A 57,671-nucleotide genomic window follows, 5' to 3' on the forward strand; every position below is an offset into this window, starting at 1 on the left:
TATCCTCAAAGTTATTTTTTCACAAGAGACACCCCTTTCTGTGTTGTTTTGTTTTCCATAATCTATTTTATCACAGGGGTTGTCTCTTGTTTTTTCACTCAAAAAATCTTACGATAATTTTACACTATGGTTTTAATCTTTTTTATGTGGCTCATTTTGTGTTGAACTAAATATATGGCTTCTCCTCCTCGTGTCTAGCACCTACTTGATACATTATGAGGAAGAGAAGCCTTTTATATTACTCACTTTTGCACAATTTTTTCGTTTTATGTTATTTACCTACGAAATTTTGCTTATACAATCTAGCAGTATTTTATCTACTCTTAACACTGTGTGCTTCAAAAACCAGAAACATATTTTAAGCTCCAAAAGTTACATTTTTAGATTTTAAAAATCAGGTAATCGTAGATCAAACCGGTTTAAGTAAGTAAGGACCGCCATCTGAAACCAGGAGCCCGTTACTGGTTCAACTGCTGTACTGATAAGCGGTTGACCATTGGTCCAGTCCACAGCTTCACCGGGTGTGACATAGCCGCGAGCAGTTCGGCTGACATACCACTTAAGCCGAGCCAGTGCAGTGGCATCATCACCCTCCAATGCTCAATCATAGACGCGTACATAGTCATTTGTGGCCAAACTGGTTCGGCTGCGCCAGCCTCATACTGTCCACCGGGGCTATATGGACTAGAATAATAGAACTCATCGTTTTCATATCGAGCAATGCCGTACCTATCATGGGTCAGCCGTGATAGTACCTTAATGCGGTGATCTCGAATCCTAGTATCAGTCGGTGAAAGGAGACCAAAAACCCAAATCAAGTCCGATGAAGCATCAACCGTCGTTCGCGCTGTACCGTCTGTATTGATCGCCCGATTAAAATAGCGATTAGATTTATTCCAGAGACCTCGTGGTGAAGACAAAAACGATCGTAGAATCGCATCCTTGATGGTTTGAGCACCCGACAAATAGTTATTTGAACGAGTAATATCACCTTTTTCTTGGGCTAACAACCGTCCAGCATTCAATCCTGCGGCATAAGTAACTTGAGTAAAAATATTATACTCGACCTGCTCCTCCCAGATAGAAGCATCAGCCGGACCAAACCCAGAAGCGCCAATGTTTTTGTAGATGAAATCACCAGCGCGGGTTATCTGCGTCCAAATGTTATTCAGAAAAGTCGTCGCTGCCGAGGAATCGCGGGATTTGAGTAAACTGTAATGTTGATAAACCCCGATGAGAAAAAGTCCAATGGCATCGTGTTCAGGCTCCACAAACGAGATCCATTCATTTGCCTTCCATACATTATAATTTGTATGCCATGTCCCATCTGTATTTTGAACAGAGGCCATCCAGTTCCAATACTTTTCCGCCTCAGAAAGATGATTAGCAGCATCCATTCCCATAGCTGTTACAGCTGAGTCACGAACCCACACCTTGTACTGATAAGAGGGATTTGTAGCCGCGGGCCAGGAACCAAACTCCGGATGTTGTGCCTGTTTGTTTATGATGAGGCTCCGATCAAAGGCAGTATTGATACCAATATCAGACGTATTAACCCGCTGGCCGCTGTTAAGCCAATTATTATACTCGGCAGCAGTTTGGGTAAACCAGTAGTCAGCTGTCTGAGATCGAGCTAAATCTGCTGCTGCTTCCGCTTCCTCCTGAGTTGAACCGATAGCATAATAAAAAGCCAATGTTACACTACCTCCAGCAGGCACGGTAATAAGTTTCTGAAAACCCATGCTAAGATTCTGTGACCAAAGATCACCGCACCTATTTAGAACACCGTTGGCGTCGAACTGATACCACGGTGATGACGTCTGACTGTTAGGATTGGAATCGGCGTCATTACCCACCTGATAACTATCCATAGTCTGAAAAGCACCCAATTCAATATAGAACTGACCAGTCTGGCTCATGTCAGTACCAAGTGCATTTCGACTCACGTCCCACCAGCCATGTTGCCACCCTGGATTCGGATCGCTACTAGTCCTGTTGTTCAAATGAACTTGTTCTAGAAAGTTTAAAGTACGTGCGCTACTTGTCTGGTTTAAAAAAGTATATTTGATCACAAGAAAATTTTGGTTAGGCACCATGGCGTATTGTTTGGTAATCTGTACTGGCAAGGCTGAGCCATTATAGGTCAGATATCTCACGGTAAGAGTCCCGTCGTTTTCAAACCATGCTTCAGAATCAAAGCTATGAGCATTGGTATACTTTATGGGAGTAAGATCCGTTTCATCTCGGAAAAAAGCAGTTGCATCTACGATTTGATTAGTAGGCCAATCGCCTCTGAAATGAAGTTCAGCCAGGCGAGGGCCATAATTTCCATTATCAGTCGGGCTTAATTTGCTAGCCATGTGAATACCTATCAAGTTGGACCAGTTATTCATCCAAAAGGAGCGAGCCGAAGTTCTTGTTGGAGTAGTTTGTTGTAGAACAATCAGGTTATCAAGATTAATAGCACCATCATTTTCGGAACTGTACCAAAGTACCACTTGATGAACACCCGCTGAAAGCCACACAGTGGTTTCCACTGTATCCCACACATCCCAGTTATAAAGATTTCGGAATTGGAGAGTACCTGCATACTGACCATCAATAAATAAAGTTCGCGTGGCAATAGTAGTACCGCCGTTTCCATATCGGAATCGAAGCGTGTAGGTATCACTAGTTGGAACATTTATAATAAACGATACACCTTTATCACTAGCATCAAAGTTGTCTACAAAACCGCTGCCAGTATATCCTGTATGATCGGTATTGATGTTAGTGCCACTTTTAATAGCATATTCTGCTTCATACTGTCCATCTGGCGGTGTGGTTATCGTACGCTTTACATAAATCATATCCCAGTACTTTAAGCTTGGCACAACAAACTGGATATAGTTACCTCGGCTATCATTACCCGTCGTATAAGTGAGTGGAATGGTCATACCGTGATCGAGATCCGGACTGGCAAGATATACGCCACTGACAGCGGCATTAGGTCCTGGATAGTATTTAACTCCAATGTTGCTTTGGAAAGTAGGCTGAACAGCTGGGTTACGCCACTGATCATCATTGCCCATTAGATTAATCAAATGTATGATATCATAATCAGACTTGCGTTTAATCATTTGCCAAATAGTACCAGAAGTTCCGTTGCCGCTTAAAGGTTGTCCGGTTGTCAGTGCAATCCATTGGTTGCCTTGGTCAGCTGGAACTATATCAGGATCAAAGAGTAAATTTTCATAAGCAGTAGCAAAACTATAGTAGTCTCTCATCGCTGCCTTGAGAGAATTACGCATTGACTTGGAACGGTTCGGATAATATTCATGCGCTAACATCTGATTAGTATCACCAAGCTCAATGTGTGTAGCACCGCTAGCAAACATCATTGCATCTGCCAATCGAACTGAATGTTCCTCAAACTCTCCAAGAGTTAAATGATCGACGTTTATAGCGCCTATATTGTCACTGTCATACTTTAATGTCACACTATGAGTACCAGCAGTAAGTCCCTCTATTTGAATCCACGCGTCCGTCGCCCAAGTATCCCAATCCACCTGATTAGCAAATGAGACTTGTCCCAGAAATCGTCCATCTACATAAACATTACGAGTAGCAGTAGCACCAGTGGCATTTGCATAACGAAAAACAAACGAATAATCACCAGTCTCAGGGAAGTCAATTGTCCACGTGATAGAATCACCCACCGTTTCAAACCCATCGACAAAGCCAGTGCCCGTATAACCAGAATGGTTTGTATTGACACTAACGCCTGATAGAATAGCGGATTCAGCTTCATATATTGGACCGTATTCCTCGTTGTAATTCATATAAGCTGCAAGTACAACAGGCTTGCCACCATTGTTTTGCCTGAGCCATTCGATGTAATTTCGGAGATCATTATATGTGTTAGCTTTCCACCAAATCTCGCTGAAGTCAAAGTCGCTGGCACCATAACGAGCAATTTCTCCCGCCCCCCAACCGTTCACTGTACCATCAACAATATTAAAAGTAACAACATTTTTTTTGCATTATTAGATTCTAATTCTGACTTAACTTGTTGAAGAAACTGAGCGAATGTACTAGGCAAAGTAACGGAAAAGCTAGTATAATCGTAAACATTGTCTCGCTGCCCCATTTGATCGATCTGTATGCCATCAAAACCTGCCGTATTGATAGCATCTTTGTATTCACTAATGATCCAACTCTGCCAATTCACATTTGCTGGATTAAAAAGCCACAGAAACTTGCCATTATGAAAATCCACGTTAAACTGGCTTTGATGTGCCGTATCTTGAAAGATACCCCAGCTAGGGCTGATTCCCCACATTTGTTCATATCCTTCACGAGCTGCATAACTCATAGCGTAAGCCATGGCATAAGCATTAAAGGAATGAACTGCTGCAACATTGTTTTGTATAGTTTGCCAAGAAAGTGTGCGATCAAAAAGATCCACCCAAGTAGAATCTATAACTCCATTGGTTCGCTTAATTAGCTTCTCATGCCGCCACATCCAGTCGTAAAATTGAAAAATATTAAGATGATAGTCTTCCACCATCTGTTTAACTATATCTGTGGATTGCTGGGCAGTCTGTGAAACAGGAAAGTTTGAGATAAAACCATAGCGAGGAAACCGAAGCGGAGAGGAACTTACATCGATACCTGTTCCATTGAAATCTGTACTTCCTGCCGCAATTCCGGCATAATAACCAACAAAGTCGGTAGGTGGAGCAGTCCATGTAAATGTGATTGTAGTTGAATCCCCATTGGCAAGAGTAACTGACTGACTTGCAGTGTAAATTTGGCTTTCTAGTTTATTAATCTGAAGAGTTAAAGTGCCGGACCATGTCGAACCAGTTTTATTAATTAAATCAGCACTAATGGTAACAAGATCCCCTGGATTATATCGAGCTTTATCTGTATAAACCCGTTGAATCAAATTACCTGTTGAAGCGGCATAAGCAACAGAAACTCCTGGTGAGATAGGATAAGTAAATAATGTGAAAAAGTTAGACAACACGAAAATTACTATTAAAATTGTTATAAAGAGTTTTCTTCTATAAAGAGACAACATAATCAAAAACACCTCCTCATTTTATTTTTGGTTTTCGGAGAATAACTTCAAAGTCATCATAAAATTAGTGGTTTTGCTATATATTTTCAAAAGAATTCCCCTGTTTTTGGCGAATTTTTAACCCTATGAAACCCAATAATAACCAATTGTCGTTTTTAGATAGATAATATCTAATACTTTCCTCAGACTCTATTGGCTCTCACTTAATGTTTCAAGTTTTTTATTATGAAACTGAAAGATGTAATATATATACTCTTTATTGACAATACATATATCTACCTCGCATAATTTCTTTCATTTTTTATACCATAACTCGCCAAGTTTATATCGTTAGCATCATTATACAATGGTAGCAAATAGGAATACCTCAATTTCTCAAAAATTTTTATACAAAGTTTGTGCTTATCCTAATCTTCTAGATAAAAATAGCAATAAAATAAAGAGAGCTTAAATATAAGAAATAGCTCAAATATGTCCCATTTATCTATCCTTGAAATATTACATAAATTTAACTCTCACAAACTATATAAACCATATCCCAAACTCTTAATTGTGGTATAACAAATCTAATAGCTTTCCCATGTTCATGAGGTACATATTCATAATCCAGTTTCTTCGGTTTACCAGAATCGATGTCTGGTGATGCTAAATATACACCTTTTACCTTTTCTACTACAAGAGCAATAACTTCGATATTATTTATAATTTTGGATCTCTTCTCTTTCCCTTCATTCCACTTTGTGCTTTCTAGTCCAGTAAAGTTAATAAAATGTATTATTTTATATCCCGGTTTTTCTTTTATTAAAGTCCATACGCTATCCTTTTCAGCTTTTGGTGAAAACTTTGCACCTTTAAATACATACTCACCATTTATTCCTCCTGTATGTGCCATAGTATTATCAACAATATTAAAATCATATAAAAGTTCTTCATATCTTACAATGAAATCATAATAATTTCTTAGGTCTCTAATGAATTTCTCATTGTCTATCATTGTATAATTAGGATAATAGGCCTCTGTTAATATACCGTTTAATTCACCAAGCAAAAGATGAAAGCCGCCACTTGCAAATATTGTAGCCATCGCCATAATTGTCGCATTTTCTGCATATTCTACTGGGATATTTGATCTTTTTGAAAAAGGCTCCATGTATGCTGCAAGAATAACCTGCTTATCAGGAGCATATTTTTTCGCATTTGTAATTAAATTATATAAATCCTGATAGGTATCATTTGGAGACCATACTTCTATATATACAACATCCTGTTTCGCACTTGCTACTGTATCAATAGGCCAGTTATTTACAGCATTAAAAATTAAAGCAGGTTTATATCCATTTTTTTCGATATACTCCCTTGTGTCATTAATTAACACAGGAAATTCATTCCTTAGTCTTCTTATCTTTTTCACACCACCAGCAATACTTAAAGCCTCTTTAGGGAAACCGTACTGGTCCATGTGTATACCATCAAATCCAAATTTAATAGCCTTTAAAAATTCAGATATTATGTGATCATGCCATCCAGATTCCTTTGATATATCCATAATGTAAATCAAATTTATAAGGTCAAAAACAGTTCCATCATTTTTATACAGTGCCCAATCTTTATGTTTATCATAAAATTCTTTTTCACAACCGTAAACAGCACCATAAGCAATAGCTGTCATACCAAATTTATGCGCATAATTAATTTTTTGCTTTACTACATCAATTAATAGGTTTCTACCAAGAGGATCATCAAAACTACTAGTCGGGGGTAACAGTTCATGATGTCTATACATCCAGTCATAAAACTGTACCACATTTATATGATATTTGTTCAGCTGTACTAAATCTTTATCATCGTTTTCATCTCTATCAAAAAAATCCGATAGGAAACCGTATCTCGGTGCTAATTTCCATGACTCGGTAATATCAAACGATGTTGATAAACTGTCAATCTTTTCATTATTCCTGTACAAATCCACTTCAACCCCAAAGCCCATCATCTCTTTTTCGTTTTTTTCTATATTAAACTCAAAAACAACTTTTTCGTCATGCAATTTTAATTCTTTTTCTGTTTTATAAAGTATGTCATGAAAATTTAAAACATACATGATACAGTATAGTTACCTAAATCATCCGTTACCTCAAATGTTGCAATAATTTCAACTTTTTCACCAGGTCTATATTGTGATTTTGACGGATACACATCTTTAATCTTCAAGTTGTACACCTGCCTTTTTAAGTTCATAGTCAAGTACTAAATACATAGCGTGTGACCACAATAATGGCTTTGCAATATTACCCCACTTATTAACCAATAGGGATAATAAACTTCATTATTTAAATGATAAGGTACCTGTTCTGGCAGATATCCATTTTCATCCGCTTGCTCTTCTATCCATTTTTTTACTTCTTCCGCTTTTTTATAATCACCTGATTTGCAATAGTAAAGCCCCATCCATGCAGATAATAATATCCATTGGCCGCCACCATAATAAGTATCTTTTCTATAGCGGTGCATTCCCCCATTGTGTAAAAGTTCTTTTTCTATTCTTTTAATTGTATTTAGAAATATCTCATCATTTACATCAACTACTTCAAAAGGTATTGCCAGCCATATCAAACTACTGTCAACACTATTGCTTCCTACGTACTTTACAAAACTATTTTCAACAACACAGTTTGTCAAAATATAGGTCTTTATTTTATTCGCTAATTCTTTAACTTTATCATCATTTAAATACTTGTTTATAGAATTAAGTCCCCCATAAAGACATGCTAGCGTAGAGGTATGTATTTTATCACTATTTTCTTCCCATACATCAAAATTAGGATAATACCATAAATTATCAATGTATTTAATTGTAATATCTATGCTTTTGAAAAAATCATTTATGAGTTCCGTCTTACCTGTAATTTTTATATGTTCTGATAATCCCCAAAGCCATGTGCCATATCCATCAAGTTGAAAATTACCCCATCCACTATCTTTCTCTTCATAACCTTCCAGCGTATATCGCGCATAAAGAAAGTCATTCGGTTCAAGTTTATTACCATTTTTTATTTTCTCTATAATTTTATCCACTTTATAACTATATTTTATTATCACTTCATTTACCCAACGATAAAATTTCTCTGCTTCAGCATACTGACCCATTAAATCCACAGAATACGCAATGAAACTGCCATCTCTCAACCAACTGAAATGATATGTTGGGAATGAAGGTGATGCTATAAATGAACCATATTCTGATTGATTACTTTTAATAATTTTAATACTCTTTTCTACCAAATTCTCCATTTCAATTCCTCCAAAAATTATTTTTTAATAAATATCATGTCCCAGTATTGCAGTTCAGGAACAGATATTTCCAGATATTTGCCTTTACTATCTTCCTTCTTTTTAAGTTGAAGTTTCATTGCCTTACCATCATTAATATCTGGCGAAGCAAGATAAATATTTTTAATATTATCATCTTTTAAGTAATAGTTCACCTTAAAATCTTTTATTATAGGTAGCACACTATTAGATCATCTCTCCAATTCGAAACCTCAATACCAAGTAAATTTATCATGTGTATAACATCATACCCTTCTTTTTGTTTCGCATATGTCCATACTGTTCGTACTGAACTATTGTTACTCATCTCAATTCCAGGTATCTCTATTTTGCTATCTGATCCTTTAAGCCCATCTCTTAACAGATTTTCATATGCTGTAAAAGTCATACTAATTTCTCATAACTTTTACAAGTGATTCCGACATTTTTAAATTTGCTGACGGAAAATACTCTTTTGAAAGCATTCCCGTATCACCAAGCTTAATATGGTCGCCACCAGCAGCAAATATTGCAGCATCAGTAAGTCTTACACTTTTATAAGACTCTAGTATGCTCAACCTTTTAAAGCTCCTTCTTGGATACCTCCCCTTATGAAATACTTTTGGAATATGATAAATATTAAAATTATTGGTATAACAGCTATCAATGATGCTGCAAATACAAGTCCCCATTTTGTTGCAAACTGCCCCTGAAACATTCTTATCGCAATGGGCAATGTTCTTTTTATTGGGGTCTTTATTAGTGTCAATGCAGTGAAAAACTCATCCCATGTACCTGAAAAAGCAAAAATTGCAAAAGTTGCTAATGCAGGTTTTGAAAGTGGCAGTATTATGTGTCTGTATATAGTCCACCTAGAACCTCCATCAATAACAATTGACTCTTCCAATTCTTTTGGTATCTGTTCAAAAAAGCCCTTCAAAAAAAATGTATTTCCTGCAATTCCTCCTCCTACATACAGGAGTAAAAGTCCTGTATATGTGTCAACAAGATGCATTCCATTAATAACGGTATATTGTGCTACAATGTTTAAAACTCCTGGTACCATCATTGTAAAAAGATAGATATTAAAAATTAAATTTTGCCAGGAAAATTAAACCTTGCAAACCCATATGCTGATAAGGTAGAAATAAAGAGAGACAATATTGTATTCGTTATTGCGAGAAATAAGCTATTTAAAAAGTATCTTTCGAAATTGTTAGCATTCCACGCCTCTATAAAATTGCCTAAGTATAAAGATTTTGGTATCAAAACAGGGGGATATGGCATAACATATGTATCTTGTGTCAAAGCTGTAGCTATCATGTACATAAAAGGAATAACCATGGCAGCAGAACAAATCAATAGCAAAATATGAATAACAAGTTGACCAAATTTGTTTTTAACCATAAATATTACCCCTTTTTAATAATTAAACTCATCATACTTCAAGAGTCTTTTTTGTAACAAAGTTACAGCCATAATTACTATACCAATTATTACACTAATTGCAGATGCATATCCGAATTCAAAATCTGAAAACGCCCTATTATACATATAATTCAAAAGCACATCCGTTGTACCAAGTGGAGCACCATTTGTTATCATCATAACTTGTATAAATACTCCAAATGCACCTATAATTAGATTTATCAGTATAAAAAAGTGGTAAGGTTTTATTAACGGTATAATAATCTTAAAAAACGTTTGAACAGGGTTAGCCCCGTCTACTTCAGCAGCTTCGTACAGCTCATTTGGTATACCTTGAAGTGCTGCCAAGTATATAACCATTACCCATCCTATACCCTTCCATATGCCAAGAACCCAGATTACAAAGTTAGCTGTCCACGTATTCTGAAGCCAGGAAATAGGCTTAGAAATTAAATGTAGCTTCAACAATGCATAATTAATTAGACCTTCTTTACCATCTGTAAATAAATATTTAAAAATTAATGAAACAACTATCCAGGAAGTAATTACAGGTATATATATCATAACTTTATATAAATTTTTCCCTTTGATTACATTGTTAATTAAAACTGCAACAATAAGCCCTATCGCCATTTGACCAGGTACTGTAACAACTCCATACAAAACCGTATTTCTAAAAGCTAACCAAAATTTTTCACTGTGAAACGCTCTCATAAAATTTGCAAACCCTACAAACTCACTGGGTTGCCCTGGCATTATATTGTAATTGGTAAAAGCCATATAAATATTTTTTATTTGTGGATAAACAACAAATACAGATAATAAAACTAACCCTAATCCTATAAAAGGCAAAACCTCAACCCATTCTTTAAATTTTTGCTTAAAACGGCTATTCTTTTTATTATTTTTGCTTTTATTTTCTAATATAGACTGTGATAACATTTAACCCAACTCCTTTTTGTAAGAAGGATTAAGAGTACACTCCTAATCCTTCTTACAAAATAATTTTAATTATTTTGTAAAAATTCATCTATTTGTTTTGTAGCTTCATCCAACGCCTGTTGAGGTGTTGCTTTACCTCTAAATACTTTCTCAAAAGCTTGATTTAAAGTCTCATCTATCTTACCCCAATTTGGACTTGGTGTCCTTGGCCATGCAGTTTTTAATTGTTGAACATAAAGGCTAATAATCGGATCACCACTGACGTCAGGTGAGTTAGCTACATCCATATTTGTCGGTATAAGCCCTGCTTGTTTTGCCAGCAACTTCTGAGGTGTTTCAGAAAACATATATTTCATAAATATCCATGCCTCTTTAGGATGTTTAGTAGTTTTAAATAAAACAAGGTCTTCACCGCCTACAACCGATATGCTTCCTCCAGGTCCTTGTGGAAACAATGCAGGTACTGTAGACTGCTTTGCAGCATCCCCCTGTATACTGTAAAACCATGGTCCATCATCAATCATCAAATAATTATTACCTTTCATACCACCCCACGTATCTGGCTGTCCTCCCAAAATACATGGTCCAATTAATTTCTTGTTATATAAATCTAGTAATTTCTCCAACGCAGCTACACTTTCAGGGCTATTCAAATATCCTGTAGCTTTTGTATATTTGTCGTCAGTAACCTTACCACCCAGTGAAAGAAAATAAGGAGCAATTCCCCAAGGTCCTGTTCCACTGATTGCTAAACCCCATTTATCTTTTCCCTTTATTTTTTCCGCAGCTGCAACAAGTTCATCAAAAGTCTTTGGTGGTTCTGTTAATCCTGTTTGTTGTAATAACGTTTTATTATATATTGCTATCTTAGTATTTGTATTTTGAGGAATTCCATAATAGTGACCATTGAAATAGTTAGTCTCCATAGGTCCTTTAAATGATTTTTCTTTTATAGCATCAAACCTTCAAGGTTATCTACTGGTTGTAGTGCGCCTAATTTCGCAAATTCTGGTACCCAAATTATATCCATCCTCATTACATCTGGAGTTGCATTACCTGCAACTGCTGATATTACTTGTTGTTTTAATCCATCATAAGGCATGCGCGTAGCTTTTACTTTAATATTGGGATATTTCTGCTCAAAATCAGGGATAATTTGCTCATTTAGAATCTTATCTTCCGTATCACTGAAAGTATGCCAAAATTCAATTGTAACAGGTTCTACTTTCTGGGTATCGTTTACAGAACTATTGTCAGTTGTCTTTTTTTGTGCCATTATTTGAACTACATCCCGCCATTACAAATGTCAAAGTCAAAATAGCTGCTACTAAAACACTTATCACCTTTTTACTCATTCTAAATTTCCCCCTTTTATTAATCAAATTTATAAGTCAAATATTTATTTAATTTGTTCCCTTTACCCCTCCCTTCAACTTTTTTCAGTGAATGAAGTATTAAAAATAAATTAATTAAACTCACTTAAAATACTGTTAATGCATTATCTTGACCTTCATATAAAGGTACTTCAAAAAGTTTGCTAATCGCTAATGTTGAAGCACCAATCACCCATCCTTCATCTCCAAGTTCAGATACTTTTATCTGTACTTTTTCTCATGCATTTTGAAAAAATGATTTTTTACAATATCACTTATAACAGGTAAAACAATATCTTTAGCAATCATTCCTTCTCCCGCAAGGATTATTGTTGATGGATTTAATAGATTTATCACGCTTAATAAACCATACCCCAAATATTTTGCAGATAGCCTTAATACATCAATCGCAAGCATATCTCCTTCTTTTGCATATTCATAGACTTTTTCAATAGATAAATCTTCTGTAAGATCTATTTTACTTTCACTATATATTTTTATATTATCTTTAATATAATCCACTATGAAATCTTCTGAAGCATATGCTTCCAGGCAACCCCTTTGTCCGCATTCACATTTTCTGCCTTCAGCAACCAGTACCATATGTCCTATTTCTCCAGCACCGCCAAAATCACCAGTATACAATTTTTTATTAATTACTATTCCTGAACCAATACCAGAACCATAAGTTACCACTATAAAATTATTTAATTTTCTTCCATGTCCATACCACAATTCAGCTAATGTATAGGCATTAACATCATTATCAACGTATACAGGAACGTTAAATTTATTCTCCACAATATTACCAATTTCAACATTACTCCAATTTAACATACCAGAATATATAAGCCTGCCTCTCTGTTGATCAACTAAACCAGAAACTGCGACTCCTATACCCATCAAATTTTTGTTATAAGGAATCTTTGTAATTAATTTTTCTATGTTTTCAACCACCATGTTCAATACCGTATTACTATTTGTCCCTTTTTTAAATGGTACAACTCTCTTTTCAAGAATCTCACTTTTAAGATTTGTCAAAGCAAATATCAAGTTATTCTCCTCAATTTTAATGCCTATAATATATCCGTAATTATAATTAAATTCCAAAAGAATAGGTTTTCTTCCACCTGTAGAATCAGCCTCTCCTACTTCATGAACAAGATTTTGGCTTTCTAATTCTTCAACAATGTTTGTAACAGTAGATAATCCTAAATTAAGATTTTTTGAAATATCAGTACGGCTAATAGGTCCATTCATTCTTATTTCGTTTATTACTAAAGAACGATTAATATCTTTTATAAGTTCCTTGTTTCCTATCCTTAGTTTCATTTACCATCACCTTTATATATAATAACATACTTTTTTCACTGAATCAAGTATCTTTTTAATAAAAAATTAAAACTTTTATATCTTTGTCAAAAACTAATATTGGAAGGATTTTTCTAATATTCCTAAACATCAAAAACAAAATTTTTTGTAGTTGTACATTAAAATACGATATTCTCTCATACTTTCAATGTTTACAAAAATATATAATCTCTTATAATACGACTGGAAGTAAGCGACAAGCTAATTTAAATAATTTCTCCTTAAAAAATAAATTCGATCTTCTTTTAAAAAAGATTCTCGGTAATGAAATATACTGGATAATAAACTAAAACGATAGTGGAAACTATTTTTATTAAATTCACTTTTGATAACAAAAGTCATAATAGTGAAGGTATTGGCGATGGTATTGGGAGTATATTTACCATATGTGATGCTTTATACGATTCAGAATCTAATAGTACAATAGTTATTGATGAACCTGAATTATCCCTGCATCCAGCCTACCAAAAAGACTAATGAATGTGTTTAAGGAATTTTCCACTTTTAACTATTTAAACAACATTCTCCTTTTTGCTATTACAGTTGCCCTTCTCGTCAAAAAGATGTTGATATAAAATCCTTTCATTAGTACTATTTCGCTTAAAAACATCTATGTTTTTAAAGTATAGTATTTAATCCAAAAAGCCAACTTGAAAGAGAAATAAGAAATGGAGTATCGGTTATATTTTTTACTGCGTCATACGCATCGACAATATTATTACAAACGAGGGGTAAATCCAAAATAATACAAGAAAGACTTGGCCACCAAAATTTCAAATGGTGCGCCCGAGAGGACTCGAACCTCCGGCACGCAGTTTAGGAAACTGCTGCTCTATCCTGCTGAGCTACGGGCGCTTAAAAACTTATTACAGAAGTATTTTATCAGACAATTATAAAGCTGTCAAGGCCAAATAACTAAAAAGGGGACCAAGCTTTCGCTTAGACCCCTTTTTAATTACATCATATCCATTCCTGCACCGGGATTAGGTGTTGTATTCTTCTCTGGTATATCTACCACTACTGCTTCTGTTGTAAGTATCATTGAAGCAATTGATGCAGCATTTTGTAAAGCTGTCCTTGTAACCTTTGTTGGGTCTACGATACCTGCTTTGAACATGTCTGTAAACTCTTCCTTGTAAGCATCATATCCGAAGTGAGGATCTTTAGCAGCCTTTATTTTTTCTATTATTACAGAACCATCAACACCAGCATTTGCTGCAATTTGCCTTACAGGTTCTTCTAATGCCCTTAAAACTATTTTAGCACCTGTCTTGAAATCGCCATCTAAAGAGTCAACTACTTTTTGCACATCTTCTATTACATTTAAAAGTGCAATTCCGCCACCGGGTACTATACCTTCTTCTACTGCTGCTTTTGTAGCCGCCAATGCGTCTTCAATTCTGTGTTTCTTTTCTTTAAGCTCTGTTTCAGTCGCAGCACCAGCTTGAATAACAGCTACGCCACCTGCTAATTTTGCCAATCTTTCTTGTAATTTTTCTCTATCATAATCAGAGGTAGTTTCTTCAATCTGAGCTTTAATTTGATTTACTCTCTTCTTAATTTCTGCAGCATCGCCTGCTCCGCCTACAATTGTGGTATTCTCTTTTGTAACTTTCACTTGTCTTGCACGGCCAAGCATATCTAATCTCACATCTTTTAAGTCGTAACCTAATTCTTCTGAAATTACTTGACCACCTGTGAGTATTGCTATATCTTGTAACATTTCTTTTCTTCTGTCGCCAAAGCCAGGAGCTTTTACTGCAACACAAGTAAATGTACCTCTCAATTTGTTGACAACTAATGTTGCCAAAGCTTCTCCTTCTACATCATCAGCTATAATAAGGAGTTTTTTACCCTGTTGTACTATTTGTTCCAAAAGTGGCAACAAGTCTTGGACATTTGAAAGTTTTTTGTCTGTTATGAGTATAACAGGCTCCTCTAATACTGCTTCCATTTTTTCAGCATCAGTTACCATGTATGGAGAAATATATCCTCTATCAAATTGCATTCCTTCAACAACCTCAAGGGTTGTACCTAAAGTCTTTGATTCTTCAACAGTTATAACTCCATCTTTACCTACTTTGTCCATTGCTTCGGCAATGAGATTGCCTATCTCTTCATCAGCAGCAGATATAGAAGCAACGTGAGCAATTGATTCTTTATTATCAATAGGTTTGGATATCCTCTTTAACCCCTCAACTGCAGCATCTACAGCCTTCGCAATACCTCTTCTTAAAAGCATTGGGTTAGCTCCTGCAGCAAGGTTTTTGAGTCCCTCGCGAACCATAGCCTGAGCTAGAAGCGTTGCAGTGGTTGTACCGTCTCCTGCAACATCGTTAGTTTTTGTAGCCACTTCTTTCAAAAGCTGCGCACCTTGATTTTCAAATGGATCTTCTAATTCAATTTCTCTTGCAATGGTAACACCATCATTTGTAACCGTAGGTGAACCATATTTTTTGTCCAATACTACATTACGCCCTCTTGGACCCAATGTAACTTTTACAGTATCTGCAACTGCATTAACTCCTCTTTCTAATGCTCTGCGGGCTTCTTCTCCATATTTGATCTGTTTTGCCATTTTCAACTACCTCCTTATTCTATAATTGCTAAAATATCACTTTCTCTTAAAAGTAGATATTCTTCCCCATCCAACTTAACTTCTGTCCCGGCATACTTGGAGAAGATCACTCTATCGCCGACTTTCACTTCTAACTCTACCTTTTTGCCGTCTATGTATTGCCCTGTTCCTACTGCAACTACTTCACCTTGTTGTGGTTTCTCTTTTGCAGTACCTGGCAAAATAACTCCACCTTTTGTAACTTCTTCTGCCTGAATTACTTTGACTACAACTCTGTCTCCAAGTGGTTTTAATCTCATATACCTTATCCCTCCTCCTTTATTTATTAGCACTCAACTTATGTGAGTGCTAATCCCAATCTCTATATTAATTTAAGTAATTAAACATATCAAACTTTATTATAGCCTATTTTAGGCATATAGTCGTATTATTTATGATTTTACCCAAATATTTTAATTTTATGCCATTATTTATTGATTTAAATTGTGTTTCTATAATTTGTATTTTTAAATAAAAAATATAGGGAAAATTTATTCCCCTTTTTCTAAGTCACTTTTTTCTTTATTAGACAAATTAACCAAACCCTGTTGCTTCAGATAATTTATCATATTATACATGTATTGCTGTTGTTCTTTTGTAAGCATAGATTTTAAATTGTTTATAGCTGCTAATTGCTGTTCAGACATACCTTGAGGAAGTAAATTTTCTTCCTTATTTGGCAATTCCTGTTCCATTTCTTCCTCATCTTTTTCTCCCTCTTTTAGGTCAACTTCTATTTCTTTTATTTCTTCGCTTTTTTCTTCTTCCTCCTCTGTTATTTCTTCATAAAAATCTCTGGTTGCTTGTTGAGATTGTTTTTTCTCCTCTTTCATACTGTTCATAATTCCTTCTGCTTTGTTTAATACCTCTAATAATTTTATATTCTTTGCAATTTTATCAGTTTCCTCTATTTTTTCTTCTGGTATTATAGGCCGTATAGCTTCATAAATATCTACTATTTTATCAAAAAAGTTATCTTTATCCTCTTCTTTTGTGTATTTTTCTAGTCTTTGTTGCAAGTTCTTTAATGCTTCGTGGAATTTTAAAAACTTATCTATTATAATTTGCTTGTCTTCTGCAATATAAGGTTTTATTGCTTTTAAAATCCCTATTTTGTCTACCTGAGTTTTGTCCATTGCCTCAATTTCTTCTTGGGAAAGATTCATTAAATCTTTTTGTATCTCAATTATCTCTGCTATTTTAGAAAAAATATCTACATAATATTGATCTCTTTTGCATAAATAGGGCTTTACGCTTTCTACAAAATTTTTACTTTTTGTTACTATTTCATACACATTAATTGTCGACTTTTTATCTTCTTGTGGTAGTAAGAACTTACCATTATCATCAGAACCTGAGGAAGGTACAGTCTCATTTTTCTCTCTTTCTACACCCATCATTTGAAATCTCACAAAAGCTACTATTAAAAGTTCTATAGCCAGTATTTTTAATAAAATCTCTCTTTGCAAAACAAATTCCCCCTATTTTTAATCTCTTACTAAATATATGAAAGGGCTAGTCTATTATTATTAGATTTCCCGTAATTTTAAAGATTTGCGTTACTAAAATTAATACCTGTTAATAACCAAAAAAGATTCTTTGCTTTTTTTTCGCGTTTTCTTCCTGTAAAATTACAAGTATTAAAAAGAAAAACAACAGACTTTCAAGCTCAAATCTTACATCCAGTATCAAAGTTAAAACTACAAAAAAGAAGAGCAGAGTATCTCCAGAAAAAGACATATATTATCACTCCATATATAATTTTATTAAAAGTAAAAAGGGCTCTATCGCAGGATAGAGCCCTTTAAAATTATTTGACCTCATTTAAAAACCAGCCTAACCCACCATTCATTATTATTACAAGGAGTATAAAGAAGAACAACAATGTCTCTAAAGACCATGTTACATTAAGCCACTCTCCGCCAAGTGCTAATACAAGTATCAAGAAGAAAAACAGCAAATTGCTTTGCCCAAAAACTGAACTTGTTCCTGCCATATTGATCCCCCTTTATAAAAAATTTTAATGTTTAATTAGGCTTTTGGTTCTTCAACAATAAATCCTGGGATAAACAAGCAGATTAACAATATGATGATTATGATCCAAAACCATCCAAATCCCCATCCTGCTCCACCTTTATCTACTGGCATAAATATTTTCCTCCTTTCAAATTTCATCTTTTACTATGTGGGTCTTTAACGACCTACTACATAATATGACATAACTTTATACGGTGACACTTTTTAAATTTCCACTAACAATTTTTTATATTTCACATATTGTGTTAATAGCATGAAAGGAGGTGCGCTAATGAATCTTATTCCTATAATTGCTTTTTCTAAAATAGCAAAGGAAATTTATGTATCAAATAAAATTGATAAAAGACTTCTAAAAAAAGCAGTATATCTAAGAAGTGAATGTGTCCCTGGAATATTATATTCCCATTTACCTTATTACATTTTAAAAGAAAAAATCGAAAAATTAGGAGGTAGCATAAAATTCGAACTGCCAATAATCAAAGGCTGGTCAGTAAATTTACCTTGTGATAAACTAAAAAATCTTGCAGCATTAAAGGGAGTTTATTTTATAGCACAAGATTCAACTGTTAAACTGCAGCTTTATATTGCCACCCAAGAAATTGCCTCTCGAAAAGCGAACGATTTAGGATACTCCGGTAAGGGAGTGACAATTGCTTTTTTAGATACCGGAATATATCCTCACCCTGATTTTACCAAACCAAAAAACCGCATAGTAGCATTTCACGATGTAGTAAATGGAAAAAAGCAACCCTATGATGACAATGGTCACGGCACTCATGTAGCTGGTGATGCAACGGGGAATGGATATGCTTCTGGCGGCAAGTACAAAGGCGTAGCTCCAGAAGCCAATATAGTAGCAGTAAAAGTATTAGATGCTTATGGCAGGGGCTTATCCTCTGACATATTAGCAGGAATGCAATGGATTTTAGATAATAAAGACAAATACAATATACGAGTAGTTTCTCTCTCAATAGGTGAAACTCCTTCCCTTCCTACTTTTTTAGATCCTTTAGTGAGAGGAGTAAATACTCTTTGGAGAAATGGATTAGTAGTAACTGTTGCAGCCGGAAACTCAGGCCCCAATTACAACACAATAACTTCCCCTGGCAACAGTAAAAATGTAATAACTGTAGGAGCAGTAGATGACAAAAGGACCTCAGACGTAAGCGATGACGAAATAGCTCAATTTTCTGGAAGAGGTTCACCTTATCTATATAAACCAGACATAGTAGCACCGGGTGTAAAAATAATTTCTACTGCCTCAGGAAACATTCCTTTTGGCGCAGATGAAATCATGATAAATAAAGCTTATAGAACAGCGACAGGGACTTCAATGGCAACTCCAATGGTAGCAGGAGCAGCAGCTCTACTTCTTGAAAAAAATCCTAATTTGACAAATGTACAAATAAAAAATATTTTAAAAGCAACAGCAGTAAAAATTGACGATGCAGGTCTATGGACACAAGGAAGTGGAATGATAAACATAGAAGAGGCTTTAAAAAAAGCATGAGGGGGTAACCCCTCATTTTAATGACCTGTGACCTAAGCCTATGGCTACTTCATTTAAGTTTAGCATACCTACTGCAAAAAACACGCAGACACAAAGATGTTCACCAGCATAGGCAATGCCTATTTTGCCACCTACATTGAGTCCCATAGCTTTGTTCATGACTTGTACAGCAGCCTCATGCGCCGCCCCTGCTACAGCTCCTTCTGCAGCATGAGTTTCCTCTATAATTCCTTCTCTCTTAGCCGCTACTACCGCTCTTTCAATAATTTTAGATATAGAATTTACGTATTCTCCACCATAGTTAACAGCTGCAACCTTTACTCCCTGTTGCCAATATTTGTGTTTTAAACTTTCTTCTTCTTCTCTCGTTGACATAGCCATTTTTACAGCAATTCTGGCTACGTCAATGCTTTTTAGTTGTTTCATATTCGCACCGCCTAAAATCTTTTTATAATATTTAGCAAAAATTGATAAAAAATGGGTATAAAAATAGCCGGCAGCAAATTTCCTACTTTTATGTTTTTTATTTCTAACATATTTAAAGAAATAGCAAATATCAATATTCCACCTACAGCTGTCATGTCATTTATAACTGTTTTTGTTAAAAGTCCTTGCAAAAAAGATGCTCCCAGCGAAATAGACCCTTGATACAAAAATACAGAAACAGCTGAAAAAGCAACACCTATTCCAAAAGTGGAAGCAAAAATTATTGAGGAAATTCCATCTAAAACAGATTTAGCAAATAATATACTGTGGTCTCCTGAAAGTCCATCCTTCAAAGCACCTATAATTGCCATAGCACCAATGCAATAAACTAAACTTGCTGTCACAAAACCTTTGCTAATTGTAGAACTCTTATCTTTACTTAATTTTTTTTGCAACACATCTCCCAACTTATTTAAATGTTCTTCAATATTTAGAGCTTCTCCTACGATCCCTCCTATTACGAGACTTATAATTACTACCATTAAATTACTAAACTGAAGTCCATTGGAAATTCCAATTATCATCACGCTTAACGCTACTCCTTGCATGACTATATTTTTAAACCTATCTGGAATCCCTACTTTAAGGAGAGTACCAATAGTGCCACCCACAATTATTGCAATTGAATTTACAATAGTTCCTACCATTTACTTCTTCCTTTCGTTAAAGATCTTTTCCCCATCTCCCTACCATAATAGAATAAATACTGTTGAGCAAAACCAGATAAATCTCCAAACTTATCTATCGCAAATAATTGAATTTCTAAAGGAGTCCCCTCTCTTTTTAAATACAAATATTCGACAATTCTTTTTATCCATACATCTGTAGGAAAAGTATCGTATCTACCTATAGAATACAAAATAACACAATCTGCAACTTTCGGACCAACCCCGTTTATATTCATAAGAATATCTCTTATCTCATTAGTGCTGTATTCAAACAATTTTAAAAGATCGATCTCTCCAGAAAAAACTTTAGAAGCCGCATCCAGTATATATTTCGCCCTAAAGCCGCATTTTGTTTTGGCAATTGTGTCTACATCAAACATAACCAATTCTTCTGCTTTAGGAAAAGTATAATAAATTTTTCCTTTATACTCGATTGGCTCTCCAAAAGAACTGGCGAGATTTTCTATGACTTTTTTTATTTGAGGTATCCTATTGTTTTGTGAGATTATAAAAGAGACTAAAGTTTCCCATGTGTCTTGGCGTAAAATCCTTATACCTTGCCCATATTGAATTGCTTCTTTTAATATGGGATCTCTTGAAAGATTTTCTTTTATTTTTTTATAATCCCTTCCTAAATCAAAATAGTCAAACCAAATGTCATAAAAGTCATTTAAATCTGTATTGTCAATTATCAACATGTCTTCTTCCAATTTCACGTTTACCACTCTATCGTAAGCAACCCCTGTATAGCTCCCGTCCTCTTCTTCATTCCATCTAAAACACTGTCCGCATTCAAAAGTCTCCTTAAGATTAAAATCTTCAATCCCCCTTACAATAACCTTTGTCCCCTTTTCTTCCACACTATATTTCATCTTCCTCACCCACATTGAGTTTATTTACTTACTAAATATCATATTTCTCTGTCCTGTTAATTATTATTATATAATTTTTTCTGTACAAAAAAAGCCGAAAACCGGCTTTTTCTTAAATAAGTGTATAGATATATACCACTTAAAGAATAATTGAAAGAATATTAAAGAAGAAAACATCACAAAAAGAATAGAGGCTCCATGGAGAGACTATTATTTTAAGAATTTAAAATATCTCTCGCAACATCATTTCTTATATCTGTGATAAAGGGTATCCCAGTTTCCCTTTCAGTTTCCCGGTTGACCGAAGCAATATCTTCTCTTGAAATTGCTTTTAGAGAAAACTTTCTTGCCCCCGCCATTAGCTGCTGCAAACCTGCAGCCAATTTATCCGCTAAAGTCCATACGGCTATAGCTCCATAAGGTATATTTTTCATTTCATTTTCTCCCACTTTCTTTTTCACCTCATAGTAACCTGCGAAAATTTCCTCTGCTTTGAGGCCGAGCTGAGAAACCGTCGGCGGCAACTTGTCCCAATTTCCATTTACCTTGCCTTTCCTTTCCGGATGCAGTACCCCTTCTATATTCGAACCTACAAAGGCTGGTATCATCAATGCTCTTCCCATGCAAACTAACTTTGTAAATGGTGCTCCCAGGGCAAGGGCTTTAAAAATATGGTCTTCTCTTGCAAAACCACCAGCAAAGGCCATATCAACCACTTTCTGTCCTTTATTTGCGAGGATTGATGCGTACTCATATGCTTTCGAATGCAGAAGTATAGACGGAACACCCCATGTCTGCATCATATTCCACGGACTCATGCCAGTTCCGCCGCCTGAACCATCGATTGTGAGTAGATCAAGTTTTGCTTCGGTAGCAAACTTTATGGCCATAGCTAAACTATCCATACTATAGGAGCCAGTTTTTAATGTGATTTTTTTATACCCGATTTTTCGCAAGTACTCTACGGTTTTCATAAATTCTTCTCTTACTTCTTCAGGAGAAGACAGATGAGTATATCCGAGTCTACTGTGCCTTGCAAAAGATTTTACAGCACCATTTTTAAATCCTTCAACAATTTCAGGCTTTTCTGGATCAGGATCCACGATATAACCCCTCTTTTTTAAGAAAGTAGCATATTCAATATCCTTAACTTGAATTTCGCCACCAATACTCTTTGCACCTTGTCCCCATTTAAGCTCTATTATTACCTTATCACCGTACTTTTCAATAACATATTCTGCCACACCATTCCTTAAATCTTCTACATTCACCTGGACAATAATAGCCCCATATCCATCAAAATAACGAAGATAAGTATTTATTCTTCTGTCTAGTTCCGGTGCTTTTCTAATTCTACCATTTTCTATTACTGCCTCCTTATCAATACCTGCCACATTTTCGCCTATTACTATCGGAAAGCCTACAAGAGCCGCACCTATAGCTAATGGGTCCCAATACTTTGCTGCAATAAAAGTCGACCCGAGAGCACCAGTCATAATAGGAATTCTTGATTTTGTTTTTTCTTCACTGCCAAATTCAGTTTCAATATTTACATTTGGGAATATGCAGTCATCAGAAGAATCGGAAATATTTTGGTCCAACCCATAAGCGCCATAATTATACCCCATTATCCTCAATGAATTGTAAGATACGCCAATAGACGTTGTGTTGTTACTTCCGGCTGTTACCATACCAAAATCTCTAGGATACAACATTTTTCTGCCCAGAAGACTGGAAAGCCATGTTTCGCACTTCCCCTGGCAATCCGCCATGCAAAGTGTACACAAGCCGGATTCCGATGGATTTCCTCTGTTTACTGTCCCTAGTACATCATTTGATTTTGACCATATGGTCATTGCAATTACCTCCTGTCTCAATATTTTGTAATTAATTCAATTAAGCTTTTAAAATCTCATTTTTTCGGTAAATTAGGTTGTTTCAATGTCTAAATAAAGGCCCGTATAATAATACATTTAAGTGCATTTTATCACATTTTTTTCTTTTGTAAAAGTTTTTTTTATTGTAAGCTTTCTATTTTTTTAATCATTTTAAAAAATATACCCGTTTATGGTATATTTTACAAAACATCTTAATCGTTATGCCATTTCTCATATTATTTGTAAATGCTACAAGAAATTTTTGCATAATAATTCATATTTTCTATATTATTTCGATATATATACTGATTATTTTTTATTTCTCAAATACTCATCTATGGCTTTTGCCGCCTGTTTACCTGCTCCCATCGCAAGTATTACAGTAGCAGCTCCAGTTACTGCATCTCCTCCAGCAAAAACACCAGGCTTTGAAGTTTTACCTGTCTCATCGGCTATAATTCCACCCCACCTCTGTACATCAATATCCTTTGTGGTGGAAGGAATTAAATTATTAGGACTTGTGCCTAATGCCATAATCACTGTATCTACTTCTATGGTAAATTCAGACCCCGGTATTTCAATAGGTCTCCTTCTTCCTGAGCTATCAGGCTCACCTAATTCCATTCTTATTACATCCATGCTTTTTACCCATCCATCTTCTGTCCCATTTATCCTTATAGGGTTAGCTAAAAACTCAAATTTTATCCCTTCTTCAACCGCATGCTCTATTTCTTCTAATCTCGCTGGCATCTCTTCTTTCGAACGCCTATATACTACTATTACCTCTTCTACTCCTTCAAGTCTTAGAGCAGAACGAGCGGCATCCATTGCAACGTTTCCTCCACCTATTACAGCTACTCTCTTACCTACTGCAATAGGAGTATCATACTCAGGAAATTTATATGCTTTCATAAGATTTATTCTTGTCAAAAATTCATTAGCAGAATAAACGCCGTTCAAATTCTTGCCCGGAATATCCATTAACTTCGGAAGTCCAGCACCTGTGCCAACGAATACTGCTTCAAAGCCTTCTTCCTCCATTAACTGGTCAATCGTAACTGTCCTTCCTACAACCACGTTTGTCTCAACTTTTGCCCCTAATTTTTTTACTCTTTCTATTTCCGCTTCTACAATTCTCTTTGGCAGCCTAAACTCAGGAATGCCGTAAGTTAAAACTCCACCCAAAGCATGTAAAGCCTCAAAAATTGTGACATCATAACCCATTTTCAAAAGGTCTCCTGCACAGGTAAGCCCTGCAGGTCCTCCTCCTATTATAGCTACTTTTTTATTTTTCTTTTCAGGTTTTACTTCTTCTTCAACATTATTCTCAAGAGCATAATCAGCCACAAACCTCTCCAGTCTTCCAATAGCGATGGGTTTTCCAACCTTATTTAACACACAATTCTTTTCGCACTGCTCCTCTTGGGGACACACCCTTCCACAAACAGCAGGTAAACTATTTGTACTTTTTATTATTTTATAAGCTTCCTCAAATTCTTTTTTTGTAATAGCCTTTATAAACTCTGGTATTCTAACATGGACAGGGCACCCGGCCACACAAGTAGGCTTAGGGCATTGAAGGCACCTTGAAGCCTCTAGAATTGCCTCCTCCTCTGCATAACCCAATGCTACTTCATTAAAATTCTTTATCCTTTCTTTTGGATCTTGCTCTTTCATAGGAACTCTATCTTTAACGGCCATGGTGACCACCTCCATGTTCATAAAGTTCTAATGATAGTTTTTCTTGTTGTTTAAACATATTAAGCCTTGTCATAGCTAAGTCAAAATTCACAAGATGACCATCAAAAATTGGGCCATCCATACATACAAATTTTGTCTCACCGCCAACTTCAATTCTACAAGCACCGCACATTCCTGTACCGTCTACCATCAATGGGTTCATACTGACTATAGTTGGTATATTGTATTCTTTGGTCATCTTGCAAACATTTTTCATCATTATGACAGGACCAACTGTAATAATATAATCTATTTCTTTATCATTTTCCAATACTTCTTTCAATACATCTGTCACAAAGCCTTTTTTCCCTAGAGTGCCATCATCTGTAGCATAATATACTTTGTCGCAGACAGCCTCCATTTCTTTCTTAAAAATTACATATTCTTCACTTCTACCGCCAAGAATTGCTTCAACTCTATATCCTTCCTGATGTAACGCTTTTAATTTAGGATAAAGGGCAGGTATACCAACACCGCCACCAACACCTAATATTTTTTTGGCTTCCTTGGGAACCTCCATAGAATTCCCTAAAGGCCCTACAAAATCTAAAATATAATCTCCTTCATTGAGAGCACCTAACAATTTGGTGGATTTCCCAACTTCTTGAAATACAATTGTAACTGTTCCTTTTTTCGGGTCATAATCAGCGATAGTAAGAGGGATTCTTTCCCCTTTATCATAAATTCTAATAATGACAAACTGACCAGGTTTTGCACTCTTAGCAACTCTTGGCGCTTCAATATCCATCAGTTTGACAACAGGATTTAGTACCTCTTTTCGCACAATTTTGTACATATCACACACCCTTTTCTCCAGAATTTGCTTTTTCAATATGCAGATTTTTTACATAAATGTCCATATTGAGGACATTTAAAGCCGTCATATACTCCAATTGTTTTTTTATATTTTTCATAGCTTCTTTTAAAACAGGCATAATTTGGCATCCATACTTCATTGAAACATCTATTTTTAAAATTATTCCTTCAGGTCTTTTTTCCGTCAAAACTCTATTAACTTTGTAGACCTCCCTAAACAATATAAGTTCATGAGCCACTATTGAATTTATAACACTTTCAGAAATGGTGTATTTCCCTAAGTAACTGTAATTAGGCCTTACTATTGTCTTTTCAAAATAACCACCCTTATTTCTTCTAAATATCCTGAGAGGGTCTAAAAAATAGCCTGAGAACTGCTTTTTAACTTCAAATGTTGGAGCAGGGATAACATGCTTCCCCTCCAACAACCGTTTTTCACGGGCTATTTCAATCTGCTTAGGTGGAACTACATCTTCAATATATACCCTTACACTCACTGGCGGAAGCCCCAATTTTTCGGCTATAGTATCCACCATTTTATCAGAAGTACCTATTATGAGGATTTTATCAGGTTTTGCTTCTTCAATAGCTTTTTTTACTTCCTCTACATGCTTAGAATCAGTAAATAATGCTCTTTTTATAGCTCCAATTTTTGTAGCCTCTTTTTTGGCAGAAACCCCTGCAATTATGTTATTACCTTTTATTAAAATTCCATCATCAATGATATATCTGATGCCATACTTGCCAGCAATAAAAGAAGCATGATGGCTTTTTCCCGTCCCACTTTCTCCAACTAAAGAATAAACTTTCAACAGAGTAACCTCCTAAATAGCAATCTGAAAACCGGCCATTAATCTTTTGAATTGTTTTACAATATTAATTATACGTTTTTATATAAATTTTTCAATTACAAAAAACAGTATTGTTATCCCATCTTAAAAAAACCAGCAATGCATACCCCCCGTCCCTATATCCCTTCAATGTTTATTATAACTTCCCTTTTCTTTTTAAGTCAAGACAATTCTTGAAATGAGAATATTTCATTTTTAAACACTAAAATAAAAAGTGCCGAAAAGCTCGGCACAAAACCAATTTAAACTTATCAAAAACTCAGGAAAAATGTTGAAACCCACGAGGAAGGGTAGAAAAGATCTTTGAGATGTATTACTTTTTCTGCAAAGCATTAGGAACTTGAGGCTTATAAAACCAGCCGATGCAAGCAGGCGTTACAAGTCCCAATGTACCTAAAAATGTAAGCAGTGTTCCTAACAGTGATAGTGGGTGTATCTTTTTCATCACAAATTCACCTCCCACTTAACTTTATTTAATTATACAACATTTAATACCTTTTGTGTGGATTTCGGAACGAAAGTGTCATTTTTGGGAACGAAAATGCATTTTTCGCCTAAATATATCCAAAGATTTACGAAAAATGCCATTTTTTATGTAAAAAATGAGATATATTCCTTAAAAAACCATAAAATTTTTGTATAAAAATATATTATTTACCTATATTTACATAAAAATGCTATAAAAAATAAAAAAATTTTTATATCCCTGCTTTTTTTAAAAAAGCATCTGCTATTTCTACAATAGTTTCTCCTAAGGTAGTCCTCATAATAGCTTGTAATGTAAAGCCAATAGATATTAAAAATAATACTTTAACGCCAACTATTGTATTTGCAAAAAACAGAAGAATATTTATGCCAATTAAAAACATGATTACAGCTCTGTAAAATTTATTATTTTTCACCATCACTAAAACTATAAAATATAACAATAAGCTTACAAAAATTTTAAGGTATAAAGAAAAATGAACGTCTACAAATTTTGCTAAAGCAGAAAAAGGTATAAAATAAAATGCTGTAAAAGTTATACACCTATTATAAGTTGTGCAATGAGCTCCTCCTGTATTTATTCTCAGAAAAAGAGCTGAAAACATTATTACTGCAGTGTAAAAGCCAATCCCTAATATTAAAGAAATAGCATAAACTAAAGTAAATTCAATTATTACCCCTAAAATTAAGCTTATACCATATTGTATTTTTGCCATCTCAATATCCGTCAAATTTTGAGTTTTAAACAGTCTTTGTGCCAACTTCTCAGCTAACTTTTCTATATTAATTTCAATCGCCCTCCAAAGAAAATTTAGGAATTTCTACAATAATGTCAAAATAACCTTCCTCGGTTTGAACATCAATTTCGCCTCTATACTTTTCCACTATATTTCTGACAATATGCAATCCTTCTCCTCTTCTTCTACCCTCTTTTGTAGAAAAGCCTTCTTCAAAATAGGTAGATGGTTCTATATCTTTCTGAAAATTATACCTATTCTTTACATGAAATATGTAATCTATTGGATCTTCTTTCAATTCTATAATCATGTATTTATCTTTTTCCATTTCATCACAAGCTTCTATTGCATTGTCTATTAAATTTCCTAAAACCGAGACTAAATTAAGCACATGTTTTTTACTGCATTGGATTTGTGTATCACACTTAAAATCCACTTCAATCCCTTTGCTTTTAGCATTACTTATTTTCGAATAAAGCAATATATCAATTTCATTTATACCTGTGTTTATTGTCACTAAATTTTTGTCAATTTCTTCCATGTACGAAAACAAATAACTTTCCAGTTCACTATATCTTTTTTCCTTGACTAATTCAGAAATAACTATCAAATGATTTTTTATATCGTGGTGATTTTGCCTGTAAATTCGATTTTGTTCTTCTATATATTTAAATTTAATACTATTTATTAAATATTGGCGTTCTTCTTTATTCTTGGCATATAGCCCCCTTAACACAAAAATAGAAAGTCCATTCAATATAAAAATCAAAATTCCTATGAAAATCCTGAACAACTCTTGATTTTTGGGTTGAAATACATCAAGGCTTTTCATAAAATTGTTATTAACCAGTATTACTATCAATACCATTTGCACTACATAAATCATCATCGCATTTTTGTAACTATCTTTAAACATAAAACCTCTTCCAATCTAACTATGATCTGTAAATAGCTTTTATTCTCCTCCTAAATTCTTCATACAATTCTTTAGAGAGATAAGCCTTATAATTTGAACCTTTAAAACATATCTCAAAGGAAGTTCTATTGTTGTCTTTTAATAACTCAACTTTAAAGAGGTTCACTAGAAAAGACCGATTTGTTCTAAAAAACATGTTGCCGTCTAACAATTCCTCTATTTCCTTTAAAGAATAATCGCATATAAATTTTTCTCTTTGGGTATAAACTATACTCCTTTTTTACTGGCACGAACACAGTAAATCTCCTTTGGATTGACAAGCTTTACCCCGTCTTCCGTTTTAAAAGGAACGACATTTTCTATTTCAAAAAGTTTTTCCTTTATCCTCTCTAAAGTTTCTCTCAGCCTCTTCTCATCAAGAGGTTTCTCAATATAATCAGAGGCATAAAGTTTCACCGCATCTTTTATGTATTCCTCAAAGGAAGTAATAAAATTATCTCCAGAAAGGGCATGTATTCTCTAATCTTTCTCGCTACCTCAATTCCCGATATTCGTGGTAATCCTATATCTAAAATAGCAACGTTCGGTCTAATTTTAATTAATGCTTCTAATGCGTCTTTCCCGTCTCCCGTAGAATATTCAACACTTACGTCTTCTATTGTTAAAAGAATTTTTGTGAGTTCTTTTCTAAAATTTATATCGTCTTCTGCAACAACTATTCTTAACATATAAATTCATCTCCCAATACCTTACTCTACTCTGTAAACAAAGAAAGTTTATACTTGCGTATAACAAAAGAAACCAATATCGCCGTTAATAATTGGGGTAAAAAACACTCAAATCGCAGGACATAGTCCTTCAATAAAAGTACAGGTTCTAAATCAAGCAAAAATTGAATTGCTGTAACATTCAGATATTCTATTATTAAGTAAATGGAGACAGCTAAAATAATGCTCATCATCCCTTTAAAAAAGTCCATAACTTTAAATGTCAAAAACAATATCATTAAGGTACCGATATAAAGTATAACATTTACAATATAACTACTAATCAATGGTCTTATAAAGTATAATATGAATCCAGTTAACAAGCTCATATACAAAATCTTCATTGGCAGAAATTCTGCTCCTGCTAAGCCAAATGCAATACTTATTATAACTGCCGCCTCTGGTACTGAAAATAAAAATACTTCCCAAATCGCCAACTTATCCATTCTTCTCGCCTTTCTACTTTACATAATCTCAAATATAATTGTAATTTTTATTAATTAGAATGTCAATTAAAAATAAAATCTGACAAGAAGAACTATATAGACCTCTTACCAGCTTTCTTTTTAGGCATCATATTCTTTTTTCTTCACCTTTTAAAAATATCATAAATTAAAATAGATGGATAGGAAAATTTACTATCCATCTATTTTAGCAGTTTCTCCTTTTAACTTTTTAAAAAGCTCCCCTTCATTTAATCTATATGATACAGTAAATAAGCTATCACTTAAATGTACATTTTCTAAAATTACATCATCCGGTACCTTTAAATCTATAGGCGAAAAATTCCATATCGCTTTGATTCCTGCTTTCACCAGCCTGTCAGCAATATACTGAGCATTGTCTTTTGGAATACACAAAATACCGATATCGATTTTGTTGCGAGCAATAAAATCCTCTACAGTTTCTACGTCCATCACTTCAACATCCCTAATTTTAAGCCCAAACAATCGTGGATTAATGTCAAAAATACCTTTTAAATTAAAACCGGATTTTTCAAAACTGGTATAATTAGCAATCGCTTGCCCAAGATTTCCTGCCCCTATGATAATAGTATTGTAGGTTTTATCAAGGCCTAAAATCTTAGTCAAATTATTATAAAGTTCTTCCACATTATAACCATATCCCTGCTGCCCAAATCCACCAAAATTATTTAAATCTTGCCTAATCTGAGAAGCAGTAACTCCCATTTTTTCGCTTAATTCCCTTGAGGAAATACGTTTTACATCATTTTTAAGAAGTTCTTCAAGGTATCTATGATATCTTGGGAGCCTTCTTACTACAGCCATTGATACTATGGTCTTTTTGCTCACTGTCCTCACCTCATTCTACTATGTAATTGAATTATATAATATTGTAAATTTTTTGTCAATAAAATAAAAACATAGTAGAATATGAGGAATTATAAAATTTTTTAATCCGGGCTTTTAGGCTCCCATTTATCATACTCCGCATTCATAATAACAATGTCTACTCTTCTATTAAGTCTTCTATGTTCTTCAGAATCATTTGGAACAACAGGCCTGTATTCCCCATATCCTACTGCCGATATTTTCTTTGGATCAACACCTGCTTCATGTACTAATATTTTTACTACATTGGTCGCTCGTATAACAGATAATTCCCAATTCGAATCAAATTTATTATTATGTATAGGAAGGTCATCAGTAAAACCTTCCACTCTAATATGGTTAGGAAGAGTTTTTAACATATTACCTATTTTTATCAAAACGTCTTTTTCTTCCGGATGTACGTCGGCAGAACCTAAATCAAAAAGAAGAGTATCTTGTAAACTTATTACAAGTCCTCTTTCATCTATATAACTTGTTACCATACCTTGAAGGTTGTTTTCTTTTACAAAACCCTCTAGCTGTTTTTCAATTTCTCCTAAACTGTTTTTGTCTCCACTATTACCTTGAACAAAACTATCCCCCATGTATTGGCCTATTACATAATCACTTCCACCAAAAGCTCTGCTCAAAGAAATAGAAAGCTGAGCAAATTTGGCTGCATTAAGAGTACTTATTGAGTATAACACAATAAAAAACACCAAAAGCAAGCTCATCATATCAGAATAAGTAAGAACCCATCTACCGGTATTCAATTTCGATTCATCTTCCTCCCATCTCCTCATTTAACTCTACACCGCCTTTCTGAGACGTATTTTTAAGCTGCGCCTGTGTGATAAATGTCATTAACTTCCTTTCTAATATTCTTGGATTTTCCCCAGCTTGCAGTGAAAGACTTCCTTCTAATATCAACTCTTTTTCTATTCTTTTAATAGAGGCTTTATTTCTTAATTTTTGAGCAATAGGAAGAAAAAATAAGTTTGCTAAAAGCGCACCATATAAGGTAGTTATAAATGCTAAGGAGACAGAAGGTCCTATTTGGCTCGGATCATCTAATTCAAGTAACACTTTAATAAGTCCCACAACTGTTCCTATAAGACCCATTGTAGGAGCATAGCCACCCGCTGCCTCAAAAATGCCCGCTTCTTTTTTAGCTTCCATATCCTCTATGTAGATCTTGTTCTCCATGGTCGTTTTAATAAGTTCCATATCAGATCCATCAACAACTAACTCTAAGCACTCTTTCAATATAGGGTCAAAATTTTTTATCTTTTCAGACTCCATTTCCGATTCAAGGCTTAGAAGCCCTTCACTTCTGGCTTTTTGAGCCAAATAAGCAAAATATTTTATTATCTCCAAATAATTATTACTTTGATTTTTAAAAGCCTTAACCAAAAGCCTCGGAACTTTTTTAATATCATCCATAGAATAAGAAACTATAGTAGCCCCTATAGTACCCCCAATCACTAGGATAGCAGAACCCACATCAATTAAAGAATCAAGAGTACCTCCACCCAGTGTATATCCATACACTATAGCCCCTACTGCCACAACTATGCCTACTACTGTAGCTATATCCAATTCCATCACCTTCCATTTATAAACGCATTCATTAATTTTATATCGACACATATTAAAAAAAGTTATAGGTTATCTACACTTTACAAAAGAATTTTTTTTGATATATTTAATATGAACAGGAGGTTATATTATGGCAATCATAACGGTAAACAATGTGACAAAAAGTTATGGTATCGATATAATTCTACAAAATATTTCTTTTATAGTCAACGAAAAAGACAAAATAGGAGTAATTGGCAAAAATGGCGCTGGAAAATCCACCCTTTTCAATCTTTTAGCCGGTTTTACTGAACCTGATAGCGGAGCAATTTCAATTTCTGCAAATAAAATAGGGTATTTACAACAAAACACTTTGATTGACTCTGAAAAAAGTATATACGAGGAAGTAAAAACAGTTTTTGATGAAATATTCCAATTAGAAAAACAAATTAAATCTCTAGAGGAAAAAATCTCACAAACAAAAGATTCATATCTACTTGATAAACTTTTTTTAGAATATTCCTTTTTAACAGACAAATATATGGAATTAGATGGTTATTCTGTAGAAAGTAAAATAAGAGGTGTACTAAACGGATTAGGTTTTGATGTGTCACAATTCGATACACCTGTATCAAATTTAAGTGGCGGTCAAAAACCCGGCTTATGCTGGCAAAAACTTTACTTTCTAATCCAGATGTCCTACTATTAGACGAACCCACCAATCACCTAGACATAAGCTCAATAGAATGGTTAGAGCAATATTTAAAATTTTATAGCGGCACAATTTTAATCATATCCCACGATAGATATTTTTTGGACAAAATCGTAAGTAGAATATTTGAGATAGAAAACACTAAGCTATCAGTTATGAAGGCAACTACACAGAATATTTAAAAAGAAAAACATTAGAAACAAAAGCAAAGTTAAAAGCTTATGAAGAGCAGCAAAAAGAAATAAAAAGAATAAAATCTATTATACAGATTCAAAAAAACCGTAGAACAGAAAAATCGGTAAAAATGGCAGAAAGCAAGCAAAAATTATTGGAAAAGATGGAAATAATAGAAAAACCAGTGATAAATAATAGATCTTTCAATTTGCGTTTTGACTTCGATTTAGAAAGTGGAAATGATGTATTGACAGTTAAAAATTTGTCTTTAAGTTTTGATAGGCAAGTTTTTTCCAATGTATCTTTTGAAATAAAAAAAGGCGAAAAAATCGCCCTTTTAGGCCCTAATGGCATAGGTAAAAGCTCCCTTTTGAAAATATTAGTTGGAGAAATCAATAATTTTGAAGGAGAAATCAAATTTGGCACAAATATAATAACAGGTTATTACGAGCAAGAATTTAAAAGCTTACATGATGAAAAAACAGTTATCGATGAAATATGGGACGAAAATCCATATCTTACTCAAACAGAAGTAAGGACTTTGTTGGCTTCTTTTCTTTTTAAAGAAGAAGATGTTTTTAAAACTGTTTCTGTACTAAGTGGTGGTGAAAAAGCAAGGCTTTCATTGCTAAAGCTTATCCTCTCAAAAGCAAATTTTCTACTTATGGACGAACCAACTAACCATTTAGATTTAAAAGCAAAAGAAGTGTTAGAAGAAGCTTTGTTAGATTATACTGGAACTTTACTGTTTGTCTCACATGACAGATATTTTATTGACAAAATTGCTACAAAAGTTATGGTTTTGACACCTCAAGGTGTAGAAGTATACTTGGGCAATTACAGTTATTATATAGAAAAGAAAAATCAGCTTAATGAAAAAAAAGAAGAAAAAATACTCAAAAAGACGAAAACCCAGATAAAAAACGAAAGATATAAAGAAAGATTGGCTAAGCTTAAGTTAAAACAGCAAAAAGAATATCTAAAAAACCTTGAAAATTCAATTTATCAAGCTGAAGAAAGAATAAAATATTTGGAAGAAAAAATGTGTGATGTTAAAATCTATAAAACAGGAGAAATTGTAGAAATACAAAAAGAATACAATGCCCTTAAAAGTAAATTAGAACAAATGTATGAAGAATGGGAAAATTTAAGCGGGTAAAAACCCGCTTTAGTATCCTTTGTCTAAATTTACAATATTTCTCAAAGTTCTTCCTTCCTTATAAGCATCCAAATTTTCTTTCAATATTTCCATCGCTCTTTGCATGTATAAAGGCGTAACCCCTGCCATGTGAGGAGTGATTATCACATTTTCCATATCCCACAAAGGCTGTCTTCTCTTAAAGGCTCTTCTTCAAAAACATCTAATGCAGCTCCTTTTATCACTTTATTCTCAAGCGCATTTATTAAAGCTTTTTCATCCACTACTTTTCCTCTCCCAACATTTATAAAGTAACTGGTATTTTTCATCCTGTTAAATACGTTTTCTCCTATCAAGTGGTAAGTGTCTTTAGTCAAAGGAAGTATAGATATCACATAATCGGCAAACGACAATACATCACAGTCTTCAATAGAAGTATACATTTTTTCAACATATAAAGAAGGCTTCCCCGAGCTTCTTATACCGTAGACCTTCATGCCAAATTCTTTTAAAAGTCTTGCAATTTCCTCCCCTATGCTTCCTACTCCTATTATCAAAGCAGTCTTACCTGTAAGTTCTGAAACCCTAACAGACCTATCCCACACCTTTTTTATCTGATTTCTTAAAAAAGTATTTAAGCTTCTTTCAAACATAAGCATATAACCTATAACCTGTTGTGAAATTTGATACTTGTGTACGTCTCTAGAATTAGTAACTAATACCTTCATTTTTTTGAGTTTTTCAAAGGGAAGAGTATCTGCTCCCGCGCTCAAAAGATGAATCCATTTAAGGTTTGAAGCCTTGTCCACAATATTAGGATAAAACTCAAAATCAAAGCTTATGATAATTTCTGTGTCTTTTATATACTTTTCAGCCTCTTCCTCATTTTGAACGTAAAGAACCTTATATTCATCCATTCGTTCCTTAATTTCTTTTATGTAGGTTTCATTTAATTTTGTGAAAAGCAAAATATTCTTCATAATAAAACCCCCTAAGATTTAATAAAAGTTTTATTTATTTTTAATAAACTTTCTTTCTATTTCATTCCAGTAAATACAATGAAATATATTTAAGCACAATATCCACAAAGTTATCCACAGCCACAATAATACAATGCATCTTAAATTTCGACATATTTCCACATTTTCAACAGCAAAATTTTTCCCCAATCTTTAAATAAGGAATGGCATTTAAATCCAACTCAGAAGTTTTCCCTTTTATAAAGTCATAATAGGCTGCAGCAGCAATCATAGCACCATTGTCTGTACAATAAATTTTATCAGGGTAATGGAGCCTTACTCCAATTTTTTTTGCCTCTTCTTCTAATTTTTCCCTCAAAAAACTATTAGCAGCCACCCCTCCTGCTATAGAAATTTTGTTAATATTTTTCTTCTTTGCAGCATCAATTAATTTTTTTACCAACACCTCCACTACATTTCTTTGGAAACTAGCCGCCACATCATAAACATTTATCTCTTCTCTTTTTTGCTTTTGTCTATTTAAATAGTTTAAAACCGCTGTTTTAAGCCCACTAAAACTAAAGTCAAAATTCCCTTCCTCCATAAAAGATTTAGGAAACTCAATAGCTTCCATATTCCCCAGCTTTGCAGCCTTTTCAATAGCAGGCCCTCCAGGATACCCCAACCCTAAAGCTCTTGCTACTTTGTCAAAGGCTTCTCCTGCCGCATCATCCATTGTTTGTCCCATTACTTCGTATTCTCCATAATCTTTTACAAAAACAATGTGACTATGTCCCCCAGAAGCCACAAGGCAAATAAAAGGAGGAGCAAATTCACCTCCTAAGTAATTTGCAGCTATATGACCTTCTATGTGATTTACTCCTATAAAAGGCTTGTTTTTTGCATAAGCTAAAGCTTTACCATAAGACAAACCAACTAAAAGAGCACCTACTAATCCTGGCCCATAGGTAGCAGCAATTACATCTACTTCATCAAGAGTTAGTCTAGCTTTTTCTAACGCCTCTTCCACTACAAAAGATATTACTTCAATATGCTTTCTGGAAGCTATTTCTGGCACTACGCCACCATATTTTTTGTGAACCTCTATTTGAGAATATATTACATTTGACAATACTTTTTTGCCGTTTTTAACAACTCCTGCGGCTGTTTCATCGCAGGAAGATTCTATTCCCAAAATTATTACATCTTTATCCATTATTTCACCACCATCACAAGTCGTATTTCCACATTATAATTGCATCCTCATTATTATCTTGATAATAGCCTTTTCTTCTACCTAATGGTCTAAATCCAAACTTTGCATACAAATGCTGTGCAACAATGTTTGATTCTCTCACCTCTAGTGTCATGGAAATTATTCCATTTTTTTTAGCAAGCTCAATTAGACCCTCCATAATCTTACTTCCAATTCCTTTAGATCTGTATTCAGGATGAACTGCTATATTGGTTATATGACCTTCATCTACAACCACCCAAAATCCTCCATAACCCACAATTTTGTTGTCAACTTCCGCTACTATATACTTAGCACAGCTGTTCTTTGTAACTTCACTTATAAAAGCTTCTTTAGACCAAGGAGTGCTAAAGCTCAACTTTTCAATTTCCAAGACCTCCTCCACATCTTCTTTCCTCATAAGCCTTATAATAACATCCATTAATTAACTCCCCTGTCACCTAAACGAATTTCAGCAGCCGATTTCCTTATATACACCGGCTTAAAATCAAAGAAACTGAACACTTCCCCTTTTTTTATCATCTGAATAGCAATCTCTCCTATAGAAGCTGCCCTCGCTATGTTATCCTTATCCTTTGCAAATAAAGCTTTATCCCTTATCATTTCTCGTAATTTATCTTTATAGGAATAAACCCCCTCTCCTACGAACAACACCTTGTCAGAGTAACCCTCTACCAATTCGGCAATTTCCTCCAAGGAATATACTTTAGCATCCATTAAAATTTCAAGACTCCCACCTCTTATCAACATTCCATAAACATTTTCATTTAAAGCATCTATGAGAGGGCATATAAGTCCTTCAAATTCACTGACATTATATGCAAGAGCTAGAAGAGAAGATACTCCTACAATAGGGATGTTAAGAGCATGAGCCAAACCCTTTGCGGTGGCAGCACCGATTCTAAGCCCCGTAAAAGAGCCTGGTCCTTCCGAAACAGCTACATGAGTTATTTGATTTATTGGTACTTCACACTTTTTAAGCAGTTCATCTATCATGGGCATTAAAATTACTGAATGCCTGAGATAATTTATAGAGTATTCTCCTATTATCCCCTTTTCATCTACTAATGCAACAGTAGCAGTTTTAGAAGAAGAATCTATTGCCAAAATTTTCATTGACTCATCTCCTTTAAAAGCTCTTCATATCGTTTCCCAAAATCTTTAAATAAAATAACTCTTTCATCTTCTTTTTCCCCTTTTTGAATTATTACTTCTAGCCTTTCTTTCGGAAGTAAAGGTCCTAACCTTTCAGGCCATTCAATTGCGCAAACTCCTTCGTCATAAAAATATTCCTCATAACCTATGTCATAAAGGGCTGTGTAATCATCTAACCTATATAAATCAAAATGATAAAGAGGAATCCTTCCTTTATGTTCATTGACTAAAGTAAAAGTCGGGCTGGTAATTGGCTCATTTATTCCTAACCCCTTCGCAATTCCCTTTGTAAAAACAGTTTTGCCACTTCCTAAATCCCCATACAATAAAATTATATCTCTACTCTTTAACAGCCTTCCTAATTTTTCTCCTAAAGAAATGGTCTCCTCTCTATTTTTGCAAATATAGGTCTTTTCCATTAAGTCTCACCCCACTTATTATAACTTTATTATATATTATCTTTTAGCAAATTAAAAATAAAAATAACCCCCAGCATGTGCTAGGATCAGACTGTATGCGACGATGCAAAATATCTCCTTTGAAAATTTTTTAACTTTGTTAACAAACTAATCCCCAGCACCTACCAGGGATTTAAAATTAATGTTTGAAAAAAGGTGATAGCTTCTTATATACCAGGAAGGTAATTACTGACACTACAATTCCTTTTAATATATTAAAAGGAAATATTCCGTATGATATAAGAGTTTTTACATCTACTATATTTTTATTTGCTGCTTTGCCCATATTAATGATGGCATCCATAGGCCAGCCCATGACCCTTTGGTACAAAGGAAGAAAAACATAGTAATTTAAAAGTGAAGCAGTTACAGCCATCACCACTGTAGCAATTGCCATAGATATAAGAGCCGTTTTTCGCGTCTTATTAAATTGATATATAACCCCTGCAGCGTAAACAAATATAGAACCTACAGTGAAGTTGGCAATTTCGCCAATAGCTCCCGACTGAGTCACAGTGGCATGGAGTATGTTTTTAATAAGCTCCACCATTACCCCATACAAAGGCCCTATAGCAAAAGATGCAACTAGCGCGGGTACATCACTAAAATCAAGCTTTAAAAATCCAGGAAACAGTGGTACCTGAAATTCTAAATACATAAGTATAAAAGCTGTTGCTGAAAGAAAACCCACCTTTACTATAGTTTGTGTTTTAGATTTTTCCACAATTCATCCCTCCAATTTCACTTACCAAAAATCCTGAAGATAATCTTCAGGATTTTTTGGATTTATTTCGCAAAAACAGGCACAAAAACAAAATCTTCTCCCCTCCAGACTTTCACTGTCGGCTGTGGAATTTCACCACATCAACCGCCTAAGCGGCTCGCGGGCTATACCGCCGGTCGGGAATTTCACCCTGCCCGAAGATTTATCTTCTTTACTATTCAATTTTAATTTTATTCTCTCACTTTTATCTATCTTTGTCAATAGTTTTAGTAAAAAATTTGTACGTGCCAAGGATTAAGAAAGTACATGAGACAGTAAAAATTTTTAACTTGATTTATAAAGTAATAACTGTTCCCGCTTTCCCTTCGAGGCTTCTAAAGCTTTATCTAAAGAAGTAATTATTGCTCGCCTTCCTACTTTTGACTTTGCAAATCTTACTGCTGCTTTAACTTTAGGAAACATACTGCCAGGCGCAAAATGGCCTTCTTCCATGTATTTTATTGCTTCTTCCACTGTCATTTTGTCAAGAAATTTTTGATTTGGCTTGTTGTAATTTATTGCTACCTTTTCAACGGCTGTAAGAATTAGCAAAACATCTGCATCAATATCTTCTGCCAACTTTTCAGAAGCTAAATCTTTGTCTATTACGGCAGCCACCCCTCTTAAATTACCATTTTCCCTAATTACAGGAATTCCTCCTCCCCCAACCGTTATTACTATCACCCCATTTTTTTCAAGTAACTTTATTGTATTAAGTTCTACTATTTCTTTGGGGTCAGGAGAAGGAACAACTCTTCTATATCCTCTCCCACTGTCTTCTACCATTTCATACCCTTTTTCTTTTATTAAAACTTCAGCTTCCTCTTTTGTATAAAAAGGTCCTATTGGCTTTGTAGGTTTTTTAAAAGCAGGGTCATTTTTATCCACCACAACTTGTGTTATAATAGTTGCTACTTCTTTTTTGATATTTCTCTCTTTCAAAACTTCTCTTAAAGCTTGTTGAACCATATATCCTATCATGCCTTGGCTCTCTGCTCCACACACGTCAAAAGGCATTGCAGGAACAATCTTTGATGCAGTTTCATTTTGTATGACTATATTCCCCACTTGCGGACCATTGCCATGGGTAATCACAACAGAATAACCTTTTTCAATTATGTCCGCCAAATACCCCGCTGTCCTCTTTACTACTTCCATTTGCGCCTCTGCAGTAGGAGGCGTATTTACGTCCTGCAGGGCGTTCCCTCCTAAAGCAACAACAATTTTGTCTTTCATAACGTCCTCCCTTGTAAAGTAATATTAAAGCAGAGTAGCAATCATCACAGCTTTAATTGTATGTTTTCTATTTTCTGCTTGGTCCCATACTCTTGATTGTTTACCTTCTATAACATCAAAAGTAACTTCTTGCCCTTTAACTGCAGGTAAGCAATGCAAAAATATGGTATCTTCTCTTCCTGTCTTTTTCATCATTTCCTCATTAACTTGAAAAGGTCTCAATAAAGCTTCTCTTTCCTCAGCTTTTGCTTCTTCTCCCATCGAAGCCCACACATCAGTGTAAATTGCATCTGCTCCTTCAAGACCCTCTCCTGGCACACTCGTAAGTTCAAAAGTTCCTCCATTTTCAGCTGCCATTTGCCTGATTTCATCTATAAATTCTTGTGAAGGCCACAATTCTTTTGGAGAATTAATCACATAATGCATCCCCATCTTAGCGCAGCCTACCGCTAAAGTATTAGCCATGTTATTCCTTCCGTCCCCTACAAATACAAGCTTTCTCCCTGTTAAGCTTCCAAACTCTTCTTCTATTGTCATAAGGTCAGCCAAAACTTGAGTTGGATGATATTCGTCAGTTAAGCCATTGTACACAGGAACACCTGCATATTTTGCTAAAATTTCCACGGTTTCTTGTTTGAAGCCTCTGAACTCTATTGCATCAAACATCCTTCCTAAAACTCTGGCAGTATCCTCTATAGATTCTTTGGCTCCCAACTGAATGTCATCTGTTGATAAAAATACTGGATGTCCTCCTTCTTCACCAAAGGCAGTTTCAAAAGCGCATCTCGTTCTTGTGGACCTCTTTTCAAAAATGAGAGCAATAGTCTTACCTAAAAATCTTTGATGCACAACCCCTGCTTTTCTCTCTGCTTTTACTTGTTTAGCAATGTCTAAAATAAATCTTATTTCCTGAGGGGTATAATCTTTTAAAGTTAATAGGCTCCTGCCCTTTAAATTAAATGCCATAGTCATCCTCCTTTTAGCAATTTCACTTTATTAATTTTATATTATCTTATCCTTTTAGTCAAAAGGTTTATAATAAAGTCTTCTGTTTTCACTTTAATTGTACCCTTTTCACTTCTTGTAATCCTATAAATCCCTTTCGTTACGATGTAGCCTGGGGATCAGCCCGATACGCTCATAGTAGCGGAGTGTATCTGGTGAAAGGCCAAATTTTTTGCTTACTTCTGCAATTGTCATGCGGTTTCACCTCCGCTGTTCGATATTATATAACACTTGGAGTTAACTCCAAGTCAAGAGTTTTTAAATAGTAGCACTATTCATGGTTTACATAATAACTTGCATTACTGCACATCTCAAGCAACGAGGATAAATTTGAGACCAACTGCACATATCCCATTACGCAATAACAGTCTCTCTAACTATCTTACAAAAGATATAATGGCCAAATCTTCTCAGGAAAATACCTCCTCTATTGAATAAGGAGAAGAGCTGTTTAGCGAAGCCCTTTGCTTTTCAACAAATGTTTCACAAAAAAAACAAACACTAACAAGGAAAATATAACCGAAACAGCACTAATTGTGAATAATATCTGGTAGCTTGCGTATTTTGCAACCCAACCAAATATAATTGAACCTAATCCAATGCCAAGATCAGTAGCAGTTGAAAAGGAGGCACTGGCTACTCCCCGACGATCTGGAGGAACGAGACGTAATATCGTCGCTTGAAGAACTGGTTGTGCAGAACCAAAACCAATACCGTACAGAGTCGCTGAAACAAGCATACCGAACAATCCAGTCGAGACGCTCAGAACAATCAAAGCCAAAATAGAAATCAAAAGAGCAGGTACGACCACAAACATCTCACCATACTGGTCTGAAAGTTTTCCTCCAATGGGACGGCTTAAGAAAAGTGTTGCGGAATAAACCAGAAAAAATAAACCAGAATTGACCTTAAGAAAGTCAGCGAACAGTGGAACAAAAGTGGTAATACTGGCATAGGAGATAAACAGAAGTAAGACCGATACCGCAACAGACAAGACAGATTTCTCAAATAATTCGATTTTCTTTGCATCCGATTGTGGTTGGAAAGGCATTTTCACACCAAACGATAATAGTAATGCTGTGATAGAAAAAGCTACAGCAAATAGAAACAAAGTATAATATGAGAGGTCCTGTACAATCCAGACACCCAACATTGGACTAATAGCCATAGCCAGGGTCATAGCTGTACCATACCATCCCATACCCTCCCATAGCGAGCTTTGGGAACTATGTCTGCAATTACTGTACCAATAGCAGTTGTAGAAATAGCCCAACTTACTCCATGCAACATTCTAAGCCATATCAAAGCAGTAATTCCGTTCACCCAATTATACATATACATTGCCAAAGTGAAGAGAAATAGCCCCAGTATAATAAATGATCGCCTACCAAACCTATCCAGAAGTCCCCCGATAACTGGTCGGAAAATAACAGCAGACAACATAAAGATACCCATTGAGAGGCCTACATGGGTTTCATTACCGCCTATGTGTTTTATAAACAGTGGTAGAGTTGGATACAGCATATAAAATGCGGTAAACAGAAAAAATGTTCCCAGGATCATGAGAATAAAAGACCTTGTCCACAAGCGTTCCATGTTTCGTACCTCCTCAGAATAAAATATCACTTTCACAACCAGAGTATACATGCTAAAGTTAGCTCCAAGTCAATATCCCTTTTGAAATTTGGTCCGTGTCAAGTTTTCTTAGGTAAATTTTTTGTGCTAGACCCTTGGCTCCGTTATCTCTTTTAAAACATATGTTATCCAGGGCCTTCCTGCAAATCTCCCTTCCAAAATCGGTAGCAAAACTTCCAGTACTTGACTCATCCTGTCTCCACCTTCTATTGTCCATCTGCAACTATGGCGTTTCATTACTCTAGCTATGTTTACTGTATTTGCCCCTCAAGGAATAAATAAAAATAAATCATATAATTTCAGAATGCATAAAATTTTTTAAATTACAAAATTTATGAGGCTATTTATTTAGACTCCTCTAAATAAACAGCCTCATGACAACTTAAACTTTATGCACTAATTTCCCATTAATAAATACATATTTCGTCCTTGTCTTTACTTCCAACGGATTTCCATCAAAGACTACAATATCAGCATCTTTTCCCTTTTCAATACTTCCTACTCTATCATCAACTCCTAAAATTTTCGCAGGATTTATAGTAATGGCTTTTAAAGCCTCCATTTCATCCATGCCTTCTTTTACAGCTAAAGCAGCACATAGAGGTAAGTAATTAATAGGTATTACAGGATGGTCCGTCATTATTGCAACTGTAAGTCCCGCTTTTGAAAGAATTCCTGCTGTCTTAAAACTTAAATTTACAAGCTCAATCTTTGACCTTTCAGACAATGAAGGCCCCACAATAACCTTAACATTTTCTTTCACCAATTCATCAACAATTAAATGGCCATCAGTACAATGGTCAATAGTTATATCTACATTAAATTCTTTTGCAATTCTTAAAGCAGTAAAAATATCATCTGCTCTATGAGCATGAGCTTTTATAGGAATTTCTCTCTTTAACACTTTTACCAATGCTTCAAGGCCTAAGTCCCTTTCAGGCTTTTTGTCTTCTTCTGCCTGTTCCATTTTTTCCATATATTCTTGGGCTTTTATAAGCTCTTGCCTTAAAAGAGCCGCAACTGCCATTCTAGTTGAAGGCATTTTATGCTGTTCATGATAAACAGATTTAGGATTTTCTCCAAAAGCAACTTTTACAGCTGCCGGTTCTTTTACTATCATATCATCTATTCTTTTACCATAAGTTTTTATAACTGCAAATTGTCCTCCTATAACATTGGCACTGCCAGGACCTGTCGCAACTGTCGTAACCCCTGCTTGATAAGCCTCCTCAAAGTATTTATCCATTGGATTTATTCCATCAATCGCTCTAAGCTGTGGAGTTACAGGGTCTGTCGCTTCATTCCCATCTGCTCCTTCAAACCCCACAGCATTTTCCCACATTCCAAGATGACAATGAGCATCAATCAAACCCGGCATAACTGTTAAACCTTGTACATTAATAACTTCTGCATCTAAAGGAGCAATTAAATTTTCTCCAACATCAGCAATTTTTCCATTATCAATGAGTACATCTCCTTTTTCATAGATTTTTCCTGCCATAGTCAAGACTTTTCCACCTTTTAATAAATACATATAATTCCCCCCTGAGTTCGTTATATATTAAACATTATAGCATAAAGACACAATTTCATGAAATCACTACCCTTTGTAAAATAATTCCACTAAACTTTTCTGTCCAGACATGTCAAAATATTATCTTTTTTAAAGTTTGTTTAACTTTTCCATTATGAAATCTTTCTTATAAAGCCCTATTAAAAACAATATTACTGCAATAGCAGCTACTAATGCCGCCATAAAATAATTTTTGCTTCCCAAATTCGCACCTATATAAGTTGAAAAAAATATGCCTGGCAGTCTCGCAAAAAGAGTAATGATAAAAAAATTGTAAAATTTAACCGGTGTAATTCCTGCAATATAGGAAAGGGCATCTTTTGGTATTCCCGGAATAAAAAATAACAAAAAAAGAACTGTCTCTCCTTTGGGGTTATTTATAATATAATCAAATTTTTTTAAATTTTCCTCTGAAACAATACTTTTCACAAATTTATAACCTAAACCTCTCGCTATTAAAAAGCAAATAAGAGAACCTATGGTAATACCTATGACAGAATAAAAAGTACCCAATAAAGTCCCAAAAATGTATCCTCCTGCAATTTGCACTATTTCTCCCGGTATGGCAAATATAACTACTTGAAGTATTTGAACTCCTATAAATACAATAACACTAAACTTATCAAAGCTGTGTATCCACTGCCTAAATTCATAAGGGTTGTCAATTAACAAAACAAAATCCCTTCCAAAAGTCGTCATAATAACCACTAGGGTAATAGCAAAAATGACTATTAAAAATAAATTTATTACATAAGTCTTGTGCATTTTCATTCATTTACACCTCAATTTTTTATCCATTTCTCTTTTTTATTTTTACAAAATAATCGTAAAGTTGCGAAACAGCCTTACCAGCATAATTCAAATATTCCCTTCCCTTCCCACATACAAAAGGTAACACGCGTTTTCCATACTTTTTCCCTGCTCCTAACATAAGCCCTGTCCCTATGCCATATATAATAATTTTTCTAATAGACCTTTTAACAACATTTTGAGAGCCCGGGCCAAAAATACCAAAGATAAATCCGACTTTATCTTTATTACCTCCAACCCATTTGGCTTTTGGCATTTTTCTCCCCCCATTTTATTCAAAAATTACGGTCCTATGTTTGTAATTTTATTATAGGATTCATCCAAATTTATGTCAATAAAAGCACTATCTATGCAAAAAACCGGCATTTTACTGCCGGCTTCTAAATATCTAATTGCCTATGTATTTTTAATCATTTTCCTCTACTTCTTCATTGGTACCATATACACTGTTTGAAACTGTCTCATCTGTATTTGCATACACATCTTGAGATACTGTACTTTCTTCATTATTTTCTATCTCCGTTTGATCTCCTTCTTCAATTTCTATATCTTCCTCTTCTTCAATTTCTATATCTCCTGTTTCTTCATTATAATTTACTTTTGCTCCAAAAATCTCTAATATGAACCTAAGGGGTACAAAGGTTCTATTGCTTATTTCCATCGCTGGAACCTCTAAAGTATCTTCTTTACCATTTATCAAAACTTTTGATTCACCTAAAACAAGTTGAATTGTTATATCGCCTTTGGTAATAGTAACTGTCTTGGTTTCTTCGTCCCAGTCCACTTTTGCTCCAAAACCATTCATTATAGCCCGCACAGATTAAGGTTCTTCCTTCTTTTATCACTGGAGGTATATCAAACTTTATCTCTTTTTTATTGACAGATACCTTGCCTTTAAATTCCTTAGCTTTCACGCTAGCTTCTAATTGTGTCTGCGTTTGAACTTCTACCTTATTTTTAGTGTTTCCCTTTGCCTTTAGTGTAGTTTGGGCTTTTACATTGACTTGATGTTTTACCTTATCAGGTTTTGCATAAACTGTTAAAACAGAGGAAAAAATTAACAACCCCGTCAATACAAAAGCTAGTATTTTTTTCATATACTCTTCCTCCTTTGTTGATTTATTTTATTTTCACTACATAATTCGGAAGAAAAAATGAATTTTTAGGGGGTACACTTAAAAAATTTTTATTTCATTGAAAGAGAAATTCGATTTCTCTCAAGGTCAACACTTAAAACTTTCACTTTTACAATGTCACCCACTGCAACTACATCAAGAGGATGTTTTATGTAGCTTTGAGACATCTCAGAAATGTGGACAAGGCCATCAGTATGAACCCCTATATCTACAAAACAGCCAAAATCAGTAACATTCCTAACTGTTCCCATTAGCTCCATCCCTGGTTTCAGCTCATTTATAGTCATTACATCAGACCTTAAAATGGGCTTGGGTAAGTCTTCTCTTGGGTCTCTTCCAGGTTTTTTAAGCTCTGAAACTATGTCGTAAAGTGTAGGAAGTCCTATATCGTATTCCTCTGAAATCCTCTCTAACCCGTATTCTTCTAAAGAATTAGCAAAGTCTTTTAACCTTTTTCTATCTAATGTTTCTTTTTTATATCCAAATTTTTTCAAAAGTTTTTCCAAAGTTTCGTAACGCTCTGGATGAACTGCTGTTGAATCAAAAATATTGTCTCCCTCCAAAATCCTCAAAAAACCGGCACATTGTGTAAAAGTGGCTTCTCCTAATCTCTTTACATTTTTAAGCTGTTCCCTACTTGTAAATTTCCCTATTTGATTTCTATATTCTACAATATTCTTGGCAATAGCAGTATTTATCCCTGAAACGTATTTTAAAAGAGATACTGACGCAGTGTTTAAATCAACTCCTACGCTGTTTACACAATCTTCTACAACACCGTTTAAAGCTTCTCCCAGCTTTTTCTGGTCTACATCGTGTTGATACTGTCCTACCCCGATAGACTTTGGATCGATTTTTACAAGCTCTGCTAAGGGATCTTGAAGCCTCCTTGCTAGTGATATAGCACCTCTTAAACTTACGTTTATGTCAGGAAATTCTTCTGTACCTATTGGAGAAGCAGAATAAACCGATGCACCTGCTTCATTCACTATCACATACTTTACCTCTCTTGAAAGCTCCTTTATAAGGTCCGCTATAAACATTTCGCTTTCTCTTGAGGCAGTTCCATTCCCCAAAGCGATTAAAGTGACATTGTATTTTTCTATTAGCTCTTTGAGCACTTTTTTAGAATTATCAATATCATTTTGAGGAGGGGTAGGATAGATTGTTGCAGTATCTAAAAGCTTTCCTGTTTCATCCACAATGGCAATCTTACACCCTGTTCTATACGCCGGGTCAAACCCCATAACAACATGTCCTTTTATTGGGGGCTGAAGTAAAAGGCTTTTTAGATTTTCTTTAAAGACTATTATCGCTTTTTCTTCTGCTTTTTCTGTGAGAGCATTCCTTATTTCTCTCTCTATTGAAGGTGCAATAAGCCTTTTGTAGGAATCTTCAATTGCCCTTTTATAATACTCTGCAAATATTGAAGCTTTATTTACTTTTGATTCTATAAGCCTATTTATTATCCTTTCACTATCTACCTCAATTTTTACAGATATGTATTTTTCCCTTTCTGCCCTGTTTATCGCAAGAATCCTATGAGGCGGTATTGTCTTTACAGCTTCTTTATAGTCATAATACATTTCATAGGGAGATTTTTCTTTTTTCAGCGCTTGTGTCACTATAATTCCGTTATTCCATGTAAAATTCCTTATGTATTTTCTTATCTCAGCGTCATCAGATATATCCTCTGCAATTATATCCATTGCTCCTTGGTATGCTTCTTCAACTGTTAGAACATTTTCATTAAGATAAGGCTTTGCGTATTCCTTTACATCCCCATTCATTACTTCATTTGAAGAAATAATCTTTGCAAGAGGCTCCAAGCCTTTTTCTTTAGCAATGGTCGCCCTTGTCCTTCTTTTTGGCCTAAAAGGTCTGTATATGTCCTCTACCTCTTGTAAAGTTGTAGCATTCTCTATCTTTTCTTTTATCTCCTCTGTCAATTTTCCCTGCTCATCAATAAGCCTTATTGTATCCTGTTTTTTCTCTTCAAGGTTTCTCAAATATGTGAGGCGCTCATAAAAATTTCTCAACACCTCATCTGACAAACTTCCTGTCGCTTCTTTTCTGTACCTTGCAATAAAAGGAATTGTATTCCCTTCATCAATAAGTTTTATAGTGTTTTCCACCTGAAAATCTTTCAAACCAAATTCTCTTTTTAATGCCTCTTTTATTCTATCCATGACTTACTCCTTTCTCGTAAAATACATAGCTTAAATTTAAAGGGATACCTTTTTAAGATATCCCTTGTGATTTCTGTTTGAGATAAGCATTTATGAAATCGTCTATCTCTCCATCCATCACTGCCTGAACGTTTCCCACCTCAAAATTTGTTCTGTGGTCCTTAACAAGGGTATAGGGTTGAAAAACATACGACCTTATTTGATTACCCCATGCCGCTTCTTTGTGCTCTCCTTTTAAATCTTCGATTTTTTCCTTCTTCTCTTTCATCATAAGGTCCAAAAGTTTTGCTTTAAGCATTTTCATTGCTGTCTCTCTGTTTTGAATCTGTGACCTCTCATTTTGGCAAGAAACCACTATCCCTGTAGGAAGATGAGTAATTCTTACGGCAGACTCTGTTTTGTTTACATACTGTCCTCCTGCACCCGAAGCTCTATATGTGTCAATCCTTAAGTCCTCAGGCCTTATTTCAACTTCAATATCATCTTCTAATTCAGGAAGTACTTCCACTAGTGCAAAGGAAGTATGCCTTCTACCCGCCGCATCAAAAGGAGATATCCTCACAAGGCGGTGAACACCAGCCTCTGATTTAAGATACCCATAGGCAAAAGGTCCTTTTATCATTAAAGTGACACTTTTGATGCCTGCCTCTTCTCCTTGCAAATAATCCAAAGTTTCCACATCAAAGCCTTTGTCATTAGCCCATCTCGTATACATGCGAAGTAACATTTCAGCCCAATCTTGAGCCTCTGTACCGCCTGAACCTGCGTGAATAGAGAGTATAGCATTATTTTTGTCATAGGGACCATTGAGAAGAGTTTTTATTTTTAAATCTTCAAGCTTTTTCTTCAGCTCTTTGTACTCTTTGTCTACTTCCTCAGTTATCGATTCATCTCTTTCTTCCAGTCCCAATTCAATGAGAGTAGTCAAATCTTCCCATTTTCTCACAAGTGAATTATACTCTTCTAGCAACTCTTTTAATTCTTTTTGTCTCTTAGCTAATTCTTGAGATTTTTTAATATCATTCCAAAAATCTGGGTCAGCCATTTCCTTATCTATTTCCTCTATCTCTCTTTTGACACCTTCTATGTCAAAGAGAAACCCCCATTTCTTTTATTTCTTCAAACATTTTTGAAACTTCAGCCTTATAATCCTGTAACAAACTGCATCTCTCCTTTTAATATTTTAGATTAGCGCCACAGCAATATTTATATTTTTTCCCACTGCCACAAGGACAGGGGTCATTTCTGCCAATTTTTTTGCCTTTAACAACAGGTTGCTTTTTTTCTTGGATACCTGCATTCGTAAAAACAGGTTTTGCTACTTGCTCTCTTTGAATCATATTGTTTTTATCTATTTGAATGTGATATAAAAATTTCACAGTCTCTTCTTGTATGCTTTGTACCAAGTCTTCAAACATGTCAAAAGCTATTTTTTTGTATTCAATAAGAGGGTCTACCTGTCCATAAGCTCTCAAGCCTATTCCCTGACGCAATTGATCCATTTCATCTATATGTCCATCCACTTAGTATCTACCACTCTTAAAAGAACTATCCGTTCAAGTTCCCTCATTTGCTCTGGACCAATTTCAGCTTCTTTTTTCTCGTATTGTTTTACAGCTTCTTCATATATTATGTTAGTTAAAACTTCTTTGTCAAGTCTGTCTATATCGACATCAATAACTACGCTGTCTTTTTCAAGGAACATGTCATAAAGATAGTCTAGCAATCCTTTTATATCCCATTCTTCAGGATATTTACTTCCTGCAGTGTATACCTCAACATTTCTCTCTATTATACTTCTTATCATGTCAAAAATTGATTCTTTTAAGTTTTCACCCTCAAGTACCTTTCTCCTTTGGGCGTATATTATCTCTCTTTGTTTGTTCATTACATCGTCATACTGTAAGACATGTTTTCTAGTGTCAAAATTTATACCCTCTACTTTTTTCTGAGCCTGCTCAATTTGTTTTGTCAAAATCTTATGCTCTATAGGCTGGTCATCGTCTATGCCCAGGGTGTCCATCATGTTTTTTACCCTTTCTGAACCAAAAAGTCTCATAAGGTCGTCTTCTAAGGATATATAAAATCTCGTTTCTCCCGGATCTCCTTGACGTCCTGCACGTCCTCTTAACTGGTTGTCAATTCTCCTAGCTTCATGCCTTTCAGTCCCTATAATGTAAAGCCCCCCTAGCTTTACAACCTCATCGTGTTCTCTTTCAGTCTCTTTCTTGGCCTCTTCCAGAAGCTCAAAATATCTTTCTCGGGCTTTTTTAACTTCCTCGCCTGAAATAGGTCCATATCCCGCAGCTTCATTAATAATTTCTTTTGAGTACCCCTCCTCAAGCATCTTTTTCTTTGCTATAAATTCAGGATTTCCTCCCAACAGTATATCAGTACCACGACCTGCCATGTTTGTTGCAATTGTAACCGCTCCTTTTCTCCCCGCCTGCGCTATTATTTCCGCCTCTTTTTCGTGATACTTTGCATTTAACACTTGATGAGGTATGCCGCGCTTTTTTAACATTGCACTTAATTTTTCTGATTTTTCAATAGAAATCGTGCCGACTAAAACAGGTTGCCCTTTCTTGTGATGCTCCACAATATCCTCAACAACAGCTCTAAACTTAGCCTCTTCAGTTTTGTATATCACATCAGGATGATCTATCCTTATCATTGGCTTGTTAGTGGGTATTACAACGACATCTAAACCATAAATTGCTCTAAATTCTTGTTCTTCAGTTTGAGCTGTACCCGTCATGCCGGCTAACTTTTTATACATTCTAAAGTAATTCTGGAAAGTAATGGTAGCTAAAGTCTTGCTTTCCCTCTCTACTTTGACACCTTCTTTTGCCTCAATAGCCTGATGAAGACCTTCGCTGTATCTTCTTCCAAACATGAGCCTGCCAGTAAATTCATCCACTATAATACTTGACCGTCTTTTACTACATAATCTATATCCTTTTTCATTATTGCATGAGCTTTTAAAGCCTGATTAATGTGATGAGAAATTTCCATGTTTTCAATATCTGCGAGATTTTTTATGCCAAAAAATTTTTCCGCTTTTACAACGCCTTTTTCAGTCAAACTTACAGTTTTCGCCTTTTCATCAACCACGTAGTCCTCATCTTTTTTAAGGGTTCTTACAAACCTGTCAGCTAATTTATACATGTCAGTTGATTTTTCTCCTACGCCTGATATGATAAGAGGAGTCCTCGCTTCATCTATCAATATGCTGTCTACCTCGTCCACTATAGCATAATTGAGCCCTCGTTGCACCATGTCTTCTTTATATATGACCATGTTGTCTCTTAGATAGTCAAATCCGAATTCATTGTTGGTCCCATAAGTTATATCTGCAGCATAAGCCTTTTTTCTTTCTTCTGGGCCCATATCATGGAGTATCACTCCAACGCTTAAACCTAAGAACTCGTATATTTTACCCATCCAATCGCGGTCTCTTTTTGCCAAGTAATCATTGACAGTTACAATGTGAACTCCTTTGCCCTCTAAAGCATTAAGATATGCAGGTAATGTCGCGACAAGGGTTTTTCCTTCACCAGTTTTCATTTCAGCGATACGCCCTTGGTGAAGGACAATGCCGCCTATCACCTGCACCTTAAAATGCTTCATTTTTAGGGTTCTCCACGCAGCTTCTCTTACCACTGCAAAAGCCTCAGGAAGTATATCATCAAGAGTTTCACCATTTTTTAATCTATTTTTAAACTCATCTGTTTTCGCCCTAAGTTCAGCATCTGTAAGTCTTGCCATTTGATCTTCATATGACAAAACCTTATCAACAATAGGTTCAAGTCTTCTAACTTCGCGTTCACTGTAGCTGCCAAATATTTTTTCAACTAAGCCCAACATTTTTATCACCTTCTAAGGTTATTAATCAACTATATATTATATCACTATGCAGTCTTTATGACAATAAAAAGCAGGTTTTTTCAAGAATATTTTACACTCTCTTCATACAATTTTTACAAAAAAGAACGTCTCAAAATTGAGGCGTTCTCATAGACTGTAGTCAAACTTTTTGAAAGTAGATATTTTGCATAAGGAGCGACTTGTGACAAAGCGCTAACAAAACTTAACGAGACCGAGGGTGGAGGCAGGGCCGAAGCCACGGATGGCGGAGGCGGGCACTAAGACAGGACGTCGAATGTGCCCGGAACCCTGCCGTAACCCGAAGGTCGAGTTTAGTTTTGTCGCTTTGGAACTCCGGAGCGACGATGCAAAATATCTACTTAAAAAATATCTGACTTTATCAACAATCTGAAAACACCACAATTTTGAAACGCTTTTTAAAGTTAATTTTTTGTACCTATTATCTTTAACTTCAAAATAGGATTTAATGCGTAAAATACCACTAATGCAATTACCGAATCTATTGTGTGGTGAAGTATAGTACCTACCCCTACCACCACAAAAGCTTTGTAAAAATCAAATCCAAAAGGCATCACAACAATAGCTTCTAAAACAGCGTGTATTGGAAGTGTAACAGCTAAAGCAACAGGGAAAGAATATCTTCTTTGCATCATTTTAGCTCCGACATAGCCAAACACCGCGTGAACCGCCGCCCTTGCTGCTATTACAGGTCCCAATTTTATTAAAAATCCTATCGCAGATACAACACCTACAAATACTGCTGTTGCAGGACTTATAAGCATTGCCAGCATCACAGTACATGGGATGCCAGTGTAGCTGAAAAAGGCGGAATAACTATCCCTAATACTCCTCCAAAAGCTAAAGGTATAACAAGTGCCAATGCTGCTAAAAGCCCTCCAATAGTAATCTCTCTTGTCTTCACGTTAAAACCCCCATTCTTTAGTTTTTACAATTATAGTATACACAGATGTATATACAGCTGTCAATAATAAAATAACCACTTTCCAAAAATTTTTAAAGTGGTTATAAATCATCATTCTATTAAAAAACCTTTTTGCTCTAATGCCTTTTGTATTCTGTCCAATACCTCTTCACTCTCCCCTTCAACAGTGTGAAGATGCACTCCATCCGTAAGAGAAGACAAAAGGGTTGCTTTTCCTTCCTTTACAAACTCCATGAATTTACTTACATCATACCTTGAAGAAAGCATTAAAAGCCCTTTTATCTCCCCATAGAAAGGATGTTCCACGATTACATCTAACACCTTTCCTCCATTGTCAACAATTAAATTTAGCTCCTCCTCTGTCCTGTCATATCCGTGTTTGACAGCAAAAACTCTTTTTACAGTGTTTTCTTTTACAGTGTCTATTATATAGCCTTGAGGGGTAGATAATATTTTAATCCCTTTAGCCCTTAAAATAGCTATATCTTGCACAATAACCTGCCTTGTAACACCAAATCTTTTGGCAAGGTCAGAGCCAGATATAGGCTCTTTAGCATTTTTTAAAATTTCAACTATTTTATCTCTTCTATCTTGTGCCGTCATGACTTTTCACCTTTTTAAGCATTGCATTTGTAACAAGTAAAAACGTACCGTCGCCATTATAAAATCTCCTATGCTAAAGGCTTTGGGCAGAGGATAAGGTTTGGGCAATACTAACACATCCGCTAAAAATTTTAACCGTGTAGAACTTTTCAAAACTTGGTGAGTAGCAATTCTATTTGCCTGAAGTTGTAGTATGAGATTATTAAGTCCCGCTGCCTTTAAAGCATCAATGGATACAGGCATTCTTCCTCCATTAGCAAATATTACAATAAAATTTAAAAACACTCCCACACTTATTATCCTAAAATACTTGTTATTTCTATTGTACCACAATCCTATGAAAAGTAAAAGATACACAAAGAAATGTATATAAGACTGGTATTTTATAACCTCATAAAATTTATTAGAAAGGTTTAACATGCCAAATTCCAAGACAAATGCCGCTATAAAAAGGCTGGGTTTTTTTATTTCAATATCAGCAATACCGCTGATTTTTCCTTTTTTTAAAGTCCCGTAAATTAAAGACACACCTAAGGAATCAAATATCATGCTTAAATTCCTCCCTGTGTTTTTCAAAAGCTTTTTTGAAAGCTTTTATTATTTTAGGGCTAAATTGTGTACCCTCATTTCCTACAATTATTTCATATGCTCCCTCTTGAGAAAAAGCCTTTCTGTAAGGTCTGTCCGAAACCAATGCATCAAAAACGTCTGCCAAAGAAAGTATTTGCGCTTCCAATGGTATTTCCTCACCTTTTATCCCGTCGGGATATCCATTTCCATTATACCATTCATGATGGTATTTTACCCACAAAGAAACCTCTTTTAACGCAGGCACTTCTTTTAATATTTCATAGCCTTTTTGAGGATGTTCTCTTATTATGCTTATCTTCATCACTTAATTTCCCAGGCTTATTTAAAACCTCTTCCTTCACTCCAATCTTTCCTATATCATGTAAAAGGGCTGCAATTTTCACCATTTCAGTGTGAGACTCACTGAAACCAAATTCTCTACAAAGCAAAGCTGCAATTTTTTCTACGTTTTTTGAATGACCAGCTGTATACTTGTCTTTTGCATCAAGAGCTTTTACCAAAACATTTATTGTGTCATAATAAGACTGTTTTGAGTCCATATAAAGCTTAAACATGTAGCGTATCATAAAAAGAGGTATAAAGAGTAAAATAAGACTTACATAGCCTATTCTTACAAAAGCCTCCGACATGATTATGCCTAAAAATGCAAGGAAGAGGAAGTTAGGGACCATCCATTTAATTTCTTTTGAAAAAATATATGTAAGTGATTTATCTGTTAAAAAAGACAAAAGTATTGCCACAACTGAAGTATTTAAAAGGTAATACACAATTGCTGCTAATATTGCAGATAAAAGGTGGTAGGGATATATATAATTACGTGGAATACCTCCAGCATATTCATATATTAAGCCACCAACACCAACACTTAAAGCTATTTGTGACATGTTAAACAAAGTTTTATAATAAGGGAAATTGAATATATGACGCACTCTACCATCTGCATATTTACTAATCTGAAAAGCAGTTCCTATACCTGCAATTAAAGCACCCTCATATGGTCCCAAAATTAAAAGTGCCATTAAGTCAACTGCAAAAGCTACCGACACAGTTACGTCTTTTGTTATATATATAGGCATTGATTCGGCTAGAGCAGCAAAAAAGCCAAATAAAATTATATCTATAATTCTATTTGTAGGAACGTTTAACATAGAATATACAATAAAAAATAGTCCCACTGTTATTATTATAGAAATATATATTTTTACTCTTTTGTTAAGCATAATAAACCTCCTATTTTCAATCTAAAAAACACCTCAAACCGCTTAACCCCACATTAAATTTGCTCCTCCTGCTAATGCAAGTGTCATTAAAACCAACAATACTTTTATAAATGTTGCTTTATTCACCCTGAAACCCCCCTTTGCTGTAAAAGCTCTTCTGCCCTTAGGCTTCAGGCGGCGCTACGCTAAAACAGTTTTTAAGCGGTTTGGGTGTTTAAAAACTAAAGGGATGTAATCGACATGACGCGCCTGTTAACGGCATCTAATGTGGCTTTTACCACAGCCTCTCCTTCATCTTTTTTTATAAGACATGAACCTGTTAGGAGTTCTTCCTGGTTATTTGTTACATGGGTAACCCCTATAACTATTATTCTGCTTTTGGCTATATTAAATATGTCGATATCTTCTAATAGAAATAAATGGTTTTTAGGAATCAATTTAGAAATAGAGTCTAGCGTAGCATTAGCAATTATTTTATACTTATTACTTGCAGTATTTGGTCCTTCAGCATACCCTTCAAAAACCTCATCACCTCTTGTGAGTATAACTCTCGCTTCACTGGTAAGACCATTATTTATAAAGGAATAACTTGAAAAAACAAGCCTGTGTTCTCCTTGAAGTTTTTCTCCAGTATCAATTTGCGCAACACTGATAATCTTGTAATTTATATCAATTTCAAACTGTGCCATTATGACAGATTGCACATCTCTTGCAATCTGCTTTGCATTCCTTGTACTATCAGCTAATACATGGATTTCAGTTATTTCACCATTTTCTGCAACAACTCTGCTTGATAATACTCCTTGAATTTTGTTTATGTATCCTTCCATTGAAGTCACCATATCTTTTGTTATTTCACCCATTATCTTCACACCCTATCAAAATTTGTACACACTTAAAATATATTCTATACAAAATTTAAAATTCCTTCTTTTTAGACAAAAAAATGGGGATAGAGCCCCCTCCCAATTTATTTATTTTTTATGTAGTTTTATTCTATCGGCTCTATCAGGCCATATTTGCCATCTTTTCTTTTGTATACGACATTTATGGTATCAGTATCGGCATTTGTAAATACAAAGAAGTTGTGTCCTAACAGATTCATCTGAAGAATTGCTTCCTCAGCTGACATAGGTTTTATAGGAAACCTTTTTGTTTTAACTATTTCAAAGGAAGTTTCTTCCTCTTCTTCCTTAGCTTCTTGATAAACAGGTGGAATCTCAAATCTTATTGACTCATTAGCACCAAATCTATTTTTAAGCTTTGTTTTGTGTTTAAGAATTTGTCTTTCTATTTTGTCTACGACCCTATCGATTGAACCATACATGTCATCGCTGACCTCTTCAGCTCTAAATATAATACCCTTAAAAGGTATTGTAATTTCTGCAATATGATGGTTTTTTTGTACGCTTAAAACTGTTCTCACTTCAGTATCCTCAGTAAAGTACTTGCTT

At 34.9% G+C, this 57,671-nt stretch carries 50 protein-coding genes, 1 tRNA gene, 9 pseudogenes and 1 riboswitch (1 of these 61 running past the window's edge); of the genes and pseudogenes, 3 read left to right on the forward strand and 57 right to left on the reverse strand.

The window, feature by feature from the left end; translation table 11 throughout:
- Window positions 1-458: 458 nt before the first annotated feature.
- From JCM7501_RS01665 to JCM7501_RS01705, 14 genes are all read right to left on the reverse strand, one after another.
- Window positions 459-3,980, reverse strand: a complete 3,522-nt coding sequence (locus JCM7501_RS01665) for a glycoside hydrolase family 66 protein (RefSeq protein WP_256200993.1) — start codon at window positions 3,978-3,980, stop codon at window positions 459-461.
- The gene (locus tag JCM7501_RS13595; RefSeq protein WP_256201032.1) at window positions 3,977-5,065 is read right to left on the reverse strand and encodes a glycoside hydrolase family 66 protein; all 1,089 of its coding nucleotides are present in this window, start codon (window positions 5,063-5,065) and stop codon (window positions 3,977-3,979) included. The genes JCM7501_RS01665 and JCM7501_RS13595 overlap by 4 nt, the downstream gene beginning before the upstream one ends.
- Window positions 5,066-5,573: 508 nt before the next feature.
- Window positions 5,574-7,163 (reverse strand): glycoside hydrolase family 66 protein, encoded by a 1,590-nt coding sequence (locus tag JCM7501_RS01670; RefSeq protein WP_256200994.1) that lies wholly within the window; start codon window positions 7,161-7,163, stop codon window positions 5,574-5,576.
- The gene (locus tag JCM7501_RS16390) at window positions 7,151-7,273 is read right to left on the reverse strand and encodes a hypothetical protein (protein ID WP_256200995.1); all 123 of its coding nucleotides are present in this window, start codon (window positions 7,271-7,273) and stop codon (window positions 7,151-7,153) included. The genes JCM7501_RS01670 and JCM7501_RS16390 overlap by 13 nt, the downstream gene beginning before the upstream one ends.
- Before the next feature lie 36 nt (window positions 7,274-7,309).
- Window positions 7,310-8,353 carry a glycoside hydrolase family 15 protein gene (locus tag JCM7501_RS01675; RefSeq protein ID WP_256200996.1) on the reverse strand — a complete coding sequence of 348 codons (1,044 nt, stop codon included), beginning with the start codon at window positions 8,351-8,353 and terminating at the stop codon, window positions 7,310-7,312.
- 17 nt (window positions 8,354-8,370) lie between these two features.
- Window positions 8,371-8,574, reverse strand: coding sequence for a glycoside hydrolase family 66 protein (locus JCM7501_RS13605; RefSeq protein ID WP_028992693.1), 204 nt, complete (start codon window positions 8,572-8,574; stop codon window positions 8,371-8,373).
- Window positions 8,562-8,780, reverse strand: a complete 219-nt coding sequence (locus tag JCM7501_RS13610) for a glycoside hydrolase family 66 protein (RefSeq protein ID WP_028992692.1) — start codon at window positions 8,778-8,780, stop codon at window positions 8,562-8,564. The genes JCM7501_RS13605 and JCM7501_RS13610 overlap by 13 nt, the downstream gene beginning before the upstream one ends.
- A gap of 1 nt (window position 8,781) precedes the next feature.
- A complete protein-coding gene (locus JCM7501_RS13615) occupies window positions 8,782-8,949 on the reverse strand; it encodes a glycoside hydrolase family 66 protein (protein WP_256200997.1) in 168 nt (55 codons plus the stop codon).
- Window positions 8,946-9,440, reverse strand: coding sequence for a carbohydrate ABC transporter permease (locus tag JCM7501_RS13620; protein WP_256200998.1), 495 nt, complete (start codon window positions 9,438-9,440; stop codon window positions 8,946-8,948). The genes JCM7501_RS13615 and JCM7501_RS13620 overlap by 4 nt, the downstream gene beginning before the upstream one ends.
- A 23-nt stretch (window positions 9,441-9,463) precedes the next feature.
- The gene (locus tag JCM7501_RS13625) at window positions 9,464-9,778 is read right to left on the reverse strand and encodes an ABC transporter permease family protein (RefSeq protein WP_256200999.1); all 315 of its coding nucleotides are present in this window, start codon (window positions 9,776-9,778) and stop codon (window positions 9,464-9,466) included.
- Between the two features lie 15 nt (window positions 9,779-9,793).
- Complete coding sequence (locus JCM7501_RS01695; protein ID WP_028992690.1) at window positions 9,794-10,741, reverse strand: carbohydrate ABC transporter permease; 948 nt, start codon at window positions 10,739-10,741, stop codon at window positions 9,794-9,796.
- A gap of 65 nt (window positions 10,742-10,806) precedes the next feature.
- Window positions 10,807-11,667, reverse strand: coding sequence for an extracellular solute-binding protein (locus JCM7501_RS01700; RefSeq protein ID WP_256201000.1), 861 nt, complete (start codon window positions 11,665-11,667; stop codon window positions 10,807-10,809).
- Between the two features lie 23 nt (window positions 11,668-11,690).
- Window positions 11,691-12,017, reverse strand: a complete 327-nt coding sequence (locus JCM7501_RS13630) for an extracellular solute-binding protein (protein WP_256201001.1) — start codon at window positions 12,015-12,017, stop codon at window positions 11,691-11,693.
- A gap of 319 nt (window positions 12,018-12,336) precedes the next feature.
- Window positions 12,337-13,446, reverse strand: a complete 1,110-nt coding sequence (locus JCM7501_RS01705) for an ROK family transcriptional regulator (protein ID WP_256201002.1) — start codon at window positions 13,444-13,446, stop codon at window positions 12,337-12,339.
- Window positions 13,447-13,782: 336 nt separating this feature from the next.
- Between JCM7501_RS01705 and JCM7501_RS16090 the strand changes: the two genes are divergently transcribed.
- Entirely contained in the window at window positions 13,783-13,962 is a 180-nt protein-coding gene (locus JCM7501_RS16090) for an AAA family ATPase (RefSeq protein ID WP_161629566.1), read from the forward strand.
- A gap of 301 nt (window positions 13,963-14,263) precedes the next feature.
- On the opposite strand, the gene JCM7501_RS01710 is transcribed toward JCM7501_RS16090, so the two are convergent.
- The 5 genes from JCM7501_RS01710 to JCM7501_RS01730 form a co-directional block, all read right to left on the reverse strand.
- Window positions 14,264-14,340 (reverse strand) — tRNA-Arg (locus tag JCM7501_RS01710).
- Window positions 14,341-14,440: 100 nt separating this feature from the next.
- Window positions 14,441-16,063: a chaperonin GroEL gene (groL, locus tag JCM7501_RS01715; protein ID WP_012994686.1), complete on the reverse strand. Its 1,623-nt coding sequence runs from the start codon at window positions 16,061-16,063 to the stop codon at window positions 14,441-14,443.
- 14 nt (window positions 16,064-16,077) lie between these two features.
- Window positions 16,078-16,362: a co-chaperone GroES gene (groES, locus tag JCM7501_RS01720; RefSeq protein ID WP_003866817.1), complete on the reverse strand. Its 285-nt coding sequence runs from the start codon at window positions 16,360-16,362 to the stop codon at window positions 16,078-16,080.
- 231 nt (window positions 16,363-16,593) lie between these two features.
- Complete coding sequence (locus tag JCM7501_RS01725) at window positions 16,594-17,571, reverse strand: hypothetical protein (RefSeq protein ID WP_028992687.1); 978 nt, start codon at window positions 17,569-17,571, stop codon at window positions 16,594-16,596.
- Window positions 17,572-17,912: 341 nt separating this feature from the next.
- Window positions 17,913-18,098 carry a hypothetical protein gene (locus tag JCM7501_RS01730; RefSeq protein ID WP_012994683.1) on the reverse strand — a complete coding sequence of 62 codons (186 nt, stop codon included), beginning with the start codon at window positions 18,096-18,098 and terminating at the stop codon, window positions 17,913-17,915.
- A 312-nt stretch (window positions 18,099-18,410) separates the two neighbouring features.
- Here JCM7501_RS01730 and JCM7501_RS01735 point away from each other — a divergent pair, with 312 nt between their 5' ends.
- Window positions 18,411-19,649, forward strand: coding sequence for a S8 family peptidase (locus JCM7501_RS01735; protein ID WP_012994681.1), 1,239 nt, complete (start codon window positions 18,411-18,413; stop codon window positions 19,647-19,649).
- A 12-nt stretch (window positions 19,650-19,661) separates the two neighbouring features.
- Here the strand turns inward: JCM7501_RS01735 and JCM7501_RS01740 are convergent, their stop codons facing one another.
- The 15 genes and pseudogenes from JCM7501_RS01740 to JCM7501_RS01805 form a co-directional block, all read right to left on the reverse strand.
- The gene (locus JCM7501_RS01740; protein WP_028992686.1) at window positions 19,662-20,075 is read right to left on the reverse strand and encodes a HutP family protein; all 414 of its coding nucleotides are present in this window, start codon (window positions 20,073-20,075) and stop codon (window positions 19,662-19,664) included.
- 11 nt (window positions 20,076-20,086) lie between these two features.
- Entirely contained in the window at window positions 20,087-20,782 is a 696-nt protein-coding gene (locus JCM7501_RS01745; RefSeq protein ID WP_012994679.1) for a DUF554 domain-containing protein, read from the reverse strand.
- The gene (locus JCM7501_RS01750) at window positions 20,776-21,675 is read right to left on the reverse strand and encodes a DNA-3-methyladenine glycosylase family protein (RefSeq protein ID WP_082392649.1); all 900 of its coding nucleotides are present in this window, start codon (window positions 21,673-21,675) and stop codon (window positions 20,776-20,778) included. Before JCM7501_RS01750 ends, JCM7501_RS01745 begins: the two co-directional genes overlap by 7 nt.
- 215 nt (window positions 21,676-21,890) lie before the next feature.
- A complete protein-coding gene (locus JCM7501_RS01755) occupies window positions 21,891-23,531 on the reverse strand; it encodes a glutamate synthase-related protein (RefSeq protein WP_013149940.1) in 1,641 nt (546 codons plus the stop codon).
- Window positions 23,532-23,861: 330 nt separating this feature from the next.
- Window positions 23,862-25,253, reverse strand: a complete 1,392-nt coding sequence (gene gltA, locus JCM7501_RS01760) for an NADPH-dependent glutamate synthase (RefSeq protein ID WP_012994676.1) — start codon at window positions 25,251-25,253, stop codon at window positions 23,862-23,864.
- A complete protein-coding gene (locus tag JCM7501_RS01765) occupies window positions 25,243-26,088 on the reverse strand; it encodes a sulfide/dihydroorotate dehydrogenase-like FAD/NAD-binding protein (RefSeq protein ID WP_028992685.1) in 846 nt (281 codons plus the stop codon). Before JCM7501_RS01765 ends, gltA begins: the two co-directional genes overlap by 11 nt.
- 1 nt (window position 26,089) lies before the next feature.
- A complete protein-coding gene (locus JCM7501_RS01770) occupies window positions 26,090-26,920 on the reverse strand; it encodes an Asp23/Gls24 family envelope stress response protein (RefSeq protein WP_013149937.1) in 831 nt (276 codons plus the stop codon).
- A 352-nt stretch (window positions 26,921-27,272) separates the two neighbouring features.
- Entirely contained in the window at window positions 27,273-27,404 is a 132-nt protein-coding gene (locus tag JCM7501_RS12490; protein WP_013149936.1) for an AgrD family cyclic lactone autoinducer peptide, read from the reverse strand.
- A 253-nt stretch (window positions 27,405-27,657) separates the two neighbouring features.
- Window positions 27,658-28,239 (reverse strand): accessory gene regulator B family protein, encoded by a 582-nt coding sequence (locus tag JCM7501_RS01775; protein ID WP_028992684.1) that lies wholly within the window; start codon window positions 28,237-28,239, stop codon window positions 27,658-27,660.
- Window positions 28,235-29,098 (reverse strand): sensor histidine kinase, encoded by an 864-nt coding sequence (locus JCM7501_RS01780; RefSeq protein ID WP_028992683.1) that lies wholly within the window; start codon window positions 29,096-29,098, stop codon window positions 28,235-28,237. Before JCM7501_RS01780 ends, JCM7501_RS01775 begins: the two co-directional genes overlap by 5 nt.
- A 19-nt stretch (window positions 29,099-29,117) precedes the next feature.
- Window positions 29,118-29,826 (reverse strand): annotated as a pseudogene (locus tag JCM7501_RS15700) (LytR/AlgR family response regulator transcription factor).
- Window positions 29,827-29,852: 26 nt separating this feature from the next.
- Window positions 29,853-30,311, reverse strand: a complete 459-nt coding sequence (locus JCM7501_RS01790) for a hypothetical protein (RefSeq protein ID WP_013149932.1) — start codon at window positions 30,309-30,311, stop codon at window positions 29,853-29,855.
- A gap of 192 nt (window positions 30,312-30,503) precedes the next feature.
- The gene (locus JCM7501_RS01795; protein WP_012994669.1) at window positions 30,504-31,178 is read right to left on the reverse strand and encodes a redox-sensing transcriptional repressor Rex; all 675 of its coding nucleotides are present in this window, start codon (window positions 31,176-31,178) and stop codon (window positions 30,504-30,506) included.
- Between the two features lie 101 nt (window positions 31,179-31,279).
- On the reverse strand, window positions 31,280-31,999 hold the full coding sequence (locus JCM7501_RS01800; RefSeq protein ID WP_028992681.1) for an OmpA/MotB family protein: 720 nt from the start codon (window positions 31,997-31,999) through the stop codon (window positions 31,280-31,282).
- A complete protein-coding gene (locus JCM7501_RS01805; protein WP_013149929.1) occupies window positions 31,977-32,801 on the reverse strand; it encodes a motility protein A in 825 nt (274 codons plus the stop codon). Before JCM7501_RS01805 ends, JCM7501_RS01800 begins: the two co-directional genes overlap by 23 nt.
- Before the next feature lie 124 nt (window positions 32,802-32,925).
- On the opposite strand from JCM7501_RS01805, the pseudogene JCM7501_RS15705 reads away from it, so the two are divergent.
- Window positions 32,926-34,819 (forward strand): annotated as a pseudogene (locus JCM7501_RS15705) (ABC-F family ATP-binding cassette domain-containing protein).
- 9 nt (window positions 34,820-34,828) lie between these two features.
- Here JCM7501_RS15705 and JCM7501_RS01815 read toward each other — a convergent pair.
- From JCM7501_RS01815 to hpf, 23 genes and pseudogenes are all read right to left on the reverse strand, one after another.
- Window positions 34,829-35,778, reverse strand: a pseudogene (locus JCM7501_RS01815) (D-2-hydroxyacid dehydrogenase).
- Window positions 35,779-35,944: 166 nt separating this feature from the next.
- Complete coding sequence (gene tsaD / locus JCM7501_RS01820; RefSeq protein ID WP_054644771.1) at window positions 35,945-36,973, reverse strand: tRNA (adenosine(37)-N6)-threonylcarbamoyltransferase complex transferase subunit TsaD; 1,029 nt, start codon at window positions 36,971-36,973, stop codon at window positions 35,945-35,947.
- Between the two features lie 13 nt (window positions 36,974-36,986).
- The gene (gene rimI, locus JCM7501_RS01825) at window positions 36,987-37,433 is read right to left on the reverse strand and encodes a ribosomal protein S18-alanine N-acetyltransferase (protein WP_012994663.1); all 447 of its coding nucleotides are present in this window, start codon (window positions 37,431-37,433) and stop codon (window positions 36,987-36,989) included.
- A complete protein-coding gene (gene tsaB / locus JCM7501_RS01830) occupies window positions 37,433-38,128 on the reverse strand; it encodes a tRNA (adenosine(37)-N6)-threonylcarbamoyltransferase complex dimerization subunit type 1 TsaB (RefSeq protein ID WP_013149926.1) in 696 nt (231 codons plus the stop codon). The genes rimI and tsaB overlap by 1 nt, the downstream gene beginning before the upstream one ends.
- On the reverse strand, window positions 38,125-38,586 hold the full coding sequence (tsaE, locus tag JCM7501_RS01835) for a tRNA (adenosine(37)-N6)-threonylcarbamoyltransferase complex ATPase subunit type 1 TsaE (RefSeq protein WP_028991788.1): 462 nt from the start codon (window positions 38,584-38,586) through the stop codon (window positions 38,125-38,127). Before tsaE ends, tsaB begins: the two co-directional genes overlap by 4 nt.
- 178 nt (window positions 38,587-38,764) lie before the next feature.
- A complete protein-coding gene (locus tag JCM7501_RS01840) occupies window positions 38,765-39,349 on the reverse strand; it encodes an ECF transporter S component (protein ID WP_028991789.1) in 585 nt (194 codons plus the stop codon).
- A gap of 88 nt (window positions 39,350-39,437) precedes the next feature.
- Window positions 39,438-39,555: riboswitch (FMN riboswitch) on the reverse strand.
- Between the two features lie 118 nt (window positions 39,556-39,673).
- A complete protein-coding gene (gene arcC / locus JCM7501_RS01845; RefSeq protein ID WP_054644772.1) occupies window positions 39,674-40,624 on the reverse strand; it encodes a carbamate kinase in 951 nt (316 codons plus the stop codon).
- Between the two features lie 24 nt (window positions 40,625-40,648).
- On the reverse strand, window positions 40,649-41,590 hold the full coding sequence (argF, locus tag JCM7501_RS01850) for an ornithine carbamoyltransferase (RefSeq protein ID WP_028991791.1): 942 nt from the start codon (window positions 41,588-41,590) through the stop codon (window positions 40,649-40,651).
- Window positions 41,591-41,713: 123 nt separating this feature from the next.
- Window positions 41,714-41,824 (reverse strand): MerR family DNA-binding transcriptional regulator, encoded by a 111-nt coding sequence (locus JCM7501_RS12495; RefSeq protein ID WP_083761124.1) that lies wholly within the window; start codon window positions 41,822-41,824, stop codon window positions 41,714-41,716.
- A gap of 256 nt (window positions 41,825-42,080) precedes the next feature.
- Window positions 42,081-43,165, reverse strand: a pseudogene (locus JCM7501_RS01855) (MFS transporter); the annotation flags it as partial.
- 481 nt (window positions 43,166-43,646) lie between these two features.
- Entirely contained in the window at window positions 43,647-44,798 is a 1,152-nt protein-coding gene (locus JCM7501_RS01860; RefSeq protein WP_013149921.1) for an amidohydrolase, read from the reverse strand.
- A gap of 129 nt (window positions 44,799-44,927) precedes the next feature.
- Entirely contained in the window at window positions 44,928-45,608 is a 681-nt protein-coding gene (locus JCM7501_RS01865; RefSeq protein ID WP_028991793.1) for a TVP38/TMEM64 family protein, read from the reverse strand.
- A gap of 19 nt (window positions 45,609-45,627) precedes the next feature.
- On the reverse strand, window positions 45,628-45,903 hold the full coding sequence (locus JCM7501_RS01870) for a hypothetical protein (RefSeq protein ID WP_028991794.1): 276 nt from the start codon (window positions 45,901-45,903) through the stop codon (window positions 45,628-45,630).
- A 150-nt stretch (window positions 45,904-46,053) separates the two neighbouring features.
- A pseudogene (locus JCM7501_RS15710) lies at window positions 46,054-46,744 on the reverse strand (copper amine oxidase N-terminal domain-containing protein).
- An 89-nt stretch (window positions 46,745-46,833) separates the two neighbouring features.
- A complete protein-coding gene (locus tag JCM7501_RS01880) occupies window positions 46,834-48,972 on the reverse strand; it encodes a Tex family protein (RefSeq protein WP_028991796.1) in 2,139 nt (712 codons plus the stop codon).
- Window positions 48,973-49,024: 52 nt separating this feature from the next.
- A protein-coding gene (gene prfB / locus JCM7501_RS01885) for a peptide chain release factor 2 (RefSeq protein WP_245599047.1) occupies window positions 49,025-50,132 on the reverse strand; the annotation gives its coding sequence in 2 pieces (ribosomal slippage) (window positions 49,025-50,062 and window positions 50,064-50,132; 1,107 coding nt in all).
- Between the two features lie 15 nt (window positions 50,133-50,147).
- Window positions 50,148-52,839 (reverse strand): annotated as a pseudogene (secA, locus tag JCM7501_RS01890) (preprotein translocase subunit SecA).
- Between the two features lie 443 nt (window positions 52,840-53,282).
- Window positions 53,283-53,782 (reverse strand): annotated as a pseudogene (locus JCM7501_RS01895) (ECF transporter S component).
- A gap of 111 nt (window positions 53,783-53,893) precedes the next feature.
- Window positions 53,894-54,406: a transcription repressor NadR gene (locus JCM7501_RS01900; protein ID WP_012994641.1), complete on the reverse strand. Its 513-nt coding sequence runs from the start codon at window positions 54,404-54,406 to the stop codon at window positions 53,894-53,896.
- Window positions 54,390-54,955, reverse strand: a pseudogene (locus JCM7501_RS01905) (DUF5317 domain-containing protein). The gene JCM7501_RS01900 and the pseudogene JCM7501_RS01905 overlap by 17 nt, the downstream one beginning before the upstream one ends.
- A pseudogene (locus JCM7501_RS01910) lies at window positions 54,945-56,217 on the reverse strand (HD-GYP domain-containing protein). The pseudogenes JCM7501_RS01905 and JCM7501_RS01910 overlap by 11 nt, the downstream one beginning before the upstream one ends.
- A 221-nt stretch (window positions 56,218-56,438) precedes the next feature.
- Window positions 56,439-57,080: a hypothetical protein gene (locus JCM7501_RS01915; RefSeq protein ID WP_012994638.1), complete on the reverse strand. Its 642-nt coding sequence runs from the start codon at window positions 57,078-57,080 to the stop codon at window positions 56,439-56,441.
- A 128-nt stretch (window positions 57,081-57,208) separates the two neighbouring features.
- Window positions 57,209-57,671, reverse strand: the 3' portion of a protein-coding gene (hpf, locus tag JCM7501_RS01920) for a ribosome hibernation-promoting factor, HPF/YfiA family (protein ID WP_013149912.1). 83 nt of this gene lie beyond the right edge of the window; the window shows 463 of its 546 coding nt (coding positions 84-546); the start codon falls outside the window, past its right edge — the gene reads right to left on this strand; the stop codon is at window positions 57,209-57,211.

It is taken from the genome of Thermoanaerobacter thermocopriae JCM 7501, assembly GCF_001310975.1.
Taxonomy (GTDB): Bacteria; Bacillota; Thermoanaerobacteria; order Thermoanaerobacterales; family Thermoanaerobacteraceae; genus Thermoanaerobacter; species Thermoanaerobacter thermocopriae.

Excerpts from the sequence above, each read along its gene's own strand:
- JCM7501_RS13610 (WP_028992692.1), bottom strand. The coding sequence starts at position 8,780 with ATGACTTTTACAGCATATGAAAATCTGTTAAGAGATGGGCTTAAAGGA.
- JCM7501_RS01675 (WP_256200996.1), bottom strand. The coding sequence starts at position 8,353 with ATGGAGAATTTGGTAGAAAAGAGTATTAAAATTATTAAAAGTAATCAA.
- groL (WP_012994686.1), bottom strand. The coding sequence starts at position 16,063 with ATGGCAAAACAGATCAAATATGGAGAAGAAGCCCGCAGAGCATTAGAA.
- JCM7501_RS12495 (WP_083761124.1), bottom strand. The coding sequence starts at position 41,824 with ATGACAATTGCAGAAGTAAGCAAAAAATTTGGCCTTTCACCAGATACA.
- gltA (WP_012994676.1), bottom strand. The coding sequence starts at position 25,253 with ATGGCCGTTAAAGATAGAGTTCCTATGAAAGAGCAAGATCCAAAAGAA.
- JCM7501_RS01700 (WP_256201000.1), bottom strand. The coding sequence starts at position 11,667 with ATGGAGACTAACTATTTCAATGGTCACTATTATGGAATTCCTCAAAAT.
- JCM7501_RS01870 (WP_028991794.1), bottom strand. The coding sequence starts at position 45,903 with ATGCCAAAAGCCAAATGGGTTGGAGGTAATAAAGATAAAGTCGGATTT.
- JCM7501_RS13620 (WP_256200998.1), bottom strand. The coding sequence starts at position 9,440 with ATGATGGTACCAGGAGTTTTAAACATTGTAGCACAATATACCGTTATT.
- rimI (WP_012994663.1), bottom strand. The coding sequence starts at position 37,433 with ATGGATGTTATTATAAGGCTTATGAGGAAAGAAGATGTGGAGGAGGTC.
- JCM7501_RS01730 (WP_012994683.1), bottom strand. The coding sequence starts at position 18,098 with ATGGCAGGAACAAGTTCAGTTTTTGGGCAAAGCAATTTGCTGTTTTTC.
- JCM7501_RS01915 (WP_012994638.1), bottom strand. The coding sequence starts at position 57,080 with ATGGGTGAAATAACAAAAGATATGGTGACTTCAATGGAAGGATACATA.
- tsaD (WP_054644771.1), bottom strand. The coding sequence starts at position 36,973 with ATGGATAAAGATGTAATAATTTTGGGAATAGAATCTTCCTGCGATGAA.
- JCM7501_RS01900 (WP_012994641.1), bottom strand. The coding sequence starts at position 54,406 with ATGACGGCACAAGATAGAAGAGATAAAATAGTTGAAATTTTAAAAAAT.
- JCM7501_RS01695 (WP_028992690.1), bottom strand. The coding sequence starts at position 10,741 with ATGTTATCACAGTCTATATTAGAAAATAAAAGCAAAAATAATAAAAAG.
- JCM7501_RS13595 (WP_256201032.1), bottom strand. The coding sequence starts at position 5,065 with ATGTTGTCTCTTTATAGAAGAAAACTCTTTATAACAATTTTAATAGTA.
- JCM7501_RS13630 (WP_256201001.1), bottom strand. The coding sequence starts at position 12,017 with ATGGCACAAAAAAAGACAACTGACAATAGTTCTGTAAACGATACCCAG.
- arcC (WP_054644772.1), bottom strand. The coding sequence starts at position 40,624 with ATGAAAGACAAAATTGTTGTTGCTTTAGGAGGGAACGCCCTGCAGGAC.
- JCM7501_RS01780 (WP_028992683.1), bottom strand. The coding sequence starts at position 29,098 with ATGTTTAAAGATAGTTACAAAAATGCGATGATGATTTATGTAGTGCAA.
- tsaB (WP_013149926.1), bottom strand. The coding sequence starts at position 38,128 with ATGAAAATTTTGGCAATAGATTCTTCTTCTAAAACTGCTACTGTTGCA.
- JCM7501_RS01745 (WP_012994679.1), bottom strand. The coding sequence starts at position 20,782 with ATGGTAGGAACTATTGTAAATTCAATTGCAATAATTGTGGGTGGCACT.
- JCM7501_RS01755 (WP_013149940.1), bottom strand. The coding sequence starts at position 23,531 with ATGACCATATGGTCAAAATCAAATGATGTACTAGGGACAGTAAACAGA.
- argF (WP_028991791.1), bottom strand. The coding sequence starts at position 41,590 with ATGGCATTTAATTTAAAGGGCAGGAGCCTATTAACTTTAAAAGATTAT.
- JCM7501_RS01735 (WP_012994681.1), top strand. The coding sequence starts at position 18,411 with ATGAATCTTATTCCTATAATTGCTTTTTCTAAAATAGCAAAGGAAATT.
- JCM7501_RS01790 (WP_013149932.1), bottom strand. The coding sequence starts at position 30,311 with ATGGATAAGTTGGCGATTTGGGAAGTATTTTTATTTTCAGTACCAGAG.
- tsaE (WP_028991788.1), bottom strand. The coding sequence starts at position 38,586 with ATGGAAAAGACCTATATTTGCAAAAATAGAGAGGAGACCATTTCTTTA.
- JCM7501_RS12490 (WP_013149936.1), bottom strand. The coding sequence starts at position 27,404 with ATGAAAAAGATACACCCACTATCACTGTTAGGAACACTGCTTACATTT.
- JCM7501_RS01750 (WP_082392649.1), bottom strand. The coding sequence starts at position 21,675 with ATGAAATATAGTGTGGAAGAAAAGGGGACAAAGGTTATTGTAAGGGGG.
- JCM7501_RS01765 (WP_028992685.1), bottom strand. The coding sequence starts at position 26,088 with ATGTACAAAATTGTGCGAAAAGAGGTACTAAATCCTGTTGTCAAACTG.
- groES (WP_003866817.1), bottom strand. The coding sequence starts at position 16,362 with ATGAGATTAAAACCACTTGGAGACAGAGTTGTAGTCAAAGTAATTCAG.
- JCM7501_RS01800 (WP_028992681.1), bottom strand. The coding sequence starts at position 31,999 with ATGAGGAGATGGGAGGAAGATGAATCGAAATTGAATACCGGTAGATGG.
- JCM7501_RS01805 (WP_013149929.1), bottom strand. The coding sequence starts at position 32,801 with ATGGAATTGGATATAGCTACAGTAGTAGGCATAGTTGTGGCAGTAGGG.
- JCM7501_RS01705 (WP_256201002.1), bottom strand. The coding sequence starts at position 13,446 with ATGAAACTAAGGATAGGAAACAAGGAACTTATAAAAGATATTAATCGT.
- JCM7501_RS01670 (WP_256200994.1), bottom strand. The coding sequence starts at position 7,163 with ATGTATGTTTTAAATTTTCATGACATACTTTATAAAACAGAAAAAGAA.
- JCM7501_RS01860 (WP_013149921.1), bottom strand. The coding sequence starts at position 44,798 with ATGTATTTATTAAAAGGTGGAAAAGTCTTGACTATGGCAGGAAAAATC.
- JCM7501_RS13625 (WP_256200999.1), bottom strand. The coding sequence starts at position 9,778 with ATGGTTAAAAACAAATTTGGTCAACTTGTTATTCATATTTTGCTATTG.
- JCM7501_RS01880 (WP_028991796.1), bottom strand. The coding sequence starts at position 48,972 with ATGGATAGAATAAAAGAGGCATTAAAAAGAGAATTTGGTTTGAAAGAT.
- JCM7501_RS01740 (WP_028992686.1), bottom strand. The coding sequence starts at position 20,075 with ATGAAACAACTAAAAAGCATTGACGTAGCCAGAATTGCTGTAAAAATG.
- JCM7501_RS01865 (WP_028991793.1), bottom strand. The coding sequence starts at position 45,608 with ATGAAAATGCACAAGACTTATGTAATAAATTTATTTTTAATAGTCATT.